This is a genomic window from Gilliamella sp. X-60 (assembly GCF_057063585.1).
The window spans coordinates 57,672-112,829 of the sequence record NZ_JBXSQJ010000006.1; the positions used below are offsets into that span (position 1 = coordinate 57,672).

The 55,158-nt window shown below is 36.1% G+C and carries 46 protein-coding genes, 1 pseudogene and 2 riboswitches (1 of these 49 cut by a window edge); of the genes and pseudogenes, 18 read left to right on the plus strand and 29 right to left on the minus strand.

Annotated elements, in window-relative coordinates:
• Positions 1 to 203, minus strand: the 5' end (the start) of a protein-coding gene (locus ACYIAM_RS04840) for an AzlC family ABC transporter permease (RefSeq protein ID WP_483747465.1). 493 nt of this gene lie to the left of the window's left edge; 203 of the gene's 696 nt are visible here — the first part of the coding sequence; its start codon is at positions 201 to 203; its stop codon lies beyond the left edge, outside the window.
• A gap of 228 nt (positions 204 to 431) precedes the next feature.
• Between ACYIAM_RS04840 and gmk the strand changes: the two genes are divergently transcribed.
• Positions 432 to 1,064 (plus strand): guanylate kinase, encoded by a 633-nt coding sequence (gmk, locus tag ACYIAM_RS04845; RefSeq protein ID WP_174796333.1) that lies wholly within the window; start codon positions 432 to 434, stop codon positions 1,062 to 1,064.
• Positions 1,065 to 1,112: 48 nt separating this feature from the next.
• Here the strand turns inward: gmk and gloA are convergent, their stop codons facing one another.
• Both gloA and ACYIAM_RS04855 read right to left on the minus strand, forming a co-directional pair.
• A complete protein-coding gene (gene gloA / locus ACYIAM_RS04850; RefSeq protein ID WP_174796332.1) occupies positions 1,113 to 1,520 on the minus strand; it encodes a lactoylglutathione lyase in 408 nt (135 codons plus the stop codon).
• A gap of 227 nt (positions 1,521 to 1,747) precedes the next feature.
• Positions 1,748 to 2,248: an outer membrane lipoprotein gene (locus ACYIAM_RS04855; protein ID WP_174796392.1), complete on the minus strand. Its 501-nt coding sequence runs from the start codon at positions 2,246 to 2,248 to the stop codon at positions 1,748 to 1,750.
• A gap of 374 nt (positions 2,249 to 2,622) precedes the next feature.
• On the opposite strand from ACYIAM_RS04855, the gene ACYIAM_RS04860 reads away from it, so the two are divergent.
• Positions 2,623 to 3,126 (plus strand): replication initiation regulator SeqA, encoded by a 504-nt coding sequence (locus tag ACYIAM_RS04860; protein WP_174796330.1) that lies wholly within the window; start codon positions 2,623 to 2,625, stop codon positions 3,124 to 3,126.
• Between the two features lie 103 nt (positions 3,127 to 3,229).
• Positions 3,230 to 4,867: a phosphoglucomutase (alpha-D-glucose-1,6-bisphosphate-dependent) gene (gene pgm / locus ACYIAM_RS04865; RefSeq protein WP_483747466.1), complete on the plus strand. Its 1,638-nt coding sequence runs from the start codon at positions 3,230 to 3,232 to the stop codon at positions 4,865 to 4,867.
• Positions 4,868 to 5,459: 592 nt separating this feature from the next.
• Here the strand turns inward: pgm and ACYIAM_RS04870 are convergent.
• Together ACYIAM_RS04870 and clpB are read right to left on the minus strand one after the other, a co-directional pair.
• Positions 5,460 to 7,046, minus strand: a complete 1,587-nt coding sequence (locus ACYIAM_RS04870; protein ID WP_483747467.1) for a hypothetical protein — start codon at positions 7,044 to 7,046, stop codon at positions 5,460 to 5,462.
• Positions 7,047 to 7,848: 802 nt separating this feature from the next.
• Positions 7,849 to 10,419, minus strand: coding sequence for an ATP-dependent chaperone ClpB (gene clpB, locus ACYIAM_RS04875; RefSeq protein WP_483747468.1), 2,571 nt, complete (start codon positions 10,417 to 10,419; stop codon positions 7,849 to 7,851).
• Between the two features lie 286 nt (positions 10,420 to 10,705).
• A riboswitch (PreQ1 riboswitch) is annotated at positions 10,706 to 10,751 on the plus strand.
• 3 nt (positions 10,752 to 10,754) lie between these two features.
• Between clpB and queD the strand changes: the two genes are divergently transcribed.
• The 3 genes from queD to ACYIAM_RS04890 all read left to right on the plus strand — a co-directional run bounded on the left by queD (position 10,755) and on the right by ACYIAM_RS04890 (position 12,977).
• A complete protein-coding gene (queD, locus tag ACYIAM_RS04880; RefSeq protein ID WP_483747469.1) occupies positions 10,755 to 11,183 on the plus strand; it encodes a 6-carboxytetrahydropterin synthase QueD in 429 nt (142 codons plus the stop codon).
• Complete coding sequence (locus ACYIAM_RS04885) at positions 11,180 to 11,794, plus strand: 7-carboxy-7-deazaguanine synthase QueE (protein ID WP_483747470.1); 615 nt, start codon at positions 11,180 to 11,182, stop codon at positions 11,792 to 11,794. Before queD ends, ACYIAM_RS04885 begins: the two co-directional genes overlap by 4 nt.
• Before the next feature lie 202 nt (positions 11,795 to 11,996).
• Positions 11,997 to 12,977 (plus strand): DUF1176 domain-containing protein, encoded by a 981-nt coding sequence (locus ACYIAM_RS04890; protein WP_483747491.1) that lies wholly within the window; start codon positions 11,997 to 11,999, stop codon positions 12,975 to 12,977.
• 146 nt (positions 12,978 to 13,123) lie between these two features.
• On the opposite strand, the gene pgeF is transcribed toward ACYIAM_RS04890, so the two are convergent.
• Both pgeF and rluD read right to left on the minus strand, forming a co-directional pair.
• On the minus strand, positions 13,124 to 13,894 hold the full coding sequence (gene pgeF / locus ACYIAM_RS04895) for a peptidoglycan editing factor PgeF (protein ID WP_483747471.1): 771 nt from the start codon (positions 13,892 to 13,894) through the stop codon (positions 13,124 to 13,126).
• A 5-nt stretch (positions 13,895 to 13,899) separates the two neighbouring features.
• On the minus strand, positions 13,900 to 14,874 hold the full coding sequence (gene rluD / locus ACYIAM_RS04900) for a 23S rRNA pseudouridine(1911/1915/1917) synthase RluD (RefSeq protein ID WP_483747472.1): 975 nt from the start codon (positions 14,872 to 14,874) through the stop codon (positions 13,900 to 13,902).
• 92 nt (positions 14,875 to 14,966) lie between these two features.
• Here rluD and bamD point away from each other — a divergent pair.
• From bamD to infA, 6 genes and pseudogenes are all read left to right on the plus strand, one after another.
• A pseudogene (gene bamD / locus ACYIAM_RS04905) lies at positions 14,967 to 15,689 on the plus strand (outer membrane protein assembly factor BamD); the annotation flags it as partial.
• Positions 15,690 to 16,065: 376 nt separating this feature from the next.
• The gene (gene leuS / locus ACYIAM_RS04910) at positions 16,066 to 18,648 is read left to right on the plus strand and encodes a leucine--tRNA ligase (protein WP_174796321.1); all 2,583 of its coding nucleotides are present in this window, start codon (positions 16,066 to 16,068) and stop codon (positions 18,646 to 18,648) included.
• A gap of 35 nt (positions 18,649 to 18,683) precedes the next feature.
• Positions 18,684 to 19,178 (plus strand): LPS assembly lipoprotein LptE, encoded by a 495-nt coding sequence (lptE, locus tag ACYIAM_RS04915; protein WP_483747473.1) that lies wholly within the window; start codon positions 18,684 to 18,686, stop codon positions 19,176 to 19,178.
• A 7-nt stretch (positions 19,179 to 19,185) separates the two neighbouring features.
• Positions 19,186 to 20,190 carry a DNA polymerase III subunit delta gene (gene holA, locus ACYIAM_RS04920; protein ID WP_483747474.1) on the plus strand — a complete coding sequence of 335 codons (1,005 nt, stop codon included), beginning with the start codon at positions 19,186 to 19,188 and terminating at the stop codon, positions 20,188 to 20,190.
• Positions 20,184 to 20,837: a nicotinate-nucleotide adenylyltransferase gene (nadD, locus tag ACYIAM_RS04925; RefSeq protein ID WP_174796318.1), complete on the plus strand. Its 654-nt coding sequence runs from the start codon at positions 20,184 to 20,186 to the stop codon at positions 20,835 to 20,837. The genes holA and nadD overlap by 7 nt, the downstream gene beginning before the upstream one ends.
• A gap of 227 nt (positions 20,838 to 21,064) precedes the next feature.
• The gene (gene infA / locus ACYIAM_RS04930; RefSeq protein WP_025315083.1) at positions 21,065 to 21,283 is read left to right on the plus strand and encodes a translation initiation factor IF-1; all 219 of its coding nucleotides are present in this window, start codon (positions 21,065 to 21,067) and stop codon (positions 21,281 to 21,283) included.
• A 117-nt stretch (positions 21,284 to 21,400) separates the two neighbouring features.
• Here infA and ACYIAM_RS04935 read toward each other — a convergent pair whose 3' ends face one another.
• Complete coding sequence (locus ACYIAM_RS04935) at positions 21,401 to 22,849, minus strand: amino acid permease (RefSeq protein WP_174796317.1); 1,449 nt, start codon at positions 22,847 to 22,849, stop codon at positions 21,401 to 21,403.
• Between the two features lie 202 nt (positions 22,850 to 23,051).
• Complete coding sequence (locus ACYIAM_RS04940; RefSeq protein ID WP_174796316.1) at positions 23,052 to 23,318, minus strand: YkgJ family cysteine cluster protein; 267 nt, start codon at positions 23,316 to 23,318, stop codon at positions 23,052 to 23,054.
• 115 nt (positions 23,319 to 23,433) lie between these two features.
• Here ACYIAM_RS04940 and yeiP point away from each other — a divergent pair, with 115 nt between their 5' ends.
• Entirely contained in the window at positions 23,434 to 24,006 is a 573-nt protein-coding gene (yeiP, locus tag ACYIAM_RS04945; RefSeq protein WP_160432338.1) for an elongation factor P-like protein YeiP, read from the plus strand.
• A 14-nt stretch (positions 24,007 to 24,020) separates the two neighbouring features.
• Positions 24,021 to 24,917: a tRNA 2-thiocytidine(32) synthetase TtcA gene (ttcA, locus tag ACYIAM_RS04950; protein WP_174796315.1), complete on the plus strand. Its 897-nt coding sequence runs from the start codon at positions 24,021 to 24,023 to the stop codon at positions 24,915 to 24,917.
• A 156-nt stretch (positions 24,918 to 25,073) separates the two neighbouring features.
• Here ttcA and glnE read toward each other — a convergent pair whose 3' ends face one another.
• The 8 genes from glnE to rplM all read right to left on the minus strand — a co-directional run bounded on the left by glnE (position 25,074) and on the right by rplM (position 35,864).
• Positions 25,074 to 27,917, minus strand: a complete 2,844-nt coding sequence (glnE, locus tag ACYIAM_RS04955; protein WP_483747475.1) for a bifunctional [glutamate--ammonia ligase]-adenylyl-L-tyrosine phosphorylase/[glutamate--ammonia-ligase] adenylyltransferase — start codon at positions 27,915 to 27,917, stop codon at positions 25,074 to 25,076.
• 454 nt (positions 27,918 to 28,371) lie between these two features.
• Complete coding sequence (locus tag ACYIAM_RS04960; protein ID WP_483747476.1) at positions 28,372 to 29,418, minus strand: hypothetical protein; 1,047 nt, start codon at positions 29,416 to 29,418, stop codon at positions 28,372 to 28,374.
• Between the two features lie 16 nt (positions 29,419 to 29,434).
• Positions 29,435 to 30,379, minus strand: coding sequence for a CYTH domain-containing protein (locus ACYIAM_RS04965; RefSeq protein WP_483747477.1), 945 nt, complete (start codon positions 30,377 to 30,379; stop codon positions 29,435 to 29,437).
• A gap of 124 nt (positions 30,380 to 30,503) precedes the next feature.
• Entirely contained in the window at positions 30,504 to 30,914 is a 411-nt protein-coding gene (locus ACYIAM_RS04970; protein WP_174796311.1) for a ClpXP protease specificity-enhancing factor, read from the minus strand.
• A gap of 49 nt (positions 30,915 to 30,963) precedes the next feature.
• The gene (locus tag ACYIAM_RS04975; RefSeq protein WP_174796310.1) at positions 30,964 to 31,596 is read right to left on the minus strand and encodes a glutathione S-transferase N-terminal domain-containing protein; all 633 of its coding nucleotides are present in this window, start codon (positions 31,594 to 31,596) and stop codon (positions 30,964 to 30,966) included.
• A 439-nt stretch (positions 31,597 to 32,035) separates the two neighbouring features.
• Complete coding sequence (ltrA, locus tag ACYIAM_RS04980) at positions 32,036 to 33,763, minus strand: group II intron reverse transcriptase/maturase (RefSeq protein ID WP_483747478.1); 1,728 nt, start codon at positions 33,761 to 33,763, stop codon at positions 32,036 to 32,038.
• Between the two features lie 1,268 nt (positions 33,764 to 35,031).
• Positions 35,032 to 35,424 carry a 30S ribosomal protein S9 gene (rpsI, locus tag ACYIAM_RS04985; protein ID WP_034915459.1) on the minus strand — a complete coding sequence of 131 codons (393 nt, stop codon included), beginning with the start codon at positions 35,422 to 35,424 and terminating at the stop codon, positions 35,032 to 35,034.
• 11 nt (positions 35,425 to 35,435) lie between these two features.
• Positions 35,436 to 35,864 carry a 50S ribosomal protein L13 gene (gene rplM, locus ACYIAM_RS04990; RefSeq protein WP_065566227.1) on the minus strand — a complete coding sequence of 143 codons (429 nt, stop codon included), beginning with the start codon at positions 35,862 to 35,864 and terminating at the stop codon, positions 35,436 to 35,438.
• A gap of 278 nt (positions 35,865 to 36,142) precedes the next feature.
• On the opposite strand from rplM, the gene ACYIAM_RS04995 reads away from it, so the two are divergent.
• Positions 36,143 to 36,763 (plus strand): YrbL family protein, encoded by a 621-nt coding sequence (locus ACYIAM_RS04995; protein ID WP_483747479.1) that lies wholly within the window; start codon positions 36,143 to 36,145, stop codon positions 36,761 to 36,763.
• Positions 36,764 to 37,024: 261 nt separating this feature from the next.
• On the opposite strand, the gene ACYIAM_RS05000 is transcribed toward ACYIAM_RS04995, so the two are convergent.
• The 11 genes from ACYIAM_RS05000 to coaA form a co-directional block, all read right to left on the minus strand.
• Positions 37,025 to 37,708 (minus strand): amino acid ABC transporter permease, encoded by a 684-nt coding sequence (locus tag ACYIAM_RS05000; RefSeq protein WP_483747480.1) that lies wholly within the window; start codon positions 37,706 to 37,708, stop codon positions 37,025 to 37,027.
• Between the two features lie 6 nt (positions 37,709 to 37,714).
• Complete coding sequence (locus ACYIAM_RS05005) at positions 37,715 to 38,440, minus strand: amino acid ABC transporter permease (protein ID WP_483747481.1); 726 nt, start codon at positions 38,438 to 38,440, stop codon at positions 37,715 to 37,717.
• Positions 38,441 to 38,443: 3 nt separating this feature from the next.
• Positions 38,444 to 39,277: an ABC transporter substrate-binding protein gene (locus ACYIAM_RS05010; RefSeq protein ID WP_483747492.1), complete on the minus strand. Its 834-nt coding sequence runs from the start codon at positions 39,275 to 39,277 to the stop codon at positions 38,444 to 38,446.
• Positions 39,278 to 39,449: 172 nt separating this feature from the next.
• The gene (ndk, locus tag ACYIAM_RS05015; RefSeq protein ID WP_483747482.1) at positions 39,450 to 39,872 is read right to left on the minus strand and encodes a nucleoside-diphosphate kinase; all 423 of its coding nucleotides are present in this window, start codon (positions 39,870 to 39,872) and stop codon (positions 39,450 to 39,452) included.
• 14 nt (positions 39,873 to 39,886) lie between these two features.
• Positions 39,887 to 42,184 carry a penicillin-binding protein 1C gene (gene pbpC, locus ACYIAM_RS05020; RefSeq protein ID WP_483747483.1) on the minus strand — a complete coding sequence of 766 codons (2,298 nt, stop codon included), beginning with the start codon at positions 42,182 to 42,184 and terminating at the stop codon, positions 39,887 to 39,889.
• A gap of 119 nt (positions 42,185 to 42,303) precedes the next feature.
• Positions 42,304 to 47,460: an alpha-2-macroglobulin family protein gene (locus ACYIAM_RS05025; protein WP_483747484.1), complete on the minus strand. Its 5,157-nt coding sequence runs from the start codon at positions 47,458 to 47,460 to the stop codon at positions 42,304 to 42,306.
• A gap of 443 nt (positions 47,461 to 47,903) precedes the next feature.
• Positions 47,904 to 48,584: a 7-cyano-7-deazaguanine/7-aminomethyl-7-deazaguanine transporter gene (locus ACYIAM_RS05030; protein ID WP_483747485.1), complete on the minus strand. Its 681-nt coding sequence runs from the start codon at positions 48,582 to 48,584 to the stop codon at positions 47,904 to 47,906.
• 46 nt (positions 48,585 to 48,630) lie between these two features.
• Positions 48,631 to 49,287, minus strand: coding sequence for a 7-cyano-7-deazaguanine synthase QueC (queC, locus tag ACYIAM_RS05035; protein WP_483747486.1), 657 nt, complete (start codon positions 49,285 to 49,287; stop codon positions 48,631 to 48,633).
• 29 nt (positions 49,288 to 49,316) lie between these two features.
• On the minus strand, positions 49,317 to 49,790 hold the full coding sequence (gene queF / locus ACYIAM_RS05040) for a preQ(1) synthase (RefSeq protein WP_174796300.1): 474 nt from the start codon (positions 49,788 to 49,790) through the stop codon (positions 49,317 to 49,319).
• A gap of 3 nt (positions 49,791 to 49,793) precedes the next feature.
• A riboswitch (PreQ1 riboswitch) is annotated at positions 49,794 to 49,838 on the minus strand.
• Positions 49,839 to 49,994: 156 nt separating this feature from the next.
• Positions 49,995 to 50,423, minus strand: coding sequence for a DUF1090 domain-containing protein (locus tag ACYIAM_RS05045; protein ID WP_483747487.1), 429 nt, complete (start codon positions 50,421 to 50,423; stop codon positions 49,995 to 49,997).
• Positions 50,424 to 50,441: 18 nt separating this feature from the next.
• Complete coding sequence (coaA, locus tag ACYIAM_RS05050; RefSeq protein WP_160403767.1) at positions 50,442 to 51,377, minus strand: type I pantothenate kinase; 936 nt, start codon at positions 51,375 to 51,377, stop codon at positions 50,442 to 50,444.
• Positions 51,378 to 51,547: 170 nt separating this feature from the next.
• On the opposite strand from coaA, the gene yihI reads away from it, so the two are divergent.
• The 3 genes from yihI to ACYIAM_RS05065 all read left to right on the plus strand — a co-directional run bounded on the left by yihI (position 51,548) and on the right by ACYIAM_RS05065 (position 54,742).
• Positions 51,548 to 52,042: a Der GTPase-activating protein YihI gene (gene yihI / locus ACYIAM_RS05055; protein WP_483747488.1), complete on the plus strand. Its 495-nt coding sequence runs from the start codon at positions 51,548 to 51,550 to the stop codon at positions 52,040 to 52,042.
• Between the two features lie 322 nt (positions 52,043 to 52,364).
• Positions 52,365 to 53,735 (plus strand): oxygen-independent coproporphyrinogen III oxidase, encoded by a 1,371-nt coding sequence (gene hemN / locus ACYIAM_RS05060; RefSeq protein ID WP_483747489.1) that lies wholly within the window; start codon positions 52,365 to 52,367, stop codon positions 53,733 to 53,735.
• A 197-nt stretch (positions 53,736 to 53,932) separates the two neighbouring features.
• Positions 53,933 to 54,742 (plus strand): hypothetical protein, encoded by an 810-nt coding sequence (locus ACYIAM_RS05065; protein WP_174796295.1) that lies wholly within the window; start codon positions 53,933 to 53,935, stop codon positions 54,740 to 54,742.
• Positions 54,743 to 54,948: 206 nt separating this feature from the next.
• On the opposite strand, the gene ACYIAM_RS05070 is transcribed toward ACYIAM_RS05065, so the two are convergent.
• Positions 54,949 to 55,158: transposase (locus ACYIAM_RS05070; protein ID WP_483747490.1), on the minus strand; the 210-nt coding region annotated here is incomplete at its 5' end.

Below are 55,158 nucleotides of genomic sequence, written 5' to 3' on the forward strand. Positions count from 1 at the left end.
GCTGAAATGGGTGTCGCCACCATCATTAATCCAGCAATAATAAATTGTGCAGCACCCGCATAAACAATGACGGCTAATAATGTCACTTCTAATACCGATAGATGAGCTGATTTACCCACCACACCGGCGGCGATACCGATACCAATATAGCCAAGTAAAGTTGGAACACAGGCATAAACACCATCTTTAAAGGTCAAAGACATAAGAATTCCTTGGTGATACAATATTCTATAAATTAACGTTGTTTATATTGCAAATATGTAATAAAGCGTACTGTTCGAGTCTATTATTTACTAAAACTTATGCACTAAATTAAATAACTTAACTCACAATAAACAACAATATATTACCAAATTTTGCTATAATATCGCTTGACTAATATCAATGATAACAAAAATAACTTTATAGCAATTAACGTGGCAAACATATCTATGTATACAGGAACTCTATTTATCATCTCTGCGCCAAGTGGTGCAGGTAAATCAAGTCTTATTCGAGCTTACTTATCCCAAAAAAACCATCATCAAGCCAAAGTGTCCATTTCGCATACTACGCGCAATCCTCGCCCTGGCGAAGCGCATGGCGAACATTATTATTTTGTAGATCACAAAGACTTTGAATCCTTAATTGAACAGCAGGCATTTGTCGAATATGCTAACGTATTTGACCACTATTACGGCACATCAAAAGCCGAAATCGAACAAAGCCTATTGCAAGGGATTAATGTCTTTTTAGATATTGATTGGCAAGGAGCACAGCAAGTACGCAAAAAAATGCCTCAAGCAAAAAGCATATTTATCTTACCACCTTCGCTAAAAGAACTTGAAAATCGCCTAGTTAAACGCGGTCAAGATGACAGTAGTGTGATTGCCAAACGGATGCAAAAAGCACAAGCCGAAATTTCGCACTATAACGAATATGACTATGTCATTATTAATGACGATTTTGATACCTCATTACACGCTTTGAGTGTGATAATTACCGCTGCCAGCCTAGAACAACCAAAACAAACTATCATCAATAAGCAATTATTAGCAGATTTGTTAGGGAATAATTTTAATTAAGGTGCAAAATAATCGCCGAGTGCTCGGCGATATTATGAATAGGATAACTTAATGACCTAATGCTTTATCGGCCTGATCGTTTTGAATCAACTCTAGCTTATATCCATCAGGATCTTCAACAAAAGCGATAATGGTTTTCCCCCCTTTTACTGGTCCTGCTTCACGTGTTACTTTGCCTCCAGCTTGTTTTACGTCATTGCACATTTTTGCAACATCATCAACACCAATAGCGATATGCCCAAATGCTGAACCATGATCGTATTTGTCAGTACCCCAATTGTAAGTTAACTCGATAACTGAGCTGGTTGTTTCATCCCCATATCCCACAAAGGCTAATGAATATTTGTATTGCGTGTTTTCGCTAGTTCTTAACACTCGCATTCCCATTACACGAGTATAAAAATCAATTGAACGCTGAAGATCGCCAACTCGGATCATAGTATGTAATATACGCATTGATTTATTGTCCCTTATAACGATTAAGAATTTATTTAAGTTTATACGTTAGTATTCAGACAGGCAAATTTTTGTTGAATATTGAGTGATTATGGACAAAATGCAAACAACAATGACAATTGAATCAAGTTAGTTGATAGGTGAGGTATTTCGCTCACCATCAAGATGAGCGAAAGTGACTGTTAGCTAAGGACAATATGCCCACAGCTTAAGATAAAAATTAACTATTATTTTTTTGGACTGCTATTATAACGTGGTGATGCGCTAATTTGCTTACCGTTAGTCACTAAACGAACATGTTGCCCAGCGTAGAACTCGTTAACCGAACCCTTTTGGACAATAACTATATTTGAACCATTTTCTTGCTTGATTTCTAACTCAACACCACTAGCTTGGCTAGCTTTATTTTGAATTGCATCCCCTAAAATTGCACCACCAATAGCACCAGTAGCAGCAGCTAATACTCGTCCTGAACCATCGCCAATAGTATTACCTAAAACGCCACCTAACACAGCACCACCTATACTACCTGCTATATTTTCGCTCTTACCATTTGACGCATTAGCTTGAATTTTAACCTGGCGTACTGAAACAACTGTACCATAACTCACTTGTTGAACTTGTTTTGCTTGATCTGCAGTATAAACATCGCCGGAGTAAAGATCACTATTGCTACATCCAGATAAAATTGCAGCTAAAATAGTTAATGTGACGATTTTTTTCATAATTGATTCCTCATATAATATTCATATAAATTTGTTATACATGGTTTAGAATAATATTGTTTTATAAAAACAACAATATCATTTTCATTATTTTATCAATAGCCAATACAATTTATACTTAAGTTGAGTTATACTCAGCGCAATATTTTATCAAGCATACACTGGATATATGAAACGGTTATTTTTTCAATTAATATTATCGGTTATGATAACTGCCTGCCATGATGCTAATCAATCGCCTAAAAAAAACGATAGTGCTGTCTTTGAACAGCCATCGAATGATTGTTTAGATAACAAACCGGCTAATGGTACACATTTTGACAAGATTCCGGCTTTAAAATGTCCCGTAAAATAATCTAATAGGCATATGTAACATAATGAAAACTATCGAAATCGACGAAGAACTATACCAATTTATTGCAGGCCAAACCAAACACATTGGCGAAGATGCATCAAGTATATTACGACGTTTATTGAACATAAACCAACCTACGTTGGCAAAACAACATACTATCGCACAAAAGGAAAATCATTATCCTCTTTTTAATGACTTATTAACTAGCGACACATTCACAAGCGAAAAATCGATAATAAGTCGCTTTATATTATTACTTAGTGCACTGTATAACTATAACCCTGCACTTTTTGCTATTGCTGCCACATCATTACATGGTAGTAAGCGACAATATTTAGCCAAAGATAAACAATTACTCGAAAAATCGGGCAAAAACACTAAACCCCGCGAAATCATTGGCACACCTTATTGGGTGATTAGCAATACTAATACGGCCAGAAAGCTGTATATTATTGAATCAATAATGAGTGATATGGGAATATCTGAAACTATGATACACCAAGTCACCAACGCTTTTTTACCTTAACAGAATACTGAAAAGCAAATATAAAGCTAAAAACGCGATATGAGCTCAAGCAATTCACGTAGTTAGCTATTATAAAATCTTATTTTATGAAAAGGAGTAAAAAATGGCCCAGCAAAGCCGCGCAGGATTGTTAGCTCAACCATCGGATCTTATTAACGTTGAAACATTACGAAATGACTATTACCAAATCCAACCTGATACAGATGATGCTAGCCAATTAGTTATTTTTGGTACATCTGGTCATCGCGGCAGTGCTAACAAAGGTACATTTAATGAAGTACATATATTAGCCATTGCCCAAGCCATTGCCGAATACCGCAAAGCCAACGCCATCACAGGCCCATGTTTTATTGGTCAAGATACCCATGCCTTGTCAGAACTCGCATTAAAATCAGTACTTGAAGTGTTTGCTGCTAACCAACAAACGGTGGTTATAGCGCGTGATTGGGGCTATACGCCAACGCCTGTCATTTCACATGCTATTTTAACCTATAATGAAGGTAAACAATCGCAACTGGCAGACGGCATTGTCATTACCCCATCGCATAATCCACCTGAAGATGGTGGCATAAAATATAATCCAATCAATGGCGGACCTGCGGATACCGACATCACCAAACAAATAGAAAACCGTGCTAACGAACTACTAAAAAACAAACTCAATGGCGTAAAACGTATTACCTTAGATAAAGCTATAAATTCAAATTATATCCACACTAAAGAATACGAAACCGACTATATTAATGACCTTGAAAATATTTTAGATCTATCGCTTATCAAATCATCATCACTTAAAATTGGCGTTGATCCACTTGGTGGTGCAGGCATTACTTATTGGCCACGAATTGCTGAAAAATATGGTATTAACCTCAATATTGTCAATAATAAAATCGATCCAACCTTTAGCTTTATGCATTTAGATCATGACGAGGTCATTCGCATGGACTGCTCAAGTCGTTGGGCTATGGCAGGGTTATTAACATTAAAAGACCAATTTGACCTAGCCTTTGGCAATGACACCGACTTTGACCGTCACGGCATTGTGACGCCTAAAGGGTTAATGAATCCAAATGCCTACCTTTCAACCTGTGTTAATTACTTGTTCCAAAACCGCCCACAATGGCATAAAAATATCGCCATTGGTAAAACACTTGTCACAAGCTCAATGATTGACCGTGTGGCAAATAGCTTAAACAAACAGTACTTAGAATACCCAGTTGGTTTTAAATGGTATGCTGATGGACTTTATCAAGGCAAACTCGGCTTTGCAGGCGAAGAAAGCGCAGGCGCATCGTTTTTAAGATCCAATGGCAAAGTTTGGACAACAGATAAAGACGGTATTATTTTATGCCTACTTGCTGCCGAAATGACCGCGAAACTAGGTAAAAACCCACAAGAACAGTATCAAGAACTCGAAGCTAAATTTGGTGTTTCTTATTACGGACGAATCCAAGCACCCGCATCGTTTAGTGAAAAACAAAAACTAGCCAAACTAGATGCCAGCCAATTAACTACCGACAAGCTCGCAGGCGAAAACATCGCCCAATGCCTAACCACCGCACCAGCAAATAATGCACCAATTGGAGGGCTAAAAGTGATCACTGAAAACGGCTGGTTTGCCGCTCGCCCTTCAGGCACAGAAGATGCCTATAAAATTTATGCAGAAAGCTTTATAAGCAACCAGCATTTAAATACACTACAGCAAGAAGCACAAGAAATTGTAGCTAAAGTAATTAAATAATCGCAAAATAGCAGCCGTATGGTTGCTATTTTTTTATTAAAGTTGGTTAAATTGGTTTTTGGATATTTTATCTATTAGATGAAATAAATAACATTAGTGTCAAATTCTGGGTTGGAAATTTGCGAAATCCCTCAACTCCCTTACTAAACAGCCTTGCTTAATGTGCTAATCTTGCTTTATTGTTGATACATCCCGACGCAAAAATAAAACAACCATATTCGCACCTTTCGGTATTGTAAAAATTATTGTATTTTTGTATAAAAACCATTCAGGTATAGCTTTGATTTTATTTAAGCTTTAATTCAATGTTTCTTAATAAAATCAACATACTACGGAACATTTTTGGGGGGTTTATATTTTGATTAAAGTCTATTTAGTTTCAGCTAGGTTTCGGACGTGTTATCCATTTGTTGTAAAATCGCTACTGTGATAACATCCGAATAAGGGGGGGAATTTTGCAAAAAATCCCCCCCTTTATTATTTGTATCATCCATAATACTTATCTTTTCAAAACCATCTTTTCTTTACTCTGATGTTCAAATTTTTCCCAGAAAAATTTACTTTTGGTCTTAATATTCCAGCTATTTTTTTGTTATGGTGCTACACAAGCAGCGCGAAGAGCATAAGTGGAATTTTGATCATAAGGATCGGTTATCCCATGACTTCCCCAAATCATAAGCCCTTTTCCATTATAACTATCACTACCGGTCGCATTCTTTGCCACACTGTCACTCCAATACCCTTCATATACATCCCAGTCACTCCCTGGATAACCACTACAGCGAATTGAGTCAATTGCCTCCGCGTTCAAATTATTTACCAAACATCCCCATTCATTGAATATACCTCCTTGCCACTTTGTTGCACTTTCTAGGTAACTTAATTGACGACGATAAGTATTTTCATTTCGACCAGGTACTCCCCCACGCCAGCCATGCGCTGGATAGTTCGAGTTTGTGTACTCATTCACTTCGGGTAATCGATAACCACTCCCTAAACTCTGACAATAGTCTTTGACTCGATTCCGAGCATCCACACCATCATCGGTTCCGCTATAGCTAACTTCTGGCTGTGCGATATACCAGCGCATTAGCTTAAATTCGTATAATAACCTGCTTTTACTTTTATCTGCATATAGTCTAAATGTTACAGGTTTAAAACTTTTATCCCCCGGCGTGTTATATCGCGGACCTTTCAAGGTTATCTTTAAGACTGGCTCGATATGACCATATATTCCAGAGCCGCGAGTTGTTTTATATCTCCAGCCTTGAGTGCTTTCGGCACTAAGTGTTAAACTTACATTTCCTCCCTCTTCTGCAGTAACAATATTGCCATTGGCAATTAATACTTCCTCTGGGGTTATATTTTTAAATAACAAATAAAAAAATAAATTGTGCGCCCCAGTGCTTGGAAAGTTATTTCTGATTATGGAAGATGCACCTTTATAATTTCCACTATTTGATGTGCTCAGTACCTTATAGCCTTTATTAGCAAACCATGTCGGTCCGTCCATATCAACACTTGCATCACCCCATGAAGTATTATCATATGCTAAGTTAGGTTGCGCATATTCAACAGAACAAGGTACCATATTGTTTCGATTCGGTTTTATATAATATATATGTTCACTTGCATCAAAAGTACTTGTATTTGGAATACCGTAACGTGTTGATAATTCACCTGAAGTCGATTTTACTGTTATTTTATAACTTGCAGTACATGATGTACTTAATAATCCGGTTGGATTTGCTTTTACGCTTGCTGTTATATCGTTATCAGCGCTGTCTTCCCATTTTATTGTTACACTTCCTGTAGCACTAGCTCCTGTTTCTGCATCCCCATCATCATCACCAAAATAATAATAGGGAGCACCAATTAACTGATTTAAATCAATGCGCGGATAATCACTATTCCCTGCCGTTGGTAAAGGTACCACTGTTTTTATATCACTAAACCTTATTGAGGTTTGCGGTAACTCTATCGGATTTGTGATAGTTGAAACATCATCATTCGCTTTTATTATTGTTCCACTTGATAAACTTATGCCTAATAATGAATTAGTATCATTTATCTTTGTCATTCCACTATCAAAGGTTAAATATGGTGCACTACCATGAATCTCTTTAGAAGTTGTCGCATTTAAGGCTGCAACTATATTGACATTGGACATTAATAACATATTTATGCTAATAAATATTGGCCTTACAAAAAATGATGGAAATAAAAATCTTGAGGATTTTATTGATAAATATGTATTTGCCTTTGAATGAGTCTTTAAATTTACACTTAAATTTGAGTTTGTTTTTGAATAAAAAAGTATTGGTGAATTTGGATTACTTACAACCAAAAAATTGCTCCCGTATTAAAACTACTTTATGGCTAGCTAAATGGTGGGCTGGCCTCTAAATAACTGTATTTTAACATGTTTTCAATCCTTCTATCATGATATATATTTGTTTTATTTTAAATTTTTTCGAAGTATAAATAAGTTAATAGGATTTTGCAAATTTGAAATTAAAGATTTTGTTAGAGAAAGTATTAGATGATATTTTTTTGTGCAAATATTTCCAACATCTCTTTGGATGGCAAAAAACAATGGTTTAAACTATTTAAGTTTGTGTATTTTGGTCCAAAGGTATGTTGCTTGTGAAGAATTAGAATGATATTTACCTTTAATTAACTCATATTGCCATAGTAAAATACCATTGCTTATTTTATTTATAAAACTATCTACCATGTTATAAATTGATAGTAACAATCCACTGTTTACTTTTTCTCACATTAATAATATGAAAGTTTTTAAACTTACAATTTTTTAAAGTACGCTGAACTACTAAATCACGTTCAATAATACTACCTTTAAAAATTCAGTCAAAACTCATTCTTTTACATATACCCTTTCTTCTGAACCAAAGGCTGGATAGTCTATTTCTGATATAAAAAACCGACCATAAAAGGTCGGTTTGTCATTTGATGGTTAATTACTGCTTAGCTTCAATATTATCGCCAACAAGATCCAAATGGATAGTTTTTCCTGGAACTAATTTGCCAGACAATATTTGTTGCGCTAATGGGTTTTCAATCTCTTGCTGGATCGCGCGTTTTAGTGGTCTTGCTCCATAAATTGGGTCGAAGCCGACTTTAGCAAGTTGTTCCAACGCCGCATCCGAGATATCCAATTGGTAACCACGTTCATCTAAACGTTTTTCAACATGTGCTAATTGAATTTTTGCAATCGCTTTGATGTTTTCTTGACCAAGTGGATGGAAGACCACTGTTTCATCAATACGATTGATAAATTCTGGTCTAAAGTGTTTAGCAACAACTGTCATCACTAACGCTTTCATTTCGTCATAACTTAGCTCAACTTGACCTTGAATTAGGTCAGATCCTAAGTTTGATGTCATAATTATGACGGTATTACGAAAATCAACCGTGCGACCTTGGCCATCGGTTAAGCGTCCATCATCCAGAACTTGCAGTAAGATATTAAAGACATCTGGATGCGCTTTTTCGACTTCGTCAAGTAAAATGACTGAATAAGGTCGACGTCTAACTGCTTCTGTTAAGTATCCGCCTTCTTCATAACCAACATAACCCGGAGGTGCACCAATTAAGCGAGCAACAGAGTGTTTTTCCATAAACTCTGACATATCTATACGCACCATGGCATCTTCGCTATCAAACATAAAGTTAGCCAGTGATTTGCAAAGCTCGGTTTTACCAACCCCTGTTGGTCCTAAGAATAGGAACGATCCAATTGGTCTGTTTGGATCAGAAAGCCCAGCTCGGCTACGGCGAATCGCATTAGCAACCGCTAATACCGCTTCATTTTGGCCAATGACACGTTTATGTAAAGCATCTTCCATATGTAATAATTTGTCTTTTTCGCTCTCAAGCATTCTAGAAACAGGAATACCTGTCGCTTTAGATAGCACTTCGGCAATTTCGTTATCGGTCACTTTGTTACGCAATAACTTCATGGTTTTGCCTTCTAACTGAGTTGCTGAAACAAGTTTCTTTTCGAGCTCTGGTATTTTACCGTATTGTAATTCAGACATTTTGCTCAAGTCGCCAGCTCGACGTGCTTGCTCTATTTCAGTCCGCGCTTTTTCCAGTTCAGCTTTGATGCTTTGCGTGCCCGAAACAGCTGCTTTTTCTGATTTCCATTCTTCTTCAAGTGATGCATATTCCTTTTCTTTTTCAGAAAGTTCATCATTTAACATCTCAAGTCGTTTTTTACTGGCATCGTCAGACTCTTTTTTAAGCGCTTGTTGCTCAAGTTTAAGTTGAATTATGCGCCTTTCAAGTCGATCTAAAGATTCAGGTTTTGAATCCATTTGCATACGAATACTCGATGCGGCTTCGTCAATTAAGTCAATTGCTTTATCAGGCAACATACGATCAGAAATATAACGATGCGATAGCGTTGCCGCCGCCACAATTGCTAGATCGGTAATTTGTACATGATGATGCAGTTCATAACGTTCTTTTAATCCACGCAAAATGGCAATAGTATCTTCAACTGTTGGCTCGGCAACATAGACTTTTTGGAAACGACGTTCTAACGCCGGATCTTTTTCGATATATTGACGATATTCATCAAGTGTTGTTGCGCCCACGCAGTGCAATTCTCCACGAGCTAATGCAGGTTTTAGCATATTACCAGCATCCATTGCACCATCACTTTTACCTGCACCAACCATGGTATGGATTTCGTCGATGAACAATATTATGCGACCTTCTTCTTTTGCTAAGTCTTTAAGCACGGCTTTTAACCGTTCTTCAAATTCACCACGATATTTAGCACCCGCAATTAATGCGCCCATATCTAGCGATAAAACGCGTTTATTCCGCAATCCTTCAGGCACTTCGCGGTTAACAATACGTTGAGCTAAACCTTCCACAATGGCGGTTTTACCAACACCTGGTTCACCAATTAATACCGGATTATTTTTAGTACGGCGTTGTAATACCTGAATTGTTCGGCGAATTTCTTCATCACGACCAATAACAGGATCAAGCTTACCTTGTTCTGCTCGTTGAGTTAAATCAATAGTATATTTTTTAAGAGCACCACGTTGATCTTCTGCATTAGGGTCGTTCACGTTATCGCTACCTCTTACTTGATTGACTGCTTGGCTAAATTTGTCTTTATTGACGCCTGATCTTTTAAGAATATCACTTAAGCTACCTTTGTCTTCTAAAGCGGCTAATATAAAGAGTTCTGATGATATATAGCTATCGCCATTTTTTTGGGATAATTTGTCGCATAGATTTAATACGCGAATAAACTCTTGCGATGGCATAACATCCCCACCAATACCTTGAACTTGGGGTAATCGATCAATGGCTTGCGTTAATTCTTGTTGCAAAATAGCAACATTTGCACCAGCAGTAGTCAATAATGGTGTTATACTGCTACCTTCTTGATTAAGCATGGCTGATAGGACATGCACAGGCTCTATATATTGATTGTCTTTACCCAATGCAATAGACTGCCCACTAGCTAAAGCTTGTTGAAACTTGTTTGTTAATTTATCTAACCTCATAGTATTTATCTCCTGAGCAATAGATTTGGATTCAATGCTTAACGCATTCAACCCATTTGCATGCGATCTAAATGTGTGTTGCAAGCTAAATTTCAAGAGCAAATCCACAATATTTTTTATAAAATTTATACAGCAAGATCAGCAAGTATTTAAAACTTAAATAGTGTCAAAAATAAAGGTTATCACGATTCAATCAATTACCACTCAATGTTGTTTTAAATAAAACTTGCAAGATGACAAATCAGCTTTTATCTATTATATTAGCGTCTTTATTTTGTTAGGTTCGCTAACCGTGGTTCGTAATCCATCCCACGTAAAAAAACTAGGAATATAAAATGTTCAAAATAGCTAAAGAGTTTCAATTTGATGCTTGTCATATGTTAGATGGGCACAATAAAAAGTGTCACAATCTGCATGGCCATACTTATCGCTTATTAGTCGAAATTACCGGTGATCTTATCGATACTGGTTCGAGTCAAGACATGGTCATGGATTATGCTGATCTAAAAATGATTGTTAAACAGCATATTATTGATCCACTGGATCACGCTTATCTTTACAACCAAAATAACCCAAATGAGCGCCGTATCGCCACATTACTGCAAGAAATGGAGCGCAAAATCTTTGCCTTTCCATGCCGAACTACCGCCGAAGCAATGAGCAAATTTATATTTGATCGCCTGTCTCAATATTTGCCTATTTCAATGATCAAATTATGGGAAACACCAACTTCATATTGTGAATATCATCGGAGTCCAAAATGAGTGAATTTCGTATTGTTGAAATCTTCGAATCTTTACAGGGCGAAGGTTATAATACTGGCATGCCTGCTGTTTTTATCCGTTTTGCTGGTTGCAATTTAAATTGTGCTTGGTGTGATACTAATTTCCGCCAATTTACCCGGTTTACGTTAGATACGCTGCTTGCTACAGTAAGCGAATATAACAGCAAAAACATTATCATTACTGGCGGCGAACCCACTATGGTCAAAGCACTACCCGAACTACTGTTATCATTAAAAAATGCAGGTTATTTTATCGCCATTGAAAGTAATGGACTTGGCAAAGTTGATCCGCTTATTGATTATATAGCACTTAGTCCCAAATTTTGCTATCAATCACATTATCAAAAAATTAAGCAAACAACAGCAAATGAAGTCCGAATTGTTACAGAAAAACATGATGATTTTCTTGATTTTTGCCAATATATTGAAAAACAGATTAATGCTAAACATTATTATCTTTCACCTTGTGAAAAAAATGGCGAAATGAATATGCTTGAGACAATTGTTCTTCTAGGAAAAATCAATCAATACCGTATAGATAATAAATGGCTATTAAGCCTGCAAACCCATAAATTTGCCAATATAGAATAATAGATTAGTATCAAATATTAATACTTAAATAACCTTAAAAACCAACAGTTTTTATTAATTTTAATCAAATAATTAATCTATTATTTGATTAAAATTATGATTATACTATCCCTCATACCCCCATTTTATAAAATTAAACACCATGCGTTTTTACTATTATTTATTCTTAACTGTGTTTTCAACTCCAGCCATAGCTTGGGATATGGTTTGTGATAATACGTTAACTTGTCGTGTTATAGAATATAGCGATATGTCTGATACAGGATTAATAAAATCATCAATATTATTTGAGCGAAAAGCGGGCGCTAATCAGCCAGTTGAAATTTATGTTAGAACAAAAAATAGTGAAGAAGATATCGAAATTAAAGACACACAACAATCAGACAATTCATTGGCTCTGTTCATTAATCAAGAATATTTCGGTGAATTAAAAGAAATACGGAACAATATTTATCAGTTATCACAACATCAAGCCACAAAAGTTATTCAGGCGTTTACAAAAAATAATGAGGTTATATTCCGTAACAATAGAAGCAAATCATCCTTTACTAATAGTGGATTTGATGACGTTATGTTAAAAATGGATAAAAAGCAAGGTCGTATTGGTACAGTTGGTGCAATTGTCGCACATGGCAATAAAAATGAATCAAACGTGTATGCACCAATACCTGTACCTACTATAATAAAAGGTAAAGTAATTGAGCCAGAACAAAGTGAAGAACTTAATATCGCTGAAGTAACCAAAATATTTCCTCAATTCAAAAAACGTTATATACATGAGGCTAAGTGTCATGCTCATGAATTGGAAAATCCTTATTATGATGAAACGCAAGGATATGATAAAAGATTTCGATTAATCAAATTAGATAATCACCACAACTTACTTGAAACTTTATGTTGGTTTGGTGCATATAACTCAGGCAACGCTTATTGGATAATCCCTAACACAGCTAAACCAAACAATAAAAATATAAAATTTATAAATAGCCAAGGTAACTCATACAAAAATGGAACAATATTTAGTATTGCTAAGCTTAGAGCTGAGGGAGATTGTTTAGAAAAATCTAGTTGGACTTGGAATGGGCATAAATTTATCCTTTCTTCTGATATCAGCACAGGTGAGTGCTTGGGTTTTGATGGTGGAGCTTGGGAATTACCTTCTTTTGTTAGCAAAATAAAGTAACAATTAAGTAATAAAAAGTTTTCAGGGTTTACAGGCGGTTTAGACATTGTACGCTTTATATATTAGCATTTTACCGCCGATTTTACACTATGCTTACTTTATAACCATAGATAAAAGTTGACGTTTTTTAGCTGAAAAACCACCTTTTATTCAAACCAGATCATTGATGCCATTCTGCCGGTTCTCTTTTCGCGCCGATAAGAAAAGAACTTATCTTGTTCAGTATAAGTACAATAATCACCACCAAAAATCTGTATTATTCCCAGCGCTTGTAAGCGTTGTTTAGCAATTAAATAGAGGTTGGCTAGATATTTTTGTTCAGTTGGATTGATTAATTTAAATGCTTCTTGTGCTTTTCGATCGACTTTTTCAAATTGCTGTTTAACTTCAAGACCAACTTCGAATTTTTTGGCACTAATTGCCGGCCCCATCCAAGCGATGATATTTGATGGTGAGCTTGAAAATTTTTTGATGGTTTCTTCTAATATGCCGTTACATAACCCTCGCCAACCGGCATGTGCGGCAGCAACTTCATCGCCTGTTTTTGTGCAAAAGAGTATTGGCATGCAATCTGCGGTTAATACCACGCAGACTTGCTTTGGTTGATTAGTATATGAAGCATCAGCTTCAAAAGTTTGATAGGAATTGATATTGCTGCTGGGTGCTTGTAAGGCAATTTGTGATATATCTAGTGCTATAGTGCTATGGGTTTGCACTAACCAATACGGTTCGCTTGGTATTTGTTCGACTTGAGTGATTCGACGACGATTTTCAGCAATATGCTCTAGATTATCACCAGTTCGATCACCCATATTTAAACTCGCAAATGGCGCTAAACTAACGCCACCTGTTCGTGTTGAGGTAAACGCATGTATGCTTTTGGGTGCTGTCCAATATGGGTAAATCGATTTAATCATATTTATCACCAATCTAATTCATCTTTATGCTGTTGAGTATCTTCTTGCAATGCTTGAATCAGTTTTTGCATATCATCAGGAATAGGCGCATGCCATTCCATTTGTTCGCCTGTTATAGGGTGATATAAGCGTAACATGGTAGCGTGTAATGCTTGGCGGTCAAAATCGCGTAAGGTTTGAATAAACGATTCACTTGCGCCTTTGGGCGGTCTTGGACGCCCACCATAAAGTGGATCACCAATTAATGGGTGGGCAATATGTGCCATATGCACACGAATTTGGTGAGTTCGACCCGTTTCTAAGCGCAAGCGCAAGCGTGTATGTAGACGGTACTTTTCCATTACTCGATAATGGGTGACCGCAGGTTTCCCCGTTGGAAATACTGCCATATGTGTGCGTTTGGTTGGATGGCGCGTAATAGGCTGATCAACCGTGCCACCTGCAGTAATAATACCCATAACAACCGCTTCATATTCGCGCGTGATTTCACGCAATTGGAGCGATTCAACTAAGTGTGTTTGTGCCATAATGGTTTTAGCAACAACCATTAAGCCCGTTGTATCTTTATCTAGACGATGCACAATACCTGCCCGTGGTACTCGGGCTATATCGGGATAATAATGTAATAAGGCATTTAATACTGTACCATCAGGATTACCGGCACCAGGGTGTACAACTAAATCGCGGGGTTTGTTGATCACTAAAATATCGTCATCTTCATAAACAATATTGAGTTTTATATCTTCGGGTTGATGATAGGTTTCTTCTTCGATTTCAGCATTGATTATTATTTTCTCACCACCGAGCACTCTTTCTTTGGGTTTATTAACTATAACATCGTTGACAGTAACTTTATTATTCACAATCCAATCTTTTATTCTTGAACGTGAATAATCAGGAAAAAGCGCTGATAATGCTTGATCTAAACGCATCCCTAGTTGGGTTTGTTCTATTTCAGTTGATAATTTTAACTCGTGCATGTGTAATTTATCTATTTTAAGCTGTTTTGTTTTAGAGTATTATATACCAATCATCGCCTTTAATGTTTAATTATATTTGGATTGAAAACTGAATGAAATTGCGTTTACACTCTTTGTTAGCTATCGCTTTAAGTGGTATGTTAATTGGCTGTACTTCTTCCAAGTCCGATGTTGAAAATATGCCCGAAATTGAACTACATAACAAAGCGAAATCATATCTCGAGAATGGTAATATTAAATCCAGTATCACTGTCTTAGAGGCTTTGGACAAGAATTATCCATTTGGTCCCTATTCTCAACAGGTACAACTTGACTTGATTTATGCTTACTATAAATCAGGTGATTTAACACTAGCTGTTGCGTCAATTGACCGATTTTTAAAACTAAATCCAACGCATCCAAACATTGATTGGGTTATTTATATGCGCGGTATTTCGAATATGGCGCAAGATGATAATATGATTCAAGGGTGGTTCAACGTTGATCGTTCAGATCGCGATGCTGATTATGCCGCAGCAGCGTTTAAGGATTTTACTTATTTAACGACAAGCTTTCCAAACAGTCAATATGCCGCCGATGCGCAAAAACGCCTTGTGTTTTTGAAAAACAGATTGGCTCGCTATCAATTAAAAATTGCGCAGTTCTATACAAAACGCGGCGCTTATGTCGCAGTGATTAATCGTGTGACAGAAATGCTAGTTACGTTTCCAGATACCGATTCAACTAAAGAAGCATTGCTTTTAATGCGCAATGCCTATAACGAGTTAGGCCTAGTTGATGAAGCCCAAAAAGTCGAACAGTTGATTCTAGCAAATCTTGAAAATATGCCTAAAGAAGAACAACGTTCGTTATTATCACGCTTTACCAGCATTTTTAATGGTGGTTAGATATTCTAAATTTAAGATCCCGTTTTTGGCTAATTTTGTATGACTTCAATTGCTATTTAATTAGGCTTAAATAGCAATTAATTCTTTTTATTCTCACCCTTTATGCCTAAACTGTTACAGTTTAAGCATGTTATTTAACATTAGCAATAAAATATACTCAATAGTTTACAATTTATTATTCTTTAAATTTGCTACCGCAAGAAATCAATATCTTGATTCATATATCGTTTGTAAAACGTGTCAATAACCAATACAATTAGCAACATATTTTTATTAGCAATAATAGATAGGACATTAACTGGTCATGCAAGAACAATATCGCCCAGATGAAATTGAAGCCACTGTGCAAAAACACTGGCAAGACAATAAAACTTTTCACGTTACCGAAGATCCATCAAAAGAAAAATATTACTGTTTATCGATGCTACCTTACCCGTCTGGGCGTTTGCATCTTGGTCATGTTCGCAATTACACCATTGGTGATACCATTTCACGTTACCAACGCTTAAATGGTAAAAATGTACTACAACCAATTGGTTGGGATGCGTTTGGTTTACCTGCTGAAGGGGCTGCTGTTAAAAATAATACTGCACCGGCAAAATGGACCTACGAAAATATTGCCTATATGAAAAAGCAATTACAGCTTTTAGGCTTCGGTTATGATTGGGATCGCGAAGTAACCACTTGCCGTCCAGAATATTACAAATGGGAACAATGGTTTTTTACCAAGTTATACGAAAAAGGCCTAGTTTATAAAAAAACATCTGCGGTTAACTGGTGTCCAAATGACCAAACCGTACTTGCTAATGAGCAAGTGGTTGAAGGTTGCTGTTGGCGTTGTAGTACCCCTGTTGAGCGCAAAGAGATCCCGCAGTGGTTTATTAAAATCACCGAATATGCTGAAGAGCTACTTAATGATTTAGATATCTTAGAGGACTGGCCAGAGCAAGTTAAAACTATGCAACGTAACTGGATTGGTCGCTCTGAAGGGGTTGAGTTTGATTTTGCTGTTGAAAATTATGCAGATAAATTACGCGTTTATACAACACGCCCCGATACTTTAATGGGGGTGAGCTTTGTCTCAGTTGCCGCAGAGCATCCTCTTGCACAATTAGCAGCAAAAAACGATCCTAAAATTGCTGAATTTGTTGCTGAATGTAAAAATACCAAAACAGCCGAAGCCGATATGGCAACCATGGAAAAGAAAGGTATTGCAACGGGCTTTTATGCTATCCATCCATTAACAGGAAAAAAAGTCCCTGTTTGGATTGCTAACTTCGTGTTAATTGAATATGGTACTGGTGCAGTCATGGCGGTACCGGGTCACGATGAACGAGATTATGAGTTTGCCTCAAAATACAATTTACCAATTAATCCTGTTATTTTAACTCAAGACGGCAATGCACCCGACTTGTCTGAAAAAGCATATACTGAACATGGCAAATTATTTAATTCTGGCGAGTTTGATGGTCTGGATTTTGAGCAAGCATTTAATGCTGTTGCCGATAAATTAATTGCGTTAGGCATTGGTCAACGAAAAGTTAATTACCGTTTGCGTGATTGGGGCGTCTCACGCCAACGTTATTGGGGTGCGCCTATCCCAATGGTGACGCTTGAAGACGGTACAACTATTCCAACACCAGAAGATCAGTTACCGGTTATTTTGCCAGAAGACGTCGAAATGAACGGTATCACTAGTCCAATTAAGGCCGATCCTAACTGGGCAAAAACAATGGTGAACGGTCAGCCTGCTCTACGTGAAACCGATACGTTTGATACCTTTATGGAGTCATCTTGGTATTATGCCCGTTATACTTGTCCACAATTTGACAAAGGTATGTTAGACGAAAAAGCAGCTAATTATTGGTTGCCTGTCGATCAATATGTCGGTGGTATTGAACATGCGATTATGCATTTGCTTTATTTTAGATTTTTCCATAAATTAATGCGTGATTTTGGTTTAGTTTCGTCCGATGAGCCAGCAAAACGCTTACTATGCCAAGGCATGGTATTAGCCGATGCGTTTTATTATACCAGTCCAACCAATGAACGCATCTGGGTTTCACCAACCGAAGTCACTATTGAACGTGATGAAAAAGGTCGCATTGCTAAAGCCGTTGACAAACATGGCAATGAGCTAGTCCATGCGGGTATGACGAAGATGTCAAAATCCAAAAACAATGGTATCGACCCTCAAGAAATGGTTGAAAAATATGGAGCCGATACAGTTCGATTGTTTATGATGTTTGCTTCGCCAGCGGATATGACATTGGAATGGCAAGAGTCTGGTGTTGAAGGCGCTAACCGATTTATTAAACGTGTGTGGCGTTTAGTGTATGAACATACCCAAAAAGGTCAAATCGCTAAACTTGATATTACAGCCTTAGATAGTGAACAAAAATCATTACGCCGTGAGCTACATAAAACCATTGCGAAAGTGAGTGATGATATTGGACGCCGCCAAACGTTTAATACCGCGATTGCCGCTGTCATGGAGTTTATGAACCGCTTACAAAAAGCACCACAAGAAACCGAACAAGATCGTGCGCTAATGAGTGAGGCATTAAATGCGATTGTTCGTTTGCTTTACCCTATGATGCCACACGCTTGTTTTGCTATGTGGCAAGCTTTAGGCCATAACGAATCGATTGATAATACAACTTGGCCTGTTGCTGACCAATCAGCAATGATCGAGGATGAAAAACTTATAGTTGTGCAAATCAACGGTAAAGTCCGTGGTAAATTTACGGTGCCAGCTAATGCCGATCAAGATTTTGTTGTGTCGCAAGCGAAACAAGAGCCTAACATCCAAAAATACTTGAGCGATGTTACTATCCGTAAAGTAATTTACGTTCCAGGTAAATTATTAAATCTTGTTGTGGGTTAATATTGTTTAATAACTAAATTTAGGCGGTTATAGATATGAAAAAGTATTTAGCATTATTTATGTTATTAGCGATATCCTTAACAGGATGTGGATTTCATTTGCAGCATGAAACAGAAGTGCCTGAGCGGTTTAAAACGATGTCTTATGTAAGCTATGACCCTTATGGCCGACTGTCTCGCGATATTAAAGAGTTATTACACGATAACAAAGTGACTTTAACTACTAATAATGCTACAAGTCAGGTACCATCGTTAAGAATGTTAAGCGAAAATCTAAGCCGCAATACTATTTCGATTTATCAAGATGGTAAAGCAGCTGAGTATCAATTGGTATTAACCGTTGAAGCACAAGTTGTTATTGCTGGTCAACAAATATATCCAATTAGTGTACGTGTATTTAGGACATTTTTTGATAATCCATCTGAAGCGTTGGCCAAAACTGTTGAGCAAGATTTAATTGAAAACGAGATGTTTAAACAAGCTGCTAAACAAATCATCCGTAAATTAAAATCGATTGATGCGGTAAATTAACGTTGTCATGATTAAAATTAGTGTCGATCAAATTAATCATAAATTAGGATCACCCTATTATTTAATTTTAGGTAGTGATCCTTATTTACAACATTATGCGAAAACTGAGTTACGGAAAGCTTTTACTCACGCAGGTTTTGATGAACAGCTTACGTTTGTTATTGATAATCAAACCGACTGGAACGCAATTTTTGATAGCTGTCATGCGATGAATCTATTTTCTACCAATACTTTAATTTTACTTGATTTCGGTGACGGTTCGTTAAATGCAAGTATTACCGCAAAACTCAATACACTAAGTGAGGTTTTAACCCCTGATATTGCGCTAATAATCACGCTTAATAAAATCACTAAATCGCAAGAAAATACTATTTGGTATAAGGCATTATCAGATAAGCTAACGGTTGTTAATTGTACCACGCCAGATACGTTGCAGTTACCGCAATGGATTAAAAATCATTTGCAGCAACAACATATAATCATTGACCCAAAAGCAATTGAATTGCTTTGCTATTATTACGAAGGTAATTTACTGGCGCTAACGCAAATTATTGCGCAGCTAAAATTGCTGTATCCCGATCAGAGCATTTCGTATGATGAAGTCGAAAGCAATATTAATGATTCAGCGATATTTACACCCTATCATTGGACTGATGCAATGATTGCCAATAAAACTAAGCGGGCTATTCACATTTTACAGCAGTTGAAAATAAATGAATTTGAACCGTTAATTTTGTTGCGGATTATTCAACGCGAGTTGATATTGATGATCAATTTAAAAAAAGGATTGCAACAAAAATCATTGAAACAAGTTTTTGATGAATATAAGATTTGGCAAAATAAAAGAACGATTTATACTAATTATCTAAACCGTTGCCAACTTAAAAGCCTGTTTAATTTATTAGCCAAACTGACTGAAGTCGAAATTAGTTTAAAACATGATAATCAAGCACAAATATGGGATGCTATGTTTAGCTTATCAATGCAGTTTATGGGATTAAATAAATGTTAACTGCGTTGTTAGGTGGAACTTTTGATCCGATACATTATGGACACCTTCGCCCTGCTATTTCGTTAGCTAGCGAAGTTGGGTTAAAACAAATTAGCTTATTGCCCAATCATATTCCACCACATAAACCACAACCCGAAGCGAGTACCGAGCAACGTTTGGCAATGTTAAAATTAGCCATTGAAGATTTGCCCTTATTTGCGTTAGATGTAAGAGAGCTTTTACCTAAAGTCTCAACCCGTCCTTCTTATACCATTGAAACGCTTCAAGCTTGGCGACAAGAAAATGGGGATAGTGAAGGATTAGCTTTTATTATGGGGCAAGATTCATTATTGAGTTTGCCAACTTGGAATAAATGGCAAACGTTACTTGATTATTGTCATTTACTCATTTGTCGTAGGCCGGGTTATGCAAAAAATACCAATAATATTGAACTACAGAAATGGATTGAGATGCATAACACCCTAAATGCACAAGATTTGCATGACTCACCGCATGGTTATATTTTTTTTGCGCATACACCACTTGAAGACATTTCAGCGACTGAAATCAGACTAAATATTAACAATCAAGCCAGTTGTGAAAATTTGTTGCCAGCCAAAGTGTGGCATTATATTCAGCAGCAAGAACTTTATTGTGCAAAGAAATAGTAGAAAGGGCTTTACTTCTGACAGTTTTTTCGGCATTATTTCGCCGCTGTGTTTATATATTTTAAATTCAGTTTTTTTGTGTTTATACTTAACTTTGCTTAGTCATCTAATACAACATCAATCAGATGGTAATAGCACGTTATTGTTTTGCCGTTAAACACTTAAACGTAGCAAAACAGTTAGTCAGTTAAATATATTTAATTTGTATTTATTATTAAGAGGCCCCAATGGCAAAAGAAGATAACATTGAAATGCAAGGTACTATACTTGATACACTTCCAAACACGATGTTTCGTGTTGAACTTGAAAATGGTCATGTCGTTACTGCACATATTTCTGGTAAGATGCGAAAAAACTATATTCGTATTTTAACCGGCGATAAAGTTACTGTTGAAATGACACCTTATGATCTGTCTAAAGCACGTATCATCTTCCGTAGTCGCTAATATCGTTATCAAGATAAACTATTTAAAACTATATAACAGTTTATTTCTCTCTTTTTTAATAAAAAACCGTCGACTTTTGTCGACGGAAAAGTAAAAAATTGGGACTAAACTTGCGAATTAATCTTCTTTAGAAAAGTCCATCTGTTCGTATTTAACCCATTTTGTCTTTTTCACTAGCTTGTAGCCAAAGTAAATCATTAAAAATAATGGTATACCAATATAGGTCGCAATAACACCATTCCAATCAATGGTATCTTGCAAGAAAGCTTCGTAATTTTGACCAAGGGTAATAATTAAGCATAATACAAAAGCGAAAATAGGGCCAAATGGGAAACAACTTGATTGATACGGTAATTGATTAACATCCTTACCTTGAATAGTGTAACCCTTTCTAAAACGATAATGGCTAATCGCTATTCCTAGCCAAGCAATAAAGCCTGTCATACCTGACATATTAAGCAACCATAAATAAACAGCCTGATCTTTGTACATCGAGGTTAAGAAACAAAGCATGGCCACAAATGTTGTTGCAAACAACGCAGCACGAGGCACCCCTGATGATGATAAGTTTGCAAATATTTTAGGCGCTTTACCTTCTTTAGCAAGTGCATATAGCATGCGGGTTGAAGCATACAGCCCTGAGTTACCCGCAGATAATACGGATGTTAAAATAACTGCATTCATTAATGCCGCAGCAGATAATAATCCTGCATGTTCAAATACAAGGGTGAATGGACTAACACTGACATCAGTTTCATCGTTACGTAGTAAATTAGGATCAGTATAAGGAATAATCAAGCTGATAACTAAAATCGCAAAGATATAAAATAACAAGATTCGCCAAAATACTTGTCGCATAGCTTTAGGGATGTTTTTTTCTGGATCTTTTGATTCACCCGCTGCAATACCTATTAATTCAGTACCTTGGAATGAAAATCCAACCACCATTGCTACACCAATCATTGATGAAAACCCACCCGCAAAAGGAGCTTCTTTGATAGTCCAATTTTGCCAACCAGCCACTTCGACGCCTCGAAAGATGCCAATAATCATTAATAAACCAACTACAATAAAAATAATCACAGTAACAACTTTAATTAATGAAAACCAAAATTCTGCTTCACCAAAACCTTTAACTGAAATATAGTTTAAGCAAAAGATGATACTTAAAAATAATAAGCTCCATAACCAGCTATAAGGTCCTGCATCAAACCAATAAGAGATAACTAATTGAGCTGCAACTAAATCTACAGCAACCGTAATTGCCCAGTTGTACCAATAGTTCCAACCAATGGCAAAACCAAAGGCTTCATCGACATAACGTGAACCATAAGTTGCAAAAGTACCTGAAACAGGCAAATAAGCTGCTAGCTCACCAAGGCTGGTCATTAAAAAATATACCATCACACCTATAATGGCATACGAAAGCAATGCACCTCCAGGACCTGCCTGAGCAACGGTTGCCCCTGATGCGACAAATAGCCCAGTTCCGATCGAGCCACCAATAGCTATCATGGCTAAATGGCGGGCTTTTAAATCTCGTTTTAATTTGTTTTTCATAATCATTTTCTTCTGTCTAAAAAGATCAAATTTATCTGTAAAATTAGCCACTTATTTGATGTATAAAGATATATGTGGCTAAAATCTATCTCAAAAATTTATTGATATTTATCACTAAATAATGAAGTGCGGGAAGTTTATCAAAAAAACTACTGTGCGAGATAAATAATTCTAATAATCGGACTGTTTTGTTAAATTTAGGCAATACTTAACCTTTAGTTAGCTGTTCTAACTGTGTTAAATAATTCATCGCTTGCATTCTATTATTACCGCACATTTCGATGCTAGGTTTTAATCGACCACAAACTGTAGGCCTTGATGGGTGTAAAAATAATTTACATCGATAATTATTATCTAAATGAATGCAAGCAACGCCAGCAGGCTTCCCTTTAGGCATACCAGGAATAGTTGATGAAATCGATGGCGCAATACAACAAGCACCACAGTTTTGCCTGCATTTGAATAAATCTGCCATAGTTTTTCTTTAATTTAAGGTGCTTGAATAAATTTTGATGGTGACAATAGCAAGTTAGCGGTAAAATAGCGAGCTAATTTTTAACTCTTTTTATTAATTGTGAAGAATAAATATTATGGCTAAAGCAAATGAAATAAAACGTGGCGATGCAGTCGCCTTTAATGGCAAATTATTACTGGTTAAAGATATTGATGTCCAAAGCCCAAGTGCTCGTGGTGCAAGTACACTTTATAAAATGCGTTTTACCGATGTCAAAAATGGCGGTAAAGTTGAAGAGCGTTTTAAAGGTGATGATATCCTCGAAACAATTGAACTATCGCGCCGTCCTGTTAGTTTTTCGTATATTGATGGCGATGAATATGTGTTTATGGATAACGAAGATTTTACGCCTTATATCTTCAAAAAAGAGCAAATAGAAGATGAGCTATTATTTATTCCTGAAGGTGGTATGAATGGTATTCAAGTGCTAATGGCGGATGGTGAAGTCCTTGCTTTAGAATTACCGCAAACGGTTGATCTCGAAATTGTTGAAACTTCGCCAAGTATTAAAGGGGCGTCAGCCAGTGCGCGAACTAAACCAGCTACGTTATCAACCGGACTTGTTATCCAAGTTCCTGAATATATTGATAACCACGAAAAAGTTAAAATTCATATTGCTGAACGCCGTTATATGAGCCGTGCCGAATAACCAATAAAACTCTAATGAATATATATAATCAAAATAAACTACACAAACGATTGCGTCGCTTGACTGGCGAGGCAATCGCTGACTTTAATATGATCGAAGAAGGTGATCGTATTATGGTTTGCTTATCAGGTGGTAAAGATAGTTATACTTTGCTTGATATTCTAATTAACTTGAAAATCAGCGCACCAATAAACTTTGAGCTAATTGCCGTTAATTTAGATCAAAAGCAGCCTGGTTTCCCCGAACACGTTTTGCCTCAATATTTACAATCCCTAGGTATTGAATACAAAATCGTGCAAGAAAACACCTATGGTATTGTCAAAGAAAAGATCCCAGAAGGTAAAACAACTTGCTCGCTTTGTTCACGGCTGCGCCGAGGAATTTTATACCGCACAGCCACCGAACTTGGCGCAACAAAAATTGCCCTTGGTCATCATCGTGATGATATTTTAGAAACACTGTTTTTAAATATGTTCTATGGCGGTAAACTCAAAGCAATGCCACCGAAGCTAATGAATGATTCAGGTGAACATATCATTATTCGACCACTAGCTTATTGCAAAGAAAAGGACATTGCCAAATACGCTGAAATTAAACAATTTCCGATTATTCCTTGTAACCTTTGTGGTTCACAACCGAACTTACAAAGGCAAGTAATTAAAGAAATGCTCAATGAATGGGATAAAAAGTTCCCCGGACGCATTGAAACCATGTTCCGAGCAACACAAAATATCACCCTATCCCATCTGTGTGATACCAATTTGTTTGATTTTAAAGGAATTAAAAAAGGTGATCTTGCTGTTAATGGTGGCGATATCGCTTTTGACCGTGAAGATATCACACCAATCGGAGGCTTTGATGCTTCAGAGCTTAAAGATCAAGATATGATTTTATGGAAAGAAGCAAAATAACTCGTTAATATCACCATCGATAATAGTTATTTTTCAATTAATGCCACTAGTGTGGCATTAACTTTTATTTATATTACACAACAAACTTAACAAGCTGATATTTTAAAAAAGTTTAAGATCAGCCATACTTGAAATAAAATATCAATATTTAACCCGTTAAGTTAACCATTTTTGCCAGCATTGGTTGACTATTTGTTTTTCTTGTATAAAAAGTGAGTTATCAACCGTGCTAGGTTGTAATTGTAAGGCTAGTTGATGAATTTTATTGCGCATGTCGATATAAGCTTGTGTTAGCAGCTGTGCTTCATAACTGTTCATGATTTGATAATTTGTCGCAAGTTCTAAAATTCGCACATTATCGCTCCAAGCCGTCATTTTAGGATATTGATGAGCATAATTAAGCACAAGATATTGCGATAAAAACTCAATATCCCCAATTCCCCCTTCGTCAATCTTTAAATTAAATAATTTAGCTTGTGTCGTGCCAAGATGACTTCTCATTTTTTCACGCATTTGCCGAACTTCAGTTTTTAGTGTGTTTTCATCACGCTTTTTACAAAGTACATTATGACGAATTTGGTTAAAGCGTTTTATTAATTTATCTTCACCATAGACTGCTCTAGCTCGCACTAATGCTTGATGTTCCCATGTCCACGCTTCATTCATTTGGTAATCTGCAAACGAATCTAAACTACATGCAAGTAGCCCAGCATCGCCCTGAGGGCGAAGCCTTACATCGATTTCATATAAAATACCAAAGCTAGTACGCACATTAAATAAATGAATAATTCGCTGAACTAAACGCAAATAAAATTGACGGCTATCGATCTGTTTATTTCCATTAGTCATGCTATTGACTGGACAATCGTGTAAAAAAACCAGATCTAAATCAGACCCATAACCTAGCTCCCAGCCACCTAATTTACCGTAGGCAACCACAACTAAGCCTTTATCATTATCGCCCAAATGCTCTGGTTTGCCATAACGAGCAAGCATTTGGTTCCATGCCATTTGTAAAACAAAATCAAGTAATGCCTCAGCCACATAGGTTAAATGATCGCTGACTTTCATGGTTGATAAGACTTGTTCAACATCTGCTGCTGCAATATGCAGTAATTGCATCTGCTTAAATTGGCGTAAAGCTTCAAGTTGTTGTTCTTCATCATCCAACTGAATGCGTAATAAATACTGATAAAGCTGGCTTTTATATTCATTAGGTGCAACGGTTTGGTACAGCGAATTGATATCAATAAGTTCATCTAATAATATAGGATAATGAGCAAGTTGATCGCTAATCATTGGCGATGCACTACATAAACGAATTAACTGTTTTAATGCAGTCGGATACTCCAATAACAACTCTAAATAAGTCGTGCGACTAACAATATTAATTATCAATGGTAAAATTCTTGGTAATACCATTAATGCTTGTTTGTCAGCACAACAAGCTTCTAATAGTCTTGGCATTAATTGATCAAGTATTTCTCGTCCACGAACACCAATTGTTCGTTTACTTATATCATCTCTAAATTGCACAAGCATCTGCCAAAATTGATTTGCCTCACTATCTGAATAGTTAGGTAGTATTGCCATCACATCATTTAATTGTAGATCTGGTACCCAAAGATCATCAAATTGATCATTATGCTGTTTATCATTAGAGGAAAATTCAGGCTCTACCTCTCCAATAAGTTCATTGAATATTAAACGATTAATTTGCATTCGTGCCGATAATTCAGTTGCAAAATCAAACCAATTATTAAAGCCCATACTTATCGCTAAACGTGACTGATCAAGATCATCCTCTGGGAGTGTTTGGGTTTGCTCATCACGAATCGCTTGCAGTAAGTTTTCGCAACGGCGCAAAAAAAGGTAATTTTCGCGTAACGTCGATACTTCTTGATAGCTCAGTAATTGTTCATTCTCAATGACCTGTAAAGCAGATAATAATGAACGAGTTTGTAGGTTCACCACTCGACCACCGCGAATAAGCTGAAAAACTTGTACAATAAACTCTATCTCACGGATGCCACCTGCCCCAAGTTTAATATTGTTTTTTAAACCACGGCGACGGACTTCGCGTTCAATCATGCTTTTCATATTACGCAATGATTGTAAGACGCTAAAGTCAATATAACGACGATACACAAACGGTTTTAGCATTTGGTAAAGCTCTTTAGCATAAGGTGCTTGCTCATCACCTAGTACTTTTGCTTTAACCATCGCATAGCGTTCCCAGTCACGTCCTTGTTCTTGGTAATAATCTTCCATAGCCGCAAAACTTAATACTAAAGGCCCTCCATCACCAAGCGGGCGCAAACGCATATCCACACGGTAGACAAAACCATCTTCAGTGATTTGATCAAGTGCTTTAATTAAACGTTGACCTAATCGAGTGAAGAATACTGCATTATCTAACTCTCTCAGCCCTCCTTGTGTTTGCCCATGCTCCGGATAAGTAAAAATCAAATCAATATCAGACGAAAAATTAAGTTCTCCCCCGCCTAGTTTGCCCATCCCTAAAATCAGTAATGGCTGTGGCTCACCTTGACCATTACAAGGTGTTCCCCACTCTTTACAACTAAGCTCATAGAGCCAATCACGAGCTGTAACAATGATCACCTCGGCCAGTTCACTCAATTGTAATAAAATATGCTCATCATTGCTGCTATGTGTTAATTGAGACCACGCCAACCGGACTAAAATATAACGACGAAATTGTCTTAATATCTTCATTAATTCAGTTTCATCTGAAACTGCTGTTAATTTTTCACTCAACCAATTTTGGTAATATCGTCTTTCATCAGCTTGTGGTGGATTTTTTATGATGTCAGAAAGCCACAGTGGAAATTGATAAAAAGCATCCACCAAAAAATCACTGTGTACTAAAATATCAAGATTAGCTTCCACCTCATTTGGGGTGCATTGCTTAAGTTGAAAAGTAATTTTTTGCTTTTGCTGTTCAAGAAAAGTGGAAAGCAAGTGGTTAAGCTCCAACATGGGTAAACTCTCTTAGAAATATTTTTACTAAAAGTAAAATCACTAAAATAGAACCATATTATAAATAACTTTTGCTATTGATATAGTATTTTATATACAAGATGAAAACTTGCAGAAAAATAATGGATAATGCATACAAAAAATAAAAACTGTTTCAAGTTATTAGTCTTATCTTTGCCATATCAGCAATACACATTTTGGAACGAGAGTTTTTTGCTAAGACAGCATAATTACCTTAATCCTAATAAAGATATTCCATAACAAGAGGTAGTAAAAATTTCAGGTATCGCTCTATATAATCAACAACAATATATAATACAAGACAGTACTACTTATTATAGCGCCACACTTGCTGTGCTTAATGTAAAATGTTGCCATTAATAATAACAGAAATTGAACTTGCTTAATGCCAATTTTACCAGTTCAATTACTGTTAAGTTAATTGGTGTAAGTCCTATTCAGGCGATAGCTTAACAAAACAGGATAAATTAGCTTTTTTACTAAAAAATGCCCTGGCTGTTTTGCGGACAACACCACAACCCGTTACACTTAAAATAAGAAATAATAATATAATATCGGCTATAACTATGACCAGCATTTCATTGTTTGTTAATGAGTTTGCCATCTTATCAAACCATTTTAGACAATATATATTTATAGAGATGACAATTATTGCTATTAGTAATGTCAACATAAAAGCAATAGCAGAACTAAAAATTAATGACTTCACTTGCAATTGACCATTAACTGCCATAAATTTTTTTCGTAAAGCAAAATAACCGATTATATTTATAATCAGCAAAAAAGCTGAATAAAACATAATAATTACAATATTATGTTCAAAAGGGGCTGTAGAATCTAGGGGATCTTTAGGAATGAAAAAGAAATTTAAACAGAACAAGACAATAGCTAGATAATAAAAATTAAACAATAAAATAAATAAAGATAAATGAATTTTTTGACTATTACCTGAGGATAATACAGTCATATCTGACTCTGTTACAAAAGCAGTCCGAAGTAGCTTTATCCCTAAATAAATCGCCACTGTTATCCAAATATAACAAGATAATCTAAATATGCCTATATAGAGACTTTCTATATGGGGAAAATAATATGGCGCTATAGCAGAATATAAAAACCCAAGAACCTGTCGCTCAAATAGAACTTGACAACCATTGATACCTATTATTATCAAAAAAACAATTAAGAATACACAAAGCAGATTCTTTTTATTAGCCCGATAAACCGAATTCTTGTGCAATATTATGGCTGAAGTAATAAAAATTAAAACTAGATTTGCTAGCTGATTAAAAATATTAGGCAAAACTATATGAATAATTAATGATACAAAAGAATCGGCCCAAATATATGGGTTAAGCTTTGCATAACTGAAAACCATGTTGTCAACAAGAAGTTCTCGCCCAACCAAAAAAGTGCTATCTAGCACCCCATACAACAGTACAAACAAGAACGGTAATTTAAAAAAGGAGAGTTTTGTCATTTTACTTTTCATTCAATTAATTAACAGTTAGATTTGCAATCAACATTAGTTTCAACTTTGTATTGATCTCACTAAAAGCAAATTCTTTTACAGAGTTAATGGACGATAATGCCATTTGCCATTGAGTAAATTCAGGTTCAAGAGGAAGATATTTATCTATTAGAATATAATTGATTTGATTTAGTGTCTGTTGGTATAGTTCCAGATCATTAACTTCTAACGCATACTCTTCGTTTTGTTGCCAAAACTTTAATAGCTGCACCAAATCTTGATGAACTTGTGGATCAAACTGGCAGATTTTTAATGGCGCATTTTTGAGTAAGCGATAACCTCTAGCGGCTTTACTTTGTGAAAAAAGATGCAAATTAAATCGACTTAATTCAAGCGCAAAATTGAGTAAATCCTGCTTATTACCTTGTTTGATCTCTAATTCGACCTCTTGAATTATTTTAATTTTTCCATTTGAGTGAATTTCACCTTGATCTAATACTATTTCAATTTCGCTACTTGCAAACGAAATTAACCAAACTTGACGTTTAAAGTCAGTCGAAAATAACGGTAATAAATCTTGCTGTAATCGCTCAATATCACAATTATCAGGCAATGCCGAATAAGGTAATATGGTTAAATCAGGCTCTGAATTAGGCAAATCAGCATTAAACTCAGCTCGCTCGTGTAAACCCGCAATAGTTTTTTTATCACGTTTCAAGGTGATTTCAAAATGAGTTATCGTGCTGTCATTGCTTGTTCTGACCCGTAAACCACATCCATGATGACGCAAATAATAGTCCACTGTATCATAATAGGTGTTACAAAGTGTTAATTGCGAGAATGTACGTTTTTGATTTGATATTGCAGAAAACTCTAGCTCATCAGAGTGCGCCCATTGATTTAAATAAAGTTGCAACGCAGCAATATCATTATTATTTATTTCAAACTTTAATTCAATTTCGTTACTCATTAATCTATTTTTTATTCATTATTGTGATTCATCTATTGTTTAGTTATTATGTAAAGCAATCAATGACGGGCAAACAAGGCATTAAAAAGTACTGTCAATTAATGTTCGTGAACTCGATTACCAATTACTTTACGACACGAAATGGATTAGTTGGCTTAGGTTTGGATTGTTCGGATTGTTGAGTTGAGGCTTCACGCTGAGCATGATATTGCGGCTCATCTTCAAATCCCATGCCAACGCCATTTTCGCGTGCATAAATAGCCTCAATTGCAGCCATCGGCACCACAATGTGTTGGGGTACGCCAGAAAAACGAGCATTGAATTCAATTTGTTCATTAGTAGATAAATATTGACCTACCGATTGCGGGGCAATATTTAACACGATTTGATTGTTTTGGATAAATTCCTGCGGCACCAATACACCATATACCGAAGTATTCACTACAATATAAGGCGTTAAGTCGTTATCTAAAATCCAATCATAAAATGCCCTAAATATGTAAGGGCGACGCGGGGTCATTTGCTCAAGTTCCATTAAGGCCACCTTGTCTAAAATTTTCGTAAATAAGGATAAATTTAATTGATTAAGATCTTATCTTTTTTTCTTCTTCAGTTAATGAATTAACAAAAGCAGGACGTTCAAAAATTCGCGCCATATAACCTAAATAATTCTTTTCAGCTATTTTTGGTAATTCAATGTCAAGCAGAGGTAATCGCCAAAGTAATGGCGCAAAGTAACAATCACTTAATGTAAAATCATCACTCATAAAATAATCCGCTTCTTTAAACATAACCGAGATGGAAACAAGATCATCAAGAAGATTTTTTCGTGCTGTTTTAGCTGCATCGCTATTAGGATCGGCAATGATTGTTTCGTAAGCACTGTACCATTCTTTTTTAATTCGATACATCGTTAATCTAGAATTCGCTCGAACAATTGGGTAAACTGGCATTAATGGCGGATGAGGAAAACGTTCATCAAGGTATTCCAATGCAATATGTGGTTCATATAACGTAAGATCTCGATCAATTAAAGTTGGAATTGAACCATATGGGTTAAGATCCAATAATTCTTGAGGTAAATTATCTGCCGTTACAAACTCTATTTCCGCAGTTACCCCTTTTTCTGCCAGAACAAAACGGATCTGATGTCCGTAAATATCTGTTGTATCACAAAATAATGTCATCACAGAACGTTTATTAACAGCAACAACCATATCCACTCCAAATATATAAAATTAAAATAAGTTTTATTGATGACCATTCTAACAAATTGAATAACAAATTTGTTAAAAAAAATGAATTTTCTTACTTTATTTTCTTGAATAATACAATATTGAAAAAAAGTTTCAGAAAAGCATACGTTTTAATATAAAAAATTGCCAAATGAGTTAGATTCGTCAAATTTAAGAAAATTTATTTGTTTGCCGATAGCTTTTCATCATTCCAAGTCACTTAATCAAAAAAAGGAATGTTTTTTAATAGACAAAAACCAGCATAAAAAAACCCAGCCAATGCTGGGTTTTTGAAACAAAGTTGTAACGTTTTTGTAATATTGAAAGTCGGGTAAGGACACAACATTACTGTTTCGCCCTCCCCTAAGAACTGTACGAGCGAATTTCTCCGCATACAGCTCAAGCCTTTCAATTGACTTTACTAAGCCAGTTTCACTACCGTTAATTTCAGTGCATGAACTTTTTTGTGGCAAGTAGGATGAAGTAATACCCTATTTTTGAGCGTGTCCGCCCCTCCGTGCATTTTGTAGATAATATGATGGTCATGCCACCCCGTCTCTTTTGTGATTGGAAGTTGACATAAGCCACAACGACCTTTTTGCGTCTTATACAGCATTTGCCATTTGTGTCTATGTGAAAATTCTTCACACATCCTCTTTTGGTATAATGTCTCGCCATATAATTCCCATTCCAGTAAAAACGGATTGTAGTCTGATTTTACCTTGATATGTCGTTTAATTGCCGTCTTGCTACATTGCAATAATTCAACCCATTTATCCACACCCTGGCGGTCTTTTATCATTGTGCCAAAGTTCCATATCCGAGTTGCCGTCGTTTTAAAGTATTTCTCTTTAACCCAACGTTTACCCTTTTTGCTATGTCTTCTTCGACTCCAATTCCAAAGCGCGCGCCATATTAATGCATCCATTCGCCCATATGCCTGACTCGCCGCTTGACTTCGGTGATAGTTAGCCCACCCCCTTATCATTGGATTAAGTTTCTTTATTAAGTCTTCTTGCTTCGCCATGCTTAACTTTTTAATCTTATCCCTTACCTTGCTATAGAATGCTTGCACATTCTTTTTACTCGGCTTGATGATAAGCTTGTTGTTAAAGTGTCTCACCGTCCAACCTAAAAAGTCAAAACCCTGCCCGATATGCACTACTTTCGTTTTCTTCTCTGATAGCGTTAGTCCTCTCTCTTTGAGAAATTCCTCCACTATCGGAATGACCTTTTCTTCCAGTAATTCTTTTGATATCCCTGAAATAATAAAGTCGTCTGCATACCTGACCATGTACGTTTTATGTTGCCTGATTTTCCTGCTCGCTTTCTCACCAAAGTGATTAGCTAGCTCTTTTTCCAAGCCGTCTAACGCCATGTTTGCCAGCGTTGGCGAGATTATCCCACCTTGCGGTGTGCCCGCCTCAGTCATCTTCACCTGCCCCATATCTACGACCCCTGATTTCAACCACTTCGTTAGTATCCGCTTATTCATCGGAATATTGGCGATTAACCAATCATGGCTAATGTGGTCAAAACAGCCCTTGATATCCGCATCTAATACCCACTGCGCCGGTTGGTTGGTTTTCCGCCCTTTGTGTGAGAATATTTGATGTATGTGAGTTATCGCGTCTACCGTTGAACGATTAATACGAAAACCATAAGAGCCTTTGTCCGCCGTTGTTTCTGACACAGGCTGTAGAGCAAATAGATAAAGTGCCTGCATTGCTCTGTCTTTCATGGTCGGAATGCCCAATGGACGCTTCTTTCCGTCAGATTTGGGGATATACACCCGCTTTAATGGTTGCGGTTGATACCCTTTATTTGTCAGCGTTGCTACGGCTTTCCATTTTGCCTCTGCGGTGTTCCAAGTTATCTTGTCTACGCCCGCCGTTCTTTTACCTCTATTTTCAGTCACTCGCCTTACCGCTAATTGCTTAGCATAAATTGAGCGTGTCAATAATCTTTGCAAGCGTTTTACCTTGCGCCAATCATTTTCAAGTGTCGCTTTCGCAATCCGTCCCTGCAATCCCTTAACATGTCTTGTTGCTTTGACCCAATCGATATTGTGCCATTGCGTTGCCATGTCAGAGGTCGCTGGAGCTAGACCACGTTTCGCTTTTTTGCTATCATGATTTTGCTCTTTCATACTGACCTCTTGATACAAGAAGTAGCAGAAATTACTTGATATGGTATGAATAACTACCAACAGAACTACCACGTTACACGTGGCAGTTATTCAGGATATCAAATAATCTACCACTGTTGTAACACGGTTAATGATTGAGTTTTGAGCTTGGCGAATGTTTCACAGATGAATTACTTCCCAATAATTCATTTTAAACTGTTAGGCATTCGTTAGCTCATCCCTCGCCTAAAATAATTCCATTAGAAATTACCCACCAAAGGATTAGCCTGTCATCTTGCGACGAAAGACCAGTTAGAAGTCTGCACCCTTTCGAGTTAGGTCATGTCTCATACCCTATATCAGCCATTACAGCCAATCATTCGCTTTCTCTAACCTCCCTTACCTGCACGCTCGACAGCATCACTTACGCTCTGCCTGCCAGCCCCCAATTTTCGCGCTCTATTAAAACGATTGCTGAATTGTGGACGGCAAACGTACAGGCTTACCAAGTTCCATTATTATCACACGAGTAGTGAAGATATAGACTGTTCGCCGATAGTCGTGTTGATGGCGTATTCCCACGCTAAACGAGAATATCCGACTATATTACCTTTTGGTCAAAGCCTATCAGTAGTTTTGGCTTTTTCAGCATTACGACGTTTATCATCTATTCACTTTACGTTCATCTTTCTACCCAGTCTAGCCCCTCATGGTATACTACTTACCATTACTTAATGTTACCTCACGATAATCATTAACCTTGCTATTCCTCAAGGGGGTACATTGTCAGGAAGCTCCGCACCAAACCGTTACCAGTCTCGCACTATCCCTAGACTACTGTTAGCCATATAACAGGTTGAACTCTCATTCTTGCTTAATGTTACTGCAATCCTGATTCAACAATGATAATAACAGCTTTTGCACTTATCACTACACACACTTCGTCAATTTCAGCTTAAACTATATGCTGATTGGTTCTCTCCTCCCCTTCAACGATGACAATAGTAAATATTGCTATCTTGTTGTTGGAAATTACAAGAATATCAGATATGATTAATTGAAATGTCTAAAGAGAGTTAGTTCTCTATAGTAGCTGATTTATCTCAACTAGATTATAGTACCAACTTGTACCTTTGATAGGTTATATATACAGTATCCTTTCGGACACTATATATAATGTCCTACTTAGATACTGTGAAGTGACATCTAGGGCTTTTGACCCTAGATGTTTTCCTAAAATATTGATAAAATTCAATAAGTTAGGCAACATAAGTGCGACCTTGTCGCACTTAACGTTTGCTGAATTGTGGACGACGACGTGCTTTGCGTAGACCCACTTTTTTACGTTCAACTTGACGTGCATCACGAGTAACGAAACCTGCTTGACGTAATGCAGAACGTAAAGTTTCATCATATTCCATTAATGCACGAGTAATACCGTGACGAATTGCACCTGCTTGACCTGAAATACCACCACCTTTAACCGTGATATAAAGATCAAGTTTGTCAGTCATTTCGACTAACTCTAACGGTTGCATAACAACCATACGAGCAGTATCACGACCAAAGTATTGCTCTAATGAGCGTTTGTTAATAACGATGTTACCACTACCTGGTTTGATAAATACACGAGCAGCAGAACTTTTGCGGCGACCTGTACCGTAATATTGATTATCAGCCATCTTTTATCCCCTTAAATATCTAATACTTGCGGTTGTTGTGCCGCATGATTGTGCTCATTACCAGCATAAACTTTTAGTTTACGGTACATTGCACGACCAAGAGGACCTTTCGGTAACATGCCTTTTACAGCAATTTCGATAACTTGTTCAGGATGACGTTCAATCATCTCTTTAAAAGTCGCTTCTTTAAGTCCACCGATGTAACCAGTATGACGATAATAGATCTTATCAGTACGTTTTTTGCCTGTTACAGCAACTTTTTCTGCATTGATAACGATAATATAATCACCTGTATCAACATGTGGTGTGTATTCTGCTTTGTGTTTACCACGCAAACGGCTTGCGATTTCAGTAGCTAAACGACCTAACGTTTTACCTGCTGCATCAACAACATACCAGTCGCGTTTAACTGTTTCTGGTTTAGCTGAAAAAGTACTCATTCGTAATTATCCAATTTTTAATTAATCTCACGTTAATAAATCACTTGATTTATTTACACTTTTTGATCAAAACTATTAATTAACTCACCCCTTCGAGTGGCCATATTAATGTTGACAATCGAAAACAACGTTGGGAAGAACGTTGTCGTAACGTGGGTGGCAACATTATACAGAAATAATATAAAAGCGCTAGAGTTAAAAAGAAAAAATCATGGCGATAAGAAACGCTTACTGTTAAACTTTCACTTAACATTAAATAACGACACATATTGATATAAATGGACAATACAATTCTACTTTCTAAAGACGATTATATAGGCAAAGGGTTACACCGCAAATGCTATCATCATCCAATAGATCCTAATAAATGCATTAAAGTTAATTACAATGACGGCGCAGAAGAAGAAACAAACCGCGAAATAGCTTATTATAAACACCTTATTAGGCGTAATATTGCATTTGATGCATTAGCAAAATATTATGGTCCAGTTTCAACCAATTACGGTAAAGGCCATGTTTTCGAGCTTATTAGAGATTATAATGGTGAAATAGCCATACCACTAGAAAAGTACCTTGCTGATAATAAATTAACTAAACAATATTATGATGATTTAGTTGTATCATTAAAAAGTTTAAAATCAGCTTTATTAAAAGATCGCATTATTACAATGACAATCAAAAGCAAGAATATCTTATTTCAGCATTTAAGTGCAGATAAAAGCCGCTTGATTATTATCGACAATATCGGTAATTCAACCCTTATCCCCATTGCTAATTATATTTCTTTTTTTGCGAAAGCTAAAATTGAACGAACTTGGCAACGTTTTTTAACATCAATTATTAAAGAAAATGACCACAATAAATTAATCACACGTTTAGTTGAAGATGTGAAGCAATGATACAAAATTATGCAATATCATCTTTCACATTATCGAGTCTATTTTTTTAAGGTAAATAGGTAATGATGTACTTTAACAATACTTAAACCAAGCCTAATGCCGTTATGCTTTCAAACCATGCGAAAAGGCTTAGGTCGCTTTTTCGCTTTTAGATTCATCTAAATTATTAATAAGTTAACTTAAAAACTTTAAAAGAACCTTAATAAAAATGCTTTATTTAATAATTAGATTAATGTGAACAAAAATAAATATAACAAAATGTCATTTAAAACGAAATGATCGGCATTTTGGCAAAATCGAAACAGCAAAATCAAGCGATGCGCAAATAATAAAATAAACAACAATAACAAATAAAAAGATCTCAGTTGGATAAACCATACTACGATTATTAACTTGAGTAGCTATAAAAGTAAATTCCGCCACCCCAACAATATAGGCCAAAGACGTATCTTTAATAAGCGATACCCACTGATTGACAAAAGACGGCAACATCATTTTAAGAGCTTGTGGTAAAATGATAAATAAAATAACTTGCTTTTTAGTCAACCCTAACGAAAATGCTGCTTGCCATTGTTCTTTAGCCACCGCAATCATACCGGCATGCACTGAATGACCAATATATGCAGCGCCAATTAAAGATAGTGCACATATCACCGTTGCGATAGCTGGCACATCAACATTAAGCAATACAGGTAATAAAAAGTAAGTCCAAAAAATAAGCATAATAACAGGGATTGCTCTTAAAAAACCAAGTATACCGACTAATAAATAGCGCACTGTTCCTTTTAAGACAGTCAACCCTACACCGGCCAAAATACCTAACAGCGTTGAAACGATAATTGCAGCAAAACTCATTAATAACGTTAAAAAAATGCCTCCGGGAAAGTTTCCCCACATCATATAACTTAAATTGTTATAAATAACCTCTAAACCTTTAAGTTCCATAATTGATTACACCTTACCTATTTGTAATCGTTTTGCTTGATAAATATTACCTAAAGTTCCAACCATCACTATTGCCAAAATATATAATAAAGTCGCAATGGCAAAATCTTGAAAGGTTTTTAATGATTCGGTTTCGACTTGACGTGATACATAAGAAAGCTCTAACACACCAATAGCCATTGTTAACGATGAATTTTTGATAATATTCATATACTGACCAATTAAAGGCGGAAAGGCAATACGAAAGCTTTGCGGTAAAATAATAAATCGCATACTTTGCCACCAAGTTAACCCTAATGCTAATGAAGCCTGTCCTTGCCCTTGCCTTACACCAGCAATGCCGGCTCTAAACTCTTCGGCAATAAAAGCACTGGAATAACACGTTAAACCAACTAAACCAATTATAAATTCAAAGGACGGCATTTTCAGTGAAAAAAAGAACAACAAAATTTGTGGTTCATCAAATAGCCATAACTTAAATTCAACTGGTAATAAATTACCCACGCCAAAATACCAAAAAAAGAGTTGAGGTAATAATGGGGAATAACGAAAAATTGCGTTATACCCCATTACAATCCTTTGAATAATCTTAATCGGGCTTTGTTGAGCAATAACTAATAAAAAACCCAGTAATGTTGAAAAGACAATAGTAAGCAATGAGATAGCTAACGTAACTAAAAAACCATCCCATAACCACCACCAATAACGGGATTCAAGTAATTGCTCGTGCATAACTTACTGGCCTTTACCTATTTTAAAGTCACCACGAGGCATGGCTGATGTGGTTTCAGGTCCAAACCAACGGTTATAAATTGTTAACGCTTGACCATCTTTTTCAAGTGTTAATAAAATTTGGTTCACTTTTTCTTTCAAGCGATCTTCCCCTTTTGGTATACCAACTGCTTGATATTCTTGGGTGATACTAAATGGCGAAATTTCAAATGCTGCACGTTGTTCTTCAGGTACATTAGCGAGTAAACCAATTAATTTGGCATCATCTTGAGTAATTGCCTGTACCACACCATTACGTAATGCCGCAAAAGCAAATGGTGTATCATCATAAGAAATCACTTTAGCCGTTGGGTATTTTTCGCGCAGCGTGATTTCCATGACCGTACCTTTATCAGCACCAATACGAAGGTTCTTTAAATCATCGACTGATTTTAAAATACCTTTTTTTGCTATAAATTTTTGACCAGTCGCAAAATAAGGCAGACTAAAATCAACAGTTTTTGCCCTTTCATCAGTTACAGTAAAGTTAGCAACAATTAAATCGGCTTTTTGGGAAGTTAATAGAGGAATTCGATTGGCTGGATTAGTTGGCACAAGATCAATTTTCACATTCAGTGCTTTAGCTATTTCATTGGCATAATCAACATCAAGACCAACAATTTTATTGGTCTTTTCATCAACATATCCAAATGGCGGGTTGCTATCAAACACGGCTATTTTGATTTTCCCGCGTTTTTCGATGTCATCAAGGCGATCTGCGTAAGCTGAATTTGCACCTAACAAACTACTTATTAATGCGACCACTGTTAGTGATTTAGTCAACAATTTCATCCTGATTCTCCCAAATAAAGGTTATATTATTTTCAGTTAAAGTCTAACAACAAAGAACTGAATGAATAAATAACAAATACTCACATGGTTATAACTTAAAGTTATATCGTTCATGTTTTGAAAAAGAATCCTAGAATAACGGTAATACGCAATACAACAGGTATTTTATAAAATTAATTTACCCAACTATCTCACTATCGACAAAAAAGTAAGCAATTTCTTTTTCGGCCGAGGTTAAAGAATCTGAACCATGTACAGCATTTTCGGTCATGCTGTCAGCAAAATCAGCCCGCAAAGTGCCTGCAGTTGCTTTAGATAAATCAGTCGGTCCCATCAATTCCCGATAACGCCTAACAGCATTTTTTCCTTCTAGAACTTGAACTACTATCGGGCCAGATATCATAAATTTAACTAATTTATCAAAAAATGATTTACCTTGATGCTCTATATAAAAGCCTTCAGCTTGCTCTTTCGTTAATCTAAGCATTTTTAGGGCAATGATGTTAAGTTTTGCTTGGCTGATACGGGTTTCAATTTCACCAATCAATTGCTTTTTAACTGCATTGGGTTTGATGATGGATAATGTTCGTTCAATAGTCATATGCTTGTTCCTAGTTAATCAAGGGTAAAGGCCAGTCGCGAAATTTGCCCGCTTTGGTCTAATAATAATAGATGATGTAAACCTTTTTGAGTTACCGTTATAGCAACTTTTCGATCGTCATGCTTTTGCTCAATGAGGTCACCATCTAAAAACCACCATTTATCACCTATTCCACCTTGTGGTGTTACATCAATGGTGACACCGTGTTGCCCTGGCAAACGCTTTACTAATTGGTTATCCCGTAATCCAATAATATTCAGTGGCAAAAAGATATCTTTACCAAATACAGGACAATTTTTATCAACCTCAGGGAGCAACGATTGCCTACGCTCTTTGGGTAACAGCCAATTTTCTAAAGCGATCGGCCAAAGTGCAATCTGTTTTTTATGCGCATTATTACAATCTGCAGACACCCGTTTTCCTTCATCATTGACCCAGATCGTCACCCACCCTGAACGGTAGAGATTGTTATTAAGCTCTGTAAGAGTATCAAGCGTTGGGGGAACCATGTTATTTAATATCCAAGCATTTTTCTGCCGGTGACAGTTTTCATCGTTTGCTGGCAGGACTTGCCCTGATGGCCAACAAATTTTTTCTGAAGTCACCGTTGCCGGTTTTATTATTAAGGGTAATGGGCGATTGAGTCGTCGCTCTTTATTTAATAATAACGAGTTAACCTGTTGTAAAATCGGCACTGCGGTAATACTGCCATATTGTCCAACAACAGGCGTTCCATCTGGACGACCAACCCAAACACCAATTAAATAACGAGGGTTCATACCAACCGCCCAAGCATCACGATAGCCATAACTAGTGCCTGTTTTATAGACAAGTTGATGATTATTAACTAGCATCTTGCTAGTGATCCATGCGCTGCCATCGCTAATAAATGGCTTACTTAACAATGGTTCATCTTGCGTAAAACGTAAAGGGCTGACTTGTCCATGACGAGCAAAAGCACTATAGGCACTGACCAAATTATCCATTCTTAATGATGCACCACCTAATATATACGAAATATTAGGGTTATTACCAGTAGATACCAGTGGCAACCCAATACTGGCAAGTTTTCCAGCAAACCGTTTTGGACCATAGAGTTCAATTAACTGAACAGCGGGCAAGTTCAATGAATTTTTTAATGCTTCTGTAGCACTGATTGGACCATAAAAATCTTCATCAAAATTGGTAGGGCGGTAATCAGAACGGATTCGAGGCGTATCTTGCAATAGCGATTCAGAATGAATCATACCATCATCAATCGCGAGTGCATACATAAAAGGCTTTAATGTCGATCCAGGTGAGCGAAGCGCACTTACCATATCAACCTGTCCAAATCGATCTTTATCATTAAAATCAGCTGAACCTACATAGCCTTTTACTGACATATCGGTATGATCGACAACTAAAATAGCCAGCGAAGTTTTGGGTGGTAACTGGTTTTTCCGATTAGTCGCAATATCTTCAAGACTATATTGAAGAGAGTGATCGATATTTGAACGGATTATATCAACATCAGGATATTGCTGAATTAATCTACGCGCTAATAAAGGCGCTAGTTGTGGCTTTTTACGAGGATAAACCCATATATCTTCTTTTCGAACTTGCTCTATAATATCGGATGACCATACTTGATATTGAGCTAATCTTGCTAAAACCTTGTCTCGAGCTTGTTTGGCACGCTGAGGATACCTATCAGGACGCAAGCGGCTAGGAGCTTGTGGCAATACCGCTAATAAAACCGCTTCGCCACGTGTTAACGCTTTTGGTGCTTTACCAAAATATGACCAGCTCGCAGCCCCCAAGCCTTCGATTGTTCCCCCAAATGGTGCACGGTTGATATATAAAGTTAAAATTTCATCTTTGGTAAAATGTAATTCAAGTTGTAGCGTTCGAAATATTTGTTGTAACTTTCCAACTATGGAGCGATCGTGAGGATCAAGCAATCTTGCAACCTGCATCGAAATAGTACTGCCACCTGAAATAATTTTTTTATTGGTGATGTTTTGCCAAGCTGCCCTCATTAACGATGCGGGATTAACACCAAAATGATCATAAAAATGGCGATCTTCATAATTTAGTAACACATCAAGATAATCATTGGGGACTTCATCTAAGTGAATTGGATACCGCCAAACGCCATTTTCATCAGCAAATCGCCAAAGTGGCGTACCATCTTGCGCAAGAATTGTTTGTGTGGATTTATTTGTTGCAATCGACAATGGAAATAAGTGATCGGCAACAAAAAAACTGCCTATTAACAATAAGATGAAAGAAAAAAAACAAAACAGAATGTTAAGCAGGTACTTTTTCATTTTGTCAAAAACTTTCAGAAAACCCTACGTTTTAGTATAAAAAGATACCGCTAACTTTCGTTAGCGGATAATCAATTTGTTTATATTATTAGTCATCAATCTGAATCAATGTATAAATACTATTGTTGCTTTGGCTTATTAGGTTCTACATTGCGTTCAACAATCGACATAACTTCAGTGGATTGACCAATTGCAAACCGATCCGGGCGATACATTGATTCAACATAAGGGTATGGAATCATATAATTACCTGCCGTCACAGCCCTAACTAAATAAGCAACACGAGTGCGATAAGTATCTTCACTCATATAATGATTAATATCAACGGCTGCGACGTATCTATCATCACGAAACTCTTGATATTTAACATCATTGCTATCTTCATCTTTCAACAAATTAGCTAATTCAGGGATCGCCTGTAAGCTAACATTGCTGTTAGTTAGATTTTGGTTTTCTAATTCAAGACCAGCAGGTAAAAAGTCAACAATTAACGCATCATGAATAGCTTCTTTATGCGAATTAACATCTAATACAACTACCATTAAATCTCCCACCTTCATTTGATCGGGTTGAATTTTATTACCTTTCAAATCATAGTAAGTACGTTTAATCGTTAATACATTTTCATCACTGGTTGGCGCGGGGGCATTTTTACCATAGCCTGACACTGTGAATTTGATATAAAGCGGCTGTGCGTCTTGTGGATTTGAAATCGTTAAGCCACTTGCTAAATTAACAAATCCAAAAGAACGCGATAATGTCGAATCAACCTGATTTGACTGTGCATTAATCACAACATTAAACTTGTGTGAAGATTTATGTTGATCTAATGACCAGCCTGCTACAAATAATGCATTAAGTTCCTGTGTTGAAAAATAACGAGTATCATTAAGTAGATCAGATAAATGAATTAAATAATCAGCTTGTTTATCAACACTTAATCCGTTTTCAATCAACAATGATAAGACTAACGCATTATCACGAATCGTACTACCATATTCGCCAAGCCAAGCATATTGATTATCATAATTGGTTGTAAATACTTGTGGCATTAAGCTGTTATAGACGTTGTCAAAACCAGCTAATTTAGCAGATAGTGCTAACTGAGCAACAGGTAATGGTGACAACACCTTAAAATTACTTTCTGTGATTTGTTGAGACATTCGATTGATCTCATTACGCATTGGTACCGTGATTTTATTTTGTTTTGCAAGCACTGCTAAAGCATACGCTTTAGTAGCAAATTGCGTATAATCGCTTATTTGTGAATTTTCATAATAGTTGTGTAAGCTATTAAATGCATTAGCATCATAAATATATTGGCTAATACGAGAAATAGCTGCACTAAGCGCATCGTTATTAATATTATAACCACGTTCTTTAGCTTGCAATAAAAAGTCGGTCGCATACACGGTTAACCAATGTTCTTCAGCACTCTCGTTATTCCATAAACCAAAACTACCATTATTACGTTGCATTGATAAGATTCGCGAAATACCTAATTGCACTTTTTCACGTCGCTGTTCATCCGATTCAGTTTTAATTCCCAAAGCTGCAAGCTGTTTTTGGTTTGCATATAATGACGGCATTAAGCCACTAATGGTCTGTTCCAAGCAGCCATATGGATAGGCAAATAATTCTTTAATATATTGAGCAATATTAAGTGGCGGTTGATCTGATATGATCAATTTGCCATCAACCGTATTTTCAATCATCTCAGCAATACTATCTTTAGGTAACTGCCAACTTTCACCACCATTTATTGCTGCCGCATAATATTTTGTTGTTGCGGCATAAGCAGGTCTAACACCAACCTTCCATGATCGTTTGATCTGGTAATCAGAACCATCATCTAACAAAATCCCTTTGACATTAATGGTTACAATACCTTGTCCATAGCCATAATCAGCAACAATGGGCACTTGAATAATTTGTCTTTGCTTGCTATCAAGTGTTGCTGTTACAGACTTAACTGCATTTTGATGAATCAAACCATCCGTTGAAACATCAACCTGCATTGTTTGCGTTTTTTCGGTTAGATTATTAAGATCTAACGCCAAAATAGCCTGATCACCACCCGATAAAAAGCGTGGCGTCGATAATTCAGCAACCACTGGCGATGCAACGATCATCGCTTGTTCAGCCTTGCCATAACGACTATCATCCCATGCTTGCGCCATGATGCGTAATTCGCCATTAAAATTAGGCAAAACTAGATCAACAACACCTTCACCTTCATCGTTAAGATCAATAGTTTGTAATTGTTGAGCCACAACATTGACTTCAGTTAATGCTTTTTTGCCTCCTGCTCCCGCTGCGCCAAGCATAGCATCACCACCAAAGCTCACATTTACATTGCGCCCTTTACCTTCAATCAATTTGCCGTATACATCGTAAAGATCAACATCATAACGTTTACGACCTAAAAACGCGCTGTAAGGATCGGGTGTGGCAAAATTGGTAATATTCAACACTCCTGAATCCACAGCCGAAACCAATACCGTTACCTTACGATCTTTCTGGATTGATTTTTTATCCAATTTAATTTTTATTGGAATGGTTTTTTCAGGCTCTGTCTTCGTCGATGCCTCAATACTCAAATTTAATTGGCGATTAGAGGTATCAATGGGTAAATAAAGCAACCCTATTGCTCGTTTAACCGTTTGTACTGTTGCATCGGTTGATGGACGAATAATCATCGCATTAATATAAATATCATGACGTCCCCAATCTTGAATTGGAATTTCGACATCAAGGCCGTTTTCATCAACGGTAATATCTTGTTTCCATAACATACCGCCATTGGTTTCAAGAGATACATACCCCGATCCCGCTACAGGTGCTTGTACATGTATTTTAGCGGTATCGCCAACTGAATAAGCTGTTTTATCAAGGCTTAATTTAACCTGATCTGGGCGAACAGCATTGGTACCATTAGTGTTATCTTCCCAATTGTAACCACTTCTAAAACGTAGACTACTGGTGATGTTATTTTTAGTATCGACAATTTCAATACGATAAGAGCCATAATCATCTGTTTGGTAACTTACTTTGGTTGTGCCACTGGCATCAATAGAAAGCGGTTGTTCTTGCGCAACAAATTCACTTGAATTGTATTCTTGATGCCATCCAGCATCGTCAGACCAGCTCCAATAATAATTACGACGTTCACGAATAATTCTCGCCTTTAAATGATTTGCAGCCAGCTTCTCGCCATCGATGTTAACATAGGCGACTTCAAACTCTGCATTAGTCCCTTTATCAACTGTCGGACTGATTTCGTACCTATCCGAAGACCAATCATAATAAGGCGATTGAGAAAACAACGCCCGCACTGCCGGCATTTGCAGATTTGGCCAAATAGTCTGGCTGGCATAACGTGTAACAGGACGTCCCCCAGAATCAAGTAAACTAGCTTGCAAAATAAGTTTAATTGGAGAGGCCAATTTACCCCAATTGTTAGTGTCTACCCCAACTTTTGCGATCCCATTTTTATCTAAAGTCGTCTCAATATTATCAAGTTGATGAGCAAGATTACTGTGAGTCACATCACCAATTTTATAATCGGCAAGTTCAGGGATTGAATCGATCTTCTTAACATAAACATGCCCCTCTAAACTATTACCTGCAGCAGGAGCACCATAAAGGTACCAGCCTTTCACATCAAAATTGATACTTTTATCCAACATAATAGGTTTATTTGATGCGGGCGTAATTTCCATTGCCATGCGCTCTGGCAAAAATTCTTCCACACGAAACCACGCATAACGGTAATTATCGTCCCCTAAATTAAAACGAAATGCCCATTTACCCGTTGCCGCATTAGCAGGAATAACATATTGCCATTGATATAAACCATTGGAATCAGTTTGAGCATCGATAGTAAAAGTTTCAACAACTTGATTATCCGGAGACATAACATCAACCACAATTGGTTGAACAGGCAATGGCTTACCATCGGCATTACGCAAAAGCGCATTAAAATAGACCGTTTCTTGAGGGCGATATAAGTCACGAGGACCAAAAGCAAAAAGTTGTTTTTGATAAAAAGCCGAACCCGTTAAGTTATATTCGCTTAAATCTAATGCACCGCGATCCAAATTTAGCAACGAAATCTGTTTGCCATCATTGGCGGTAAGTAAGCCATAATCCATACCTCTTGGTAAAGCCACTTCAGCATAACCTGTGGCATCCGTTTTAGCTGAAATAGTTGTACAGTTTTTATTGCTATCTCGAATACTTTTGGTACATAGCACCGATAAATTAATATCAGCAAGCGGTTTGCCATTGTCGAGTCCATGGGTAATGACTGATAATTTACCGTTTTCATAAACATGTACAGCAATACCAATATTACTGATTGTAAACAGCGATGCAGGATTTGAATAATCATAGCTTCCTGCTTGACTCATAACTGCAAGATAAACACCTTCTTGCTGAAGTTGTGGAATGGAAGTAAGGTTAAGTAACACAGTTTCTTGAGAATTACGTTTTGGATTCAGATCAAATCGAGATGTATAGACTAAATCAGTAAATTTATTAATATTCTTTGCGTTCCAACTGGTCATTTGGTTAATAAAACCATAATCATCAATAAAATCAGATAACTGTTCAGGTTTAACTTTAAAGAAATTCACATCAATTTTATCCACATTAAGTGTGGTAACCGGCAAACCACTCATTGATTTACTTGGCAACAAAAAACCACTGCTAGCAAATCCCACCATCGGCTTGCGATCTTGGGTTTTAATTTCCGTTTGGTAGACTTCTTTTAAACTGTTGCCATTAATTGCTGCTAACATCTTATCAATTGTCAGTTCTAATTTACGATTTGGTTCAAGATATCGATGTCTTAACTCTAATCCGTTATCTGACAGTTCCCAAGTACCGTCAACATTGCCAGCTTGGCGATCAACTAAACGAAGCAAATTAGAAAAATTAAGATTAGGATTTAAAGGCACTGAAAAGGTAATCACCAATGTACTTGAACCATCAACAATGACTTCAGAACTATCAATAACGGTTAACGCTTTATCATGATATTTTTCGATTAATTCAGGGGTTGGGTTAAAAACAGGTTTTGCTGGTTCATCTTGCGCTATTTTACTTGCATCATTGGGATCGCTAACATGGGCTGTTTCGTTATTATCAATCAATTCTGTTGCTGGTTGTGTGATGATTTGTTCAGCGCTTGCACTTTGCTTAGTATCATTATTATCACAGCCAGCTAATACTAACAGCAAGCTTAATACAGCTAAATGTTTTACTAATCGCATTTTCCACCCCGTATATAATTATTATTATTTGCTGATCTTCTTTATCTAAAATTTAATCACATATTATGTACTACCTTTTACCTTTTAGCAAAGAGTGTTTAATAAGGTTTGATGATTTTTTGTATAAAAAAGGAGTAAATAAAAAATCTATAAAATCAATATCTTTTCTGACTGCTTTTTGCAACAACCTATATCAGCTCTCGGCTTATTCTGATGCCAAATTAATGCCCCTATTCGCCTTTAGGTGTTGTGAAAAATTGGAATGTTTTTCTATAAAAATTGTTCAGGTAGATCCTTGATTTTAATTAAGTTGATTTTTAATAATTTTTAATTAAATCAAGTTGTTATGAAAATGTTTTTCAGTATTAAACATAAAACTCATCTAAAATAATAATGAGTTTTATGATTGTTCGGAAGAATAACTAAAATTTAGATTTTAATGATCAATTATTTTTGGGCGCTGAAACTAATTTTTTTAGGATAAAATTTAACATCACTCCATAAAGAGGCAAAAAGAATAATCCACAAATCAGAATTTTAAAACTATAGTCCATTAACGAAATTTCGGTCCAATGATTTGCCATAAATTCATCGCTACTTTGATAAAATGCGATAGCAAAAAAGACAATAGTATCAATACCATTACCAAAGATTGCTGATGCAGTTGGTGCAACCCACCATGATTTATTTTTTCTTAAATAGTTAAAAACAGTGATATCCATCAATTGCCCAACCAGATAAGCTGCAAAACTCGCTAGCGCTATTCGAAATACAAAACTATTAAATTCGGTCAATGCCGAAAAGCCAACCCAATGTGTCTCAAAAAATAATACCGAAATAAGGTATGAAAATAGCAATGCGGGGATCATAACCACAAAAATGATCTTTCTTGCCAAACTTGCACCATAAATTCGAATGGTCAAATCGGTGGTTAAAAAGATAAATGGAAAAGTGAAAGCCCCCCATGTGGTGTGAAAACCAAAAATATCAAATGGGATTTGGACTAAATAATTGCTTGAAGCAATAACTAAAATATGAAAAAAAGCCAACCAGTAAAGCGCTTTTTGCTGTTGCCCACGGGTAAAGTTTTTTTCTATCGATTCGAAATGATTCTTTAAGTACATCTTTTTTCCTTTTTAATGGGGTGAGAGAACCCAGTTATTAATAAATCTATCTAGTCTTAGCCATATATTCTTGCAAGCCCTTATCGCGCAGCAAACAGCTAGGACACTTGCCACATCCCCCTTCAACCCCGTAATAACAGGTGTGGGTATATTGTTGGACATAATCAAGATAGCCCAGTTTATCGGCTATTTCCCATGTTTGTGCTTTGGTCAAATACATCAGTGGTGTAATAAGATTAAACGCATAATCCATGGCTAAATTCATCGATACATTCATTGATTTAATAAAGATATCACGACAATCTGGATAACCACTAAAGTCGGTTTCACAAACTCCAATAATAATGTCAGAAATGCCCTGCTGCTTGGCATGGCAGCCAGCTAAAAGTAAAAAGAGCATATTACGCCCATCCACAAAGGTATTAGGATAATCGCCATCTTGAGCCGATTTAATTTCTTGTGAGTCGTCGATGAGCGCATTATTCGTGGTTTGTTTGATAACTGATGTATCAATGACAGTTTGCTTTATACCTAAATCTTTAGCGATCCATTTGGCTTTTTCAAGCTCAATTGCATGACGTTGACCATAATGAAAGCTGATTGCCTGAACATTTTCACGTCCATAATCAGCAATGGCTTGCAGTAAGCAGGTAGTTGAATCTTGCCCGCCAGAAAATATAACGAGTGCTTTACGAGTTTGCATTAACAGTTCCTGTTTGGATGGATTATAAATTAGCGATTATCCACTTTTTCTGGATACATATCGTGATTAGCTAATCGATTTGCCGCAACTTGTTGCCAATGGGTATCTGATTTTCCATAGTTGGCATAAGGATCAATCGAAATACCACCGCGTGGTGTAAATTTTCCCCAAACTTCAATATATTTAGGATCCATTAATTTAATTAGATCTTTCATGATGATATTAATACAATCTTCGTGATAATCACCATGATTACGAAAGCTAAATAAATAAAGCTTTAGCGATTTACTTTCAACCATTTTGATATTGGGTATGTACGAAATATAAATCGTTGCAAAATCAGGCTGACCAGTGATGGGGCAAAGGCTAGTAAACTCTGGGCAATTAAATTTAACAAAATAGTCGTTATTCGGATGTTTATTATCGAACGTTTCGAGTATTTCAGGACAATAGGTTGTAGGATAGCGAACAGACTGATCGCCTAGTAGTGTAATTTTACTCATGATATTTCCTTAGTTTTTTAGCGTGGGAGGTTTACGAACCACGTAACAAGCCGCACACCATACTCTTTTTAAATAAAAAAGTCTAGTGTGACAAAGAATGCAAAATATCAAACTAACCCCATCAACAGTAACTATTGATGGGGTTAATGATAAAAACATAGTAGAAAGGCAATCGAAGCGGGTGAATAATCTACCTGTTACCGCTTATCTTAATTTTAATTCTTGATAAAATTTAGCTAATTCAGTTTTTGCTTCATTGAGTTCTTGTTCTGCCTCTGATAATTTTGCTTGTTGTTTGGCAATTTTGTGTTCATCACCTTTTGTTTTTGCCTGATTCAATTCTTGAGATCTTTTGACAACTTTATCTGTCTTTTCTTGAATTTTTTTATTATATTTTTCTTCTAACTTATCATTTGAACAATAATTATTGACATCATGTAATGCCTTTTCAAGCCCTTGAACTTGATGAGAATTATTATTTTTTTTAGCATAATCAATCTGTGTTTCAATAGTTTGTTTTTTGCTTTCACACGTTAATCCTTCAGAATGTTCTGAAGCATAAGCGCCAAGCGAAGAAAAAACTGCCATAGTAATAATGGTTAATTTAGTCATGACTCGAATTACTGATTTCATATCAATCCCCCCTTTACCTTATTTTCTTAACTGAACCAAATCAACTTTATGATCTTTACCTTTAGTCAGGATTAAACTTGCCCTTTCCTTTGTAGGTAAGATGTTTTCAACCAAATTTAATTCATTAATTTCACGCCAAAGGCGATTAGCAATGTTTACGGCCTCTTGTTCTGGCAGTTTTGAGTAATGGTTAAAGTAAGAGTTGGGATCACTAAATGCACCAGCTCTAAATTTTAAAAAGCGGTTCACATACCAATCATGTAATAACGAAACCTCGGCATCAACATAAATGGAAAAATCGACATAATCAGAAACAAAAACACGGTTATTTGCTTGCGGATAATTCAAGGTGCTTTGTAGTACATTTAATCCTTCAAGAATCAAAATATCTGGACTATCAATCACCATTTCTTCACCTTCGACAATATCATAAACCAGATGAGAATACACCGGTGCTTTAACGTTAGCTTGTCCTGACTTTATATCCGCAACAAAATTGATCAGTTTTTTAATATCATATGATTGTGGAAAGCCTTTTTTGTTCATTATTCCACGTTCTTCAAGGCATTTATTGGGGTATAAAAATCCATCGGTTGTTACTAAAGCTACTTTACGATGCTCTGGCCAACGCGTTAACAATGCCTGCAATACCCTTGCTGTTGTGCTTTTGCCTACTGCAACGCTACCGGCAATACCGATGATATAAGGGATTTTGTGACTTTTGCCTAAAAACTTAGACAGTACCGCCTGCCGGCTAAAGCTATTACTAATATAATAATTAAGCAATCTTGATAAAGGTAAATAGATGTCACTGACTTCATCCATCGATAAGTCTTCATTAATGCCTTGTAAAGAAGTTAACTCGTCAGGGGTTAACGTCATCGGTACAGCATTACGCAAACTTGCCCATTCTTGACGATTAAATTGCATATAAGGGCTCAAATGATTTTTCATTTTATTTTGTTCTCTAATTCGATCTGACAAATTTATTAGGCTCAGATTATACATAAATCTCTTTTTTTACAATCTTAAATTAGCATGGCCGCTTCATCATAGCTATATTTAAGACTTACTGATAAAATACGTTTGTTAAATGATTAACCCTAATATTAAACAGAGATTGTATGTTAAAGAATAAATCGAAACAAAAAACTAAAAAAAGCCGTCAAGAGATTAATGAAGAGTCTCGTGAGCTAAAGCGCAAACGTAAGCACAAAGGCTTACCAAGTGGCTCTCGTTTTAATAATCAAGATTATAGCAAAAATAAAAATTCGACAAACAAAAGCAAAGATCCACGCATTGGCAGTAAAAAACCGATTTCATTAGTTGTTGAAAGTGCTAGCAATGCAATAAAACCCGTTAAACAACCGAAACCGGCTAAAACAGTTTTATCGCCACAACAAGAATTAAAACAATTAGAAAACGATCCAAAATTAGATATGTTACTGGATCTAGTCGAGCAAAATGCCAAACTCACTAAAGAGCAACAAATTTATTTTGATAGCAAATTAAATCGTATTGATGAGTTGATGCAAGAGCTGGGTTATACTGATGATGATTTTGAAGATGAAGACGAAAAAAAAGAAGATATTGTTAGTTTATTAAAACGAAACTCATAAGAGACAACTGTCATTAGTACTTATGAGTATCTTCTCAATGCAAGCAGAAATACGATCCTAATCATTTAATTTTTGCTCATAATTTAAAATTAAAAACTATTATTTTTTATAAAATCTATTAATAACTTAAAAAGCGAGCGGATCATAATGCCAATATTAATTATGTTAAGTTTATATTTTGGGTTATTAATCTGCACATTGTTATATTTAAATAAAACTAATCGAATCAAAATTAAAACAAAAATCAGAAACCAACAAAAGCAACCACTAAAAATTTACAAAAATAACAACATTAAACACAGCTCTAAACGGAAGCAAAAGCATGACTGATATGCAATTATGGGATCAGGCGTTAATTGAAAAATATAACTATTCTGGTCCAAGATATACCTCTTACCCTACTGCACTTGAATTTAATGAAAATTTTAATGAACAGGATTTTTTATCGGCAGCAGCACGTTACACAACAAAGCCATTATCGCTTTATGTGCATATTCCGTTTTGCCATAAGCTTTGTTATTTTTGCGGTTGTAATAAATTCATTACTCGCCAAACGCAAAAAGTCACCAAATACTTAGATATTTTAGATATTGAAATTGCCGAACGTGCCAAATTGTTTAACAATCGAACAGTAACCCAAATGCACTGGGGTGGCGGCACGCCGACTTTTTTAACTGATTATGAAATCACTCGACTAATAACTTCGCTAAAAAAGCATTTCAACTTTGCCGATAACGCTGAACTTTCGATCGAAATCGATCCGCGAGAAATTACCCCACAAACTATTGATCATTTAGCTCACGTTGGGTTTAATCGATTAAGCATGGGAATTCAAGATTTTAATCATGAAATTCAAAATCTGATTAATCGCGAACAAGATGAAACATTAATACGTTCTCTTATTGATCAAGCTCGCAAAAATAATTTTGACTCCATTAGTCTAGATCTCATTTATGGCTTACCCAAACAAACAGTCGCTAGTTTTACCGAAACGCTTAATAAAGTGATTGATATCTCGCCCGATCGTTTAAGTATATTTAATTACGCCCACTTGCCGAGCCGTTTTGCAGCACAACGTAAAATTAAAGATGCTGATTTACCTAATGCTAATCAAAAATTACAGATTTTATACACAAGTATTCAAAAACTAACCAAAGCGGGATATCAATTTATCGGCATGGATCATTTTGCCAAACCTACTGATGAATTAGCGATTGCACAAAAAGAAAATCTGCTGCACCGTAATTTTCAGGGCTACACAACGCAAGGAGATGCAGATTTACTTGGGCTGGGGGTATCAGCCATTAGTATGTTAGGTGATAGTTATGCACAAAACCAGAAAGATCTTAGAGCTTATCAAAGTCAAGTTGAACAAAAAGGTCATGGATTATGGAAAGGATTTAATTTACATCAAGATGATATTATTCGTCGTGATGTAATCAAGCAACTCATTTGCCACTTTTATTTAGATAAAAAAGCAATAGAAGAACACTTTCATATCCAGTTCGATAACTATTTTGCTGAAGACTTAAAACTACTCGCTCCATTGCAACAAGATGGATTAGTCACAGTAAATGACAAGATAATTAAAGTTCAACCTAAAGGGCATTTATTGATACGCAATATTTGCATGTGCTTTGATATTTATATGCGAAAAATGGCAAGGCAGCAACAGTTTTCCAGAGTTATTTAATTTGATATCGTTTTTCAAATTACTGAAACAACGCGAGTGATTCCTATAAAATAAATATTATGATAAGATTTAGTCCAAATTAATAAAAAAAGTAATAACTTGTTAATTTTATTGTGTTATTAAAGGTTAGCCCTTAATAACACAATTTTAGTCTTTAAACATGAAATTTTATTTTTAATAAGGAGTATATTTATAAAATGGGATTGACGAATAAATTAGTAGAAGTATTTCCAACTCGCCCTTTAAAAGTTATGAAACTAAAGCAAGAAGGCTCATTTCATCAAATAAGAAGAATAAGTGCAGCAATAATTTTATTTGTGTTAGCTATGTTTATGGGCATAAGAAATTATCCTGGATTAATTGATGATTATAAAATATCACGGAATCCAGTTGTGGTTAACTATGATGTAGAAGGAACATGTCGTGCAAAACGTGCGGTTGATAACTGTTCAGTGAAAATTACCACTGATACAGGACAAGTTATTAAGCGTGATTATACTTTCATTGGAGGGAAAAAAGGAAATTATCAAGTTGTAACTGTAGCTTCGGCCGATGATCCATCACTAGTAACAATCGATTTAGCTATTGAGAATATGCGAACTGTATTTGTGGCTACTACTGGTCTTATTCTTTTGTTGTTGTTGGTTACATGGATGAGTTTAGGATGTTTCTTAAGAACACATAAAATGACAAAAGTTATCAAGGAAATTAACGGGCAAAAATTAACACCTGTTATTGTGCCAGTTAAATTAGTTTCTTATGGTAAAACAATAACAGCTTTATATCGTGCAAACAATGCACAAGGAATAAATGCTAAATATGCAGCCAATTTTAATAAAGACTTAAACGGTGGACCAATCATTATAGGTGATAGGATTAGAAATAAATGTAATGTGTTGGCCGTAGTCGGAGAAAGCAACTCTGTTCCTATTCTTCTTGATCAAGAATTTACGCGCTGTGATTTTACCTATAATGAAATGCAGGCATTAAAAGAAGCTCTCTCTTAATCCAGATATGATATCAAGAATAGTGAAATCAGTTTAAGTTTAAATATTTAAATTTTATACATAGGGCGATAACATCGCCCTCAGATTGATGACAAACCTCGATATAATTCGGAGTTTATTTTTTTATTTAAACCATAAATAGGATTTTTAATTTGGATTTTATTAAATAAATTAGGGGCTGTTGATCTTTGCTGTACATAAATCACTCAACAATACATTGGCAGCCACATTAACATAAATGCCAGTGATACCATACTGGCATAATTCCTTTCTAACTTATCGTATCTACTTGATATTGAACGATATTGCTTGATTCTAGCAAAGGCATTCTCGACTAAATGACGATAGCGATAAAGGCACCTATCCATACTGCTTTTATCTATATCCTTACCATAATTACGTTTAGCAATCACCGT

Excerpts from the sequence above, each read along its gene's own strand:
- ACYIAM_RS04975 (WP_174796310.1), bottom strand. The coding sequence starts at position 31,596 with ATGGTTGTTGCTGTTAATAAACGTTCTGTGATGACATTATTTTGTGAT.
- pgeF (WP_483747471.1), bottom strand. The coding sequence starts at position 13,894 with ATGATTAAATCGATTTACCCATATTGGACAGCACCCAAAAGCATACAT.
- queC (WP_483747486.1), bottom strand. The coding sequence starts at position 49,287 with ATGCAAACTCGTAAAGCACTCGTTATATTTTCTGGCGGGCAAGATTCA.
- glnE (WP_483747475.1), bottom strand. The coding sequence starts at position 27,917 with ATGTTGGAGCTTAACCACTTGCTTTCCACTTTTCTTGAACAGCAAAAG.
- ACYIAM_RS04935 (WP_174796317.1), bottom strand. The coding sequence starts at position 22,849 with ATGATTATGAAAAACAAATTAAAACGAGATTTAAAAGCCCGCCATTTA.
- ACYIAM_RS04940 (WP_174796316.1), bottom strand. The coding sequence starts at position 23,318 with ATGGCAGATTTATTCAAATGCAGGCAAAACTGTGGTGCTTGTTGTATT.
- pbpC (WP_483747483.1), bottom strand. The coding sequence starts at position 42,184 with ATGAAAAAGTACCTGCTTAACATTCTGTTTTGTTTTTTTTCTTTCATC.
- ACYIAM_RS04970 (WP_174796311.1), bottom strand. The coding sequence starts at position 30,914 with ATGGAACTTGAGCAAATGACCCCGCGTCGCCCTTACATATTTAGGGCA.
- clpB (WP_483747468.1), bottom strand. The coding sequence starts at position 10,419 with ATGAGGTTAGATAAATTAACAAACAAGTTTCAACAAGCTTTAGCTAGT.
- ACYIAM_RS04885 (WP_483747470.1), top strand. The coding sequence starts at position 11,180 with ATGAGTGAATTTCGTATTGTTGAAATCTTCGAATCTTTACAGGGCGAA.
- ACYIAM_RS05005 (WP_483747481.1), bottom strand. The coding sequence starts at position 38,440 with ATGCACGAGCAATTACTTGAATCCCGTTATTGGTGGTGGTTATGGGAT.
- holA (WP_483747474.1), top strand. The coding sequence starts at position 19,186 with ATGATTAAAATTAGTGTCGATCAAATTAATCATAAATTAGGATCACCC.
- ltrA (WP_483747478.1), bottom strand. The coding sequence starts at position 33,763 with ATGAAAGAGCAAAATCATGATAGCAAAAAAGCGAAACGTGGTCTAGCT.
- ACYIAM_RS04995 (WP_483747479.1), top strand. The coding sequence starts at position 36,143 with ATGGACAATACAATTCTACTTTCTAAAGACGATTATATAGGCAAAGGG.
- ACYIAM_RS05065 (WP_174796295.1), top strand. The coding sequence starts at position 53,933 with ATGGGATTGACGAATAAATTAGTAGAAGTATTTCCAACTCGCCCTTTA.
- leuS (WP_174796321.1), top strand. The coding sequence starts at position 16,066 with ATGCAAGAACAATATCGCCCAGATGAAATTGAAGCCACTGTGCAAAAA.
- lptE (WP_483747473.1), top strand. The coding sequence starts at position 18,684 with ATGAAAAAGTATTTAGCATTATTTATGTTATTAGCGATATCCTTAACA.
- rluD (WP_483747472.1), bottom strand. The coding sequence starts at position 14,874 with ATGCACGAGTTAAAATTATCAACTGAAATAGAACAAACCCAACTAGGG.
- ndk (WP_483747482.1), bottom strand. The coding sequence starts at position 39,872 with ATGACTATTGAACGAACATTATCCATCATCAAACCCAATGCAGTTAAA.
- ACYIAM_RS04860 (WP_174796330.1), top strand. The coding sequence starts at position 2,623 with ATGAAAACTATCGAAATCGACGAAGAACTATACCAATTTATTGCAGGC.
- gmk (WP_174796333.1), top strand. The coding sequence starts at position 432 with ATGTATACAGGAACTCTATTTATCATCTCTGCGCCAAGTGGTGCAGGT.
- ACYIAM_RS04960 (WP_483747476.1), bottom strand. The coding sequence starts at position 29,418 with ATGACAAAACTCTCCTTTTTTAAATTACCGTTCTTGTTTGTACTGTTG.
- queD (WP_483747469.1), top strand. The coding sequence starts at position 10,755 with ATGTTCAAAATAGCTAAAGAGTTTCAATTTGATGCTTGTCATATGTTA.
- ACYIAM_RS04965 (WP_483747477.1), bottom strand. The coding sequence starts at position 30,379 with ATGAGTAACGAAATTGAATTAAAGTTTGAAATAAATAATAATGATATT.
- ACYIAM_RS05045 (WP_483747487.1), bottom strand. The coding sequence starts at position 50,423 with ATGAAATCAGTAATTCGAGTCATGACTAAATTAACCATTATTACTATG.
- ACYIAM_RS05030 (WP_483747485.1), bottom strand. The coding sequence starts at position 48,584 with ATGTACTTAAAGAATCATTTCGAATCGATAGAAAAAAACTTTACCCGT.
- queF (WP_174796300.1), bottom strand. The coding sequence starts at position 49,790 with ATGAGTAAAATTACACTACTAGGCGATCAGTCTGTTCGCTATCCTACA.
- pgm (WP_483747466.1), top strand. The coding sequence starts at position 3,230 with ATGGCCCAGCAAAGCCGCGCAGGATTGTTAGCTCAACCATCGGATCTT.
- ttcA (WP_174796315.1), top strand. The coding sequence starts at position 24,021 with ATGAATATATATAATCAAAATAAACTACACAAACGATTGCGTCGCTTG.
- yeiP (WP_160432338.1), top strand. The coding sequence starts at position 23,434 with ATGGCTAAAGCAAATGAAATAAAACGTGGCGATGCAGTCGCCTTTAAT.
- rplM (WP_065566227.1), bottom strand. The coding sequence starts at position 35,864 with ATGAGTACTTTTTCAGCTAAACCAGAAACAGTTAAACGCGACTGGTAT.
- ACYIAM_RS04890 (WP_483747491.1), top strand. The coding sequence starts at position 11,997 with ATGGTTTGTGATAATACGTTAACTTGTCGTGTTATAGAATATAGCGAT.
- infA (WP_025315083.1), top strand. The coding sequence starts at position 21,065 with ATGGCAAAAGAAGATAACATTGAAATGCAAGGTACTATACTTGATACA.
- yihI (WP_483747488.1), top strand. The coding sequence starts at position 51,548 with ATGTTAAAGAATAAATCGAAACAAAAAACTAAAAAAAGCCGTCAAGAG.
- ACYIAM_RS04870 (WP_483747467.1), bottom strand. The coding sequence starts at position 7,046 with ATGTTATTAATGTCCAATGTCAATATAGTTGCAGCCTTAAATGCGACA.
- gloA (WP_174796332.1), bottom strand. The coding sequence starts at position 1,520 with ATGCGTATATTACATACTATGATCCGAGTTGGCGATCTTCAGCGTTCA.
- coaA (WP_160403767.1), bottom strand. The coding sequence starts at position 51,377 with ATGAAAAATCATTTGAGCCCTTATATGCAATTTAATCGTCAAGAATGG.
- ACYIAM_RS05025 (WP_483747484.1), bottom strand. The coding sequence starts at position 47,460 with ATGCGATTAGTAAAACATTTAGCTGTATTAAGCTTGCTGTTAGTATTA.
- ACYIAM_RS05000 (WP_483747480.1), bottom strand. The coding sequence starts at position 37,708 with ATGGAACTTAAAGGTTTAGAGGTTATTTATAACAATTTAAGTTATATG.
- nadD (WP_174796318.1), top strand. The coding sequence starts at position 20,184 with ATGTTAACTGCGTTGTTAGGTGGAACTTTTGATCCGATACATTATGGA.
- hemN (WP_483747489.1), top strand. The coding sequence starts at position 52,365 with ATGACTGATATGCAATTATGGGATCAGGCGTTAATTGAAAAATATAAC.
- rpsI (WP_034915459.1), bottom strand. The coding sequence starts at position 35,424 with ATGGCTGATAATCAATATTACGGTACAGGTCGCCGCAAAAGTTCTGCT.